Genomic DNA, 54,401 nt, shown 5'->3' with positions numbered 1-54,401 from the left:
TACGCCCGCCCGCTGGAGATCACGGACCTGGTCGTGGACACGAAACAGGACACGCTGGTCTACGAGTTCACGCTGCCGGCGGCGGTCTGACAGAGTCGGCGCCGTGGAGATATCCCTGCGTGCGCTTCAGGACAGCGATCTGCCCGTCTTCTGGGAGCAGTTGACGGACCCGAGTTGCAGCGGATGGCGGCGTCACCTGACGTTGATCTGAACGGCCAAGCCGGTCAGGGCAGTCGGCGGGCCCTGACCAGGCGGGCCCGGGGCGTGCCGTCGTCGCGGTGACCGAACTCGGGAAGAACGAGCAGGTCCACCTCGAAGCCGGCGCGCCCCAACTCGGTGAGGACCGTGCCGAGTCGGAAGGCCCGGTAGTACATGACGAACGGCGGCCGCCACACGGCGTTGCGGACACGCATCGCCGTGTCGAAGCCGAGCAGCAGCCAGAAGCCCAGGCCCGAGGGGCGGGGCGGCGCGAGGACGGGGAACGCGAAGGTGCCGCCCGGCCGGAGCACGGAGTGGACCTGGCCGAAGAGTCCCGGGAGTTCGCGGGGCAGGAAGTGACCGAACGCCCCGAAGCTCACCACCAGGTCGAAGGCCGGCCCGAACGGGAGAGCGCGGGCGTCGCCGCGCACCCAGGCGACATGCGGCCCCTGCGGGCGGGGTCGGCGCCGGGCGACGTCGAGCATGCCGGCGCTGAAGTCGATCCCGGTGACGCTCCCCCGGCAGACGCGCGCCAGCACGTCCATTCCGGCGCCGGTGCCGCAGCACAGGTCGAGTCCGTCCTCGAAGGGGCCGGTGCGGTCGAGTGCCGTGGCGACGGACTCCAGCACCGACTCCGGGGTCCGGAAGGGGGTGTGGTCGAACTTCGGGGCGAGCAGGTCGTAGCCGTGCTCCACGGACGACATTGCCTGGACGGCGAGTTCGCGCAGACTGGGACCTTCGGGGCTGAACATCCGGTCAGCCTAGGGGAACTCGCTGTTCCAGGACGGCTAGAACCCGTTGGCACCAGCGCAGGTTCTCCTCCTCGAAGGCGATCCCGCCCATGAGAGTGAGGTACGGGCCGATGCGGTCGGCCGTGCGCAGGTGCTCCTCCTCGGTCCGCCCGTCCAGGAGGCGTTCGCGCACCCGTTCATAGCGTGCGAGCTTGCCGCGTGCCCAGGACATGCGTTCCTCGATCAGCGCGCGGGTCGCCTCAGGGTCGCCGCCGTCCATGGCCTGGATCTTGATGAGGAGTTCGTCGCGGATGGCGGTGGGCCGCCGGGGCGGCTCGTCGGCGAAGGCGCGCAGGTCCGCCCGGCCGGCCTCGGTGAGCGTGAACATCCGCTTGTCGGGACGGCGTTCCTGCCGCACCACCCGTGCCTCGATCAGACCGTCCTGCGCGAGGCGCTCCAGTTCCCGGTAGAGCTGCTGCGGGGTGGCGGGCCAGAAGTTCGCGAGGGAGACGTCGAAGACCTTCGACAGCTCGTAGCCCGAGGCCTCGCCCTCCAGGAGCGCGGCGAGGACGGCGTACTTGAGGGACATGTGGACACGTTAACAGCCGGTGATTATTCTCATCCGCACCTACTCAAATAATTGACTATGGGGTGATCCGATGCAGGCGTTCCGCAAGGCGGTCGAGGCGGGGGACCTTGACGCCGTCGAGGCGCTGCTGGCCGAGGACGTCGTGTTCTCCAGCCCGGTCGTGTTCAAGCCGTACGCGGGCAAGGCGATCACCGCGGCGATCCTGCGCGGTGTGACGCGGGTCTTCGAGGACTTCCGCTATGACCGTGAGCTCACCGGGCCCGACGGCCGCGACCACGCCCTGGTGTTCACGGCTCGGGTCGGCGAACGGGAGCTCAGCGGCTGCGACTTCATCCATGTCGGCGACGACGGGCTCATCGACGAGCTCACGGTCATGGTGCGTCCGCTGTCGGGCGCCCAGGCCCTGGCGGAGGCCATGGGCGCCCAGTTCGACCGGATCACCAAGGAGGCGGAGGCACGGTCCGCGTGAGCGGACGACCAGCCGCTGCCGGACGGCGGAGCGTGCTCAGCGGTCGGCGGGGATCCACTCCGCCGACCGGACGCCGTCCCGCATTCCGGCCTCCGGTCCGCCGCGGCGTCCGGGGTGCCGGGGCGCGATCGGACGGCGGCGTTTCGGAGGCACTGTGCACCGGGCGGCGGCGGCCCCGCGAAAGGGCCGCGGCGAGCAGGCGTGCGGCCGGTCGTACGAAGGCGGCGGTCGTGGGAGTCTCCCGTGCGGTCCTTCGGATCCCTTGCACCCCACCGACGAACGGCACTCAGCCGGATCGACACTCAGCGAGCCGCTTCTCCAGGAACCGGCGCTCCGCGTCGTTCTCGACGAGGTCCAGCGCCCGCGCGTACGCTTCGGCGGCCTCCCGGGCGCGGCCGAGGCGGCGCAGCAGGTCGGCGCGGGTGGCGGGCAGCAGGTGGTATCCGGCCAGTTCGCCCTCCCGCTCCAGCTCCGCCACCAGGGCCAGACCGGACTCGGGGCCCTCGGCCATGCCCACGGCGACGGCCCGGTTCAGGCGTACGACGGCGGAGGGGACATGGCGCCGGAGTTCGCCGTAGAGCGCCGCGATGTCGGACCAGTCGGTGTCCTCGGCCGTGGGCGCGGTGGTGTGGCAGGCGGCGATGGCGGCCTGGATCTGGTACGGGCCGGGCCGGCCGCGGCGCAGCGTCGTCTCCAGAAGGGCGGTGCCCTCGTCGATCTCGGCGCGGTCCCAGGCGGTGCGGTCCTGGTCCTCCAGGGTGACCAGTTCACCGGCCGCGTCGACCCGGGTGGCGCGGCGGGCGTCGTGCAGGAGCAGCAGGGCCAGCAGGCCGAGCACCTCGGGTTCGTCCGGCATGAGACGGGCCAGGACACGGGCGAGGCGGATGGCCTCGGCGCACAGGTTCGCGCGCACCAGGTCGGCGCCCGCGGTGGCCGCGTAGCCCTCGTTGAAGAGCAGGTAGAGCACACCGAGGACCCCCGTGGTGCGCTCGGGCAGCAGGTGCGCGGGCGGGACGCGGTACGGGATCCCCGCGTTGCGGATCTTGCGTTTGGCCCGCACCAGCCGCTGGGCCATGGTGGCCTCGGGGACGAGGAAGGCGCGGGCGATCTCGGGCGTGGTCAGACCGGCGAGGGTACGAAGGGTGAGCGCGACCCGTGCCTCGATGGGCAGCGCCGGATGGCAGCAGGTGAAGATCAGCCGGAGCCGGTCGTCCCGGACTCCGCTGTCATCGTCGTCGTACGACTCCCCGTCCCGCGTCAGCACGGCCACCTCCCGCAGTTTCTCCGCCCCCACCGCCTCCCGGCGCAGCACGTCCAGGGCCCGGTGGCGGGCGGTCGTGTTGAGCCAGGCGCCGGGGCGGCGCGGCACTCCGTCGCGCCGCCACCGGTCGAGGGCCTGGGCGAAGGCGTCCTGGGCGCACTCCTCGGCGAGGTCCCAGTCGCCGGTCACCCGGATCAGGGTGGCGACGACCTGGCCCCATTCCTCTCGGAAGGCGGCCGCGACCGCCTCCTCGACCTCGTCCGTGTCACTCACTCCCAGACCGGCCGCACCTCGACCGAGCCGCCGGCCAGCGCGGCCGGGTGCCGGGAGGCGAGTGAGATGGCCTCGTCGAGGTCGGCGACCTCGACGATGTCGATCCCGGCGACGTACTCCTTGGACTCCGCGAACGGGCCGTCGCTGAGCAGGACTTCGTCGCCCTGGACGCGGACGGTGGTGGCGTCGGACACGGGGCGCAGACGTGCTCCGCCCCGGCCGATGCCGCGGCTGCGCACCTCGTCGATGTACGAGGTGAAGCGCGGGTCGACGGCGATCTCGGCGGGGCTGAGCTCCTCGCCGCCGACCGGGGTGCAGACGAACAGTACGTACTTCATGACCGCTCCTTCGTGGTGCGGCTCTCAAGTGGCGCGGAGATGTGCTCGTGGGCGATCAGCCAGCCGAAGCCGGCGTCGCGGTAGCCGGTGGTCAGCCGGACCACGCGGTCGAGCGGCTCTCCGCCGACGCGGGTTCCGCGCAACTGGACGAGGGCGTGGCTGAAGGCGCTGCCCTCCCCCGGCCGTACCCGCAGTTCGAGGACGTCGCGGTGGAGGGGCCCGGTCAGCGTGGCGAACCACCCTTCCACCGCCTTGCGCAGGGCGCCGATGCCGATCAGCTCCTCGCCGCCCATGAAGTGGAACGCCTCGACGTCCGGGGCGTAGCAGGCCATCGTCCGGTCGATGTCGCGCTCGCGCGCGGCCGCGGTCAGCTCTGCGTCGAGCCGGCGGATGTCCGTCTCCGCGTCGGCGCCGCCCTCGTCCCAGAAGGGACGCACCTCCATCGCGCCGATCGTCGCCACGGGGTGCTGCGCGGCGATCGCCACCGCCTCCTCCAGGTTCGCGCAGTCCACGACGTCGAACCCGGCGACGTACTCCTTCGTCTCGGCGAACGGACCGTCGGTGCGCAGCACCTCGCCGTCGCGCACGCGCACGGTGACCGCCTCGACGGGCCGGCGCAGTCGGTGGCCGTAGAGCCGCGCGCCGCTGCGGACGCCGTGCTCCTCCACCCAGGGCTCGACGGGTGCCATTCCGGAGGCGTCGGCGGTGTCGTCACCGCAGACCAGCAGCATGTACTTCATGGTTCCTCCCGGTGTTCATGAGCTTCCTGCACCCCACCGACGAACGGGAACGCCCCGAATCGACACCTCGGTCGAAAAAACTACGCGCGCGGGCGGGCCGGGTCCTGGCGACACCCGCGATCACGCCTGATCGCCGTACCTCTGTGGAGGCACGGTTGCCTCACCGCAAGAGCGCCCTTCGCCGCCGCTCGGCTCAGGAGTTCAGCCGCACGGGAAGAGTCCGCACGCTGTTGCCGACAAAGCTGGCGTGGCGGGCGAGTTCGGCCTCGGGGTCGGCGAGTGCGAGAGCGGGGAAGCGGGTGAACAGTCGCTCCAAGGCCGTCGTCGCCTCCAACCGGGCCAGCGGGGCGCCGAGGCAGTAGTGGGCGCCGTGTCCGAGCGACAGGTTCCGTACGGCTCCGGGGCGCGCCGGCCGTGTGACGTCGAAACGGTCGGCGTCCGGGCCGTACGCGGCGGTGTCGCGCCCGGCGGCAGGGTACCCGGCCAGCACGGGCGTGCCCGCCGGAATCAGCGTCCCGTCGACGGTCAGGTCCCGCACCAGGTACCGGAACGGGAAGTAGCTGACCGGCGCGTCCCAGCGAAGTGTCTCCTCCACGACGTCGCCCCAGCTCGCCCCGCCCTCGCGCACGAGGTCGAGCTGGTCGCGGTGACCGCACAGGGCCCGTACGGCGTTGGTGATCAGGTTCAGCGTGGTCTCGTGCCCGGCGATGATCATCAGCACGAGCGTGCCGATCAGCTCAGGCGGGCTGAGCCGGTCGCCGTCCTCGTCGCGGGCGGCGATGAGCGCGCTGGTGAGGTCGTCGCCGGGCCGCTCGGTCTTGGCGGCGGCGATCTCACCGAGAACGGTCACGAGTTCGCGGTTTGCGTCGACGGCCCGCGCGGGCGTGATGTCGGTGGCGACGACCTGGTTGGACAGGTGATGCAGCCGGTCCCGGTACGGCTCGTCCACGCCGAGCAGCTCGCTGATGACGCCCATGGGCAGCGGCAGCGCGAAGTGCCGCCGCAGATCAGCGACTCCGTCATCCGCCTCGGCGGCACGGGACAGGTCGTCGAGCAGGGAGGATGTCAACTCCTCGATCTCGGGCCGGAGTTCCTCCACCCGCCGGGCCGTGAACGCCCGGCTCACCAGCGACCGCAGCCGCCGGTGGTCATCTCCGTCGGCCGTGGTCATGCCCTGCACGGTCGCGAAGGTCGCCAGCGGCCAGCCCTCGGGGATCCGCCCGTCCCGCAGCGCCCCCCACAGCCGCGGCTCTGCCCCGAGTGGTACAGTGCGGTCAGCACTTGTGTACGCCCTGCTGAGGGCGCCGGTGCCAGTTTCTCCTCGGCTCGCCGAACCGCCCACCGTTCAGGTCGGCGCGGCAGCCTTTCCGCACACCTCGTCGGCAGGGGTCGTAGCACTGCCGTACCCGAGGTGTTCACCGCCGCCGAGGCGCGCTCGTACGCCCTCGCTCGCGGCCCCTCCCCCTTCTTCGCATGCCTGATGCCAGGCCACCCGTCCATGAGAGGACCACCCTTCATGACCACCACACTCGAACACCCTCCCGTACAGGAGCAGCCCCAGGCCCCCCGGCTCGTCACCGGTGTCCTCGACATCGACGCGCACGGGAAGGGGCAGCTGCGGGCCGAGAGCTGCCTGCCCTCGCCCACCGATCCCCAGGTCTCCCCCGCGCTGATCCGCCGGTACGGGCTGCGCAAGGGCGACCTCGTCGAAGGCGCGCGCGGGGCGCAGCGCTCTCTCACCGAGGTCGCGCGCGTCAATGGCCGTGCGGCCGAAGAGCTGCGCGTGCGCCGCCACTTCCGGGACCTCACTCCGCTGCACCCGAGCGAGCGGATCCGTCTCGAACACCCCGCGTCCGGCCTCGCCGGACGTGTCACCGACCTTTTCGCCCCCGTCGGCAAGGGGCAGCGCGGGCTGATCGTGGCCCCGCCGAAGACCGGCAAGACCGTGCTGCTCCAGCAGATCGCGGCGGCCGTCGCCGGCAACCACCCCGAGTGCCGCCTGATGGTGGTGCTCCTCGACGAGCGTCCCGAGGAAGTCACCGAAATGCGGCGCTCAGTGCGCGGTGAGGTGTACGCCTCGACCTTCGACCGGGCGCCCAAGCAGCACATCGCGCTCGCCGAGCTCGTGATCGAACGGGCCAAGCGGCTCGTGGAGGAGGGCGAGGATGTCGTCATCCTGCTCGACTCCCTGACCCGGCTGTGCCGGGCCCACAACAACGCGGCCGCCGCCGGGGGCCGCACCCTGAGCGGCGGCGTCGACGCGACGGCCCTCATCGGACCGAAGCGGTTCTTCGGCGCCGCACGCCGCGCCGAGGAGGGCGGTTCCCTCACGATCCTGGCCACCGCCCTGGTGGACACCGGCTCGCGTGCCGACGGCTTCTTCTTCGAGGAGCTCAAGAGCACCGGCAACATGGAGCTCCGGCTCGACCGGGAGCTCGCCTCCCGTCGGCTGTTCCCGGCCGTCGACCTCACTCCGTCCGGTACCCGGCGCGAGGAACTCCTGCTGTCTCCGGCCGAGTTGACGGCCGTACGCGGTCTCAGGCGCGTCCTGCAGTCGAGGGACGGAGGGCCGGCGAACCTGGAGACCCTGCTGGAGCGGATGCGCGAGACGCCCGACAACGCGACGTTCCTGCGCCGGGTCCAGCCGACGCTGCCGACGGACTGACCGGCGGCGCGCCGGGACCGGCCACGTGCGGCATCCGGGTTGCTCACGGTCCCCGTTCGGCCCGGCAGCGTGGCTGGGGGGCGACCCCGTTCCTACGTTGATCGTATGACTATCGGATTCTCTTCTAGGGTGGCCGCGTCGGCCTGCGCCCTCTGTGTGGCGGGCGTCCTGGCGCTCACGCCTCCCGTGGCCGCCGCCCACTCCGGGTCGGCGGAGCCCAGCCCACCGGGCCGGCAAGGGGACGCGGTGCCGAAGGCGTCGCTCCTCTACGGTTCGGGGACACAGGTCAGACTGCGCCCCGGGACCCCCAACGTGCCGGAGGTCTCCGCACTGTCCTGGGTGGTGGCCGACGCCCGCACCGGCGACGTGCTCGCCGCGAACGACGCGCACCGCAAGCTGCCCCCTGCCAGCACGCTGAAGACGCTGTTCGCCCTCACCGTGCTGCCGGCACTGCCCGCCGACGTCCGGCACACCGTGACGGAGCAGGAACTGGCCGACGTCGGCCCCGGCAGCAGCGTGGTCGGCGTCAAGGAGGGGCACACGTACCAGGTCGCCGACCTGTGGCGCGGGGTCTTCCTCAGCTCGGGCAACGACGCCGTCCACGTCCTGGCCGCCCTCAACGGCGGCTGGGACACCACGGCCGCCCGGATGCAGGCCAAGGCGCGTGCCCTGGGCGCCCGCGACACCCACGTCGTCTCACCAGACGGCTACGACGCCCCGGGCCAGGTGTCCTCGGCGTTCGACCTCGCCGTCTTCGGCCGCGCCGGGCTGCGCAGCCCGGACTTCGCCCGCTACTGCTCGACCGCCTCGGCCGGATTCCCGGGCGACGTCGGGTCGTACGGCATTGAGAACACCAACCGGCTGCTGACCGGGCACGACGGCGTGGCGCCGTACCCCGGCCTGATCGGCATCAAGAACGGCTACACCACCAAGGCGGGCAACACCCTCGTTGCCGCCGCGCGCCGGGGCGATCGCACCCTCGTGGTGACGGTGATGAACCCTCAGAAGGCGGGCGGCTTCACCGTGTACGAGGAGGCGCGAGCACTGCTGGACTGGGGTTTCGAGGCGGACGGGCACGTCGATCCGGTGGGCTCGCTGGACGCGCCGCGCACCGGGTCGAGGCCAGTGGCGGCCCCGGCGGCGGCCTCGGCCGTGCCCGACGGCGATTCGGGCTGGCCGGAGACGGGCGCCATCGCGGGTGTGGCCGGGCTGGGCGTCGGGGCCGTGGCACTGGCGCTGAGGGTCAAGGCCGCCCGGTCCGCGCGCGGCTGACCGACCGGCAGCCCGAACAGCAGACCCAGCGTGATCCACGTATAGATGTTGCTGCCGAGGAATCCGTCGATGCCGGACGCGTCCTCGAACCACAGCCACACCACGCTGGTGCACAGCACCGCGTACAGGGCGCCTGCGACGCGCGGGTGCCCGGCGCGGACCAGCACGGCGAACGACGGCAGCAGCCACACCAGATGGTGCACCCAGGTGATCGGGCTGACCAGACAGGCCACCAGGCCGGTCAGGGCGAAGGCGGCCGTCCAGTCACCGGCCGCGACCGCCCGGCGCACCCGCCACGCCCAGACGCACAGAACCAGCAGGACCGCCGTCGCCCACAGGGGCCGCTGCGGTTCGCCCAGCCGGGCCAGCACGCCCTGCAGCGACTGGTTCGACACATAGTCCAGGCGGCCCACCCGGCTGGTGTCCCACAGCGCCTCGGTCCAGTAGAAGCGTGAGGCGGCGGGGTCCGCCCAGGCGGCGACCGCGGTCGCGCCGAGGGTCACGGCGGTGGCGAGCGCGGCGGCGCGCCACCGGCGGGCGAGCAGCAGCAGGCCGATGAAGACGGCGGGCGTCAGCTTGATCGCCGCGGCGAGCCCGATCCCGACACCCGCCCAGCGGCCGCGGCCGGTCGACAGCAGCCAGCAGTCGCTGAGGACCAAGGCCAGCAGCAGGACGTTCACCTGCCCGAAGCTGAACGTGTCGCGCAGCGGCTCGAACAGTGCGAGCAGACACAGGAGCAGCGACCAGCCGTACCACCCGTGCCGTCTCCATCGCGGCCCGGCCAGGATCCGCAGGACGACCGCCAGCGCCACCAGGTTGAGCAGCAGCGCGACCGCGATCGCGGTGTGCAGTCCCATCAGCGCCATCGGCAGCATGCCGAGCGCGGCGAACGGCGGATAGGTGAAGCCGTACGTCGTCCCGGGCACCCGGTAGTCGTAGATCCGGCCGCCGTGGTGGACCCAGGTGTCGACCGCCCCGTAGTAGACGCGCAGGTCGAACCAGTCGCGCAGGAGCGGGACGGTCGCCGTGAAGACGGTGACGGCAGCGACGAGCGTCAGGACGAGGAGCACCCGCCCGCGGTCGGTCGTGGGCCCCCTCATGCCGTGCGCTCCACGGCCGGGGCCTGTGCCGCCTGATGGGCCTGCCACAGCACCACCACGGCGAGCACGCCGCCCGAGACGGCCAGCACCAACTGCCCGGTGTCCACGGGGCCGCCGCTGGGCATGACGCCCAGCGCCAGCGCGCCGGTCACGGCCGCCACCCGGAGCCGTACCGACGTGGTGGGTGCGGCGGCCGCGATCAGGAACAGACCCCACAGCGCGTACCAGGGGCGGATCGCCGGGCCGAAGGCGGCCACCACCGCCAGGCTGAGGCCGAGCGCGTACACCGGGCTCGGGCGCAGCCGCAGCCATATGAACAGCACGGCGGCGGCAGTGAGCACGAGGCCGAGCACGTGCCAGACGGGCATCGCGAACGGCGCCAGGCCACTGCCGAGGTGTTCGAGGAGCGCCCCGGTCGCCCGGCCGAGCAGGCTGGTGAGCGCCCAGTTGTGCGGTGAGACGGGGGTGTCGAGTGCGCCTATCCAGCCGTATCCCGTGCCCGCGACGGCCGTCGCCGCGACCGTGGTCGCCCCGGCCGCGGCCGTGGTCGTCAGCACGGACCGCACCGGGCTGCGGCCCGACCGCGCCTGGACCACCACCACGGCGAGCAGGCCGAGCGCGGCGGGCGCCTTGACCAGGGCCGCGAGTGTGACGAGTACGGCGCCCAGGACCGGCCACCGGCCGAGCGCCGCGACCAGGCCGGCGCCGAGCAGACCGAGCATGATCGCGTCGTTGTGGGCGCCCGCGACCAGGTGCAGCAGGACGAGCGGGTTCAGCGCCCCCAGCCAGAGGGCGGCGGCCGGGTCGGCTCCGCTGTGCCGGGCCAGACGGGGCAGCGCGGCGGCCATCAGGGCGACCCCGAGCAGAGCGACGAGCCTCATCCCGAGGAGCCCGGCGGGGAGTTCACCGCGGGTGAGGCCGGACAGGGTGGAGGCGACGCCGAGGAACGCGGGGCCGTACGGCGCAGCGGTGTGCTGCCACACCGGGGCCACCTCGTCGGCCAGCGGCCCGCCGAGCTGCGCGGGGCCGTGCGCGTACACGTCCATGTGTGCGTCGACCATGGCGCCCTGTGCCAGATAGCTGTACACGTCCCGGCTGAACAGCGGCGGCGCGAGCAGCAACGGGGTCGCCCAGACGGCGAGGACCAGCAGCAGGGCGCGCGGGGTCGGCGGTTCGGCGCTGTGGACGAGACGGCCGAGCAGTGCCCAGGCCGCGATAAGCAGGACGACGCCGAAATAGACGCCGACCAGGCCTAGGGCCGCCTGGGCCGAGGCGGGGGCCAGGAGATCCCGCACGGGCAGGGCGCCGGCCGTCTCACCGCCCAGCGCGAGGAAGGCGGTACCGGCCAGACCGAGTACCTGACAGCGGCGGAGATCGACGGGGAAAGCCATGGCCAACACTCGGTCAGCGTGTCAACGTGGGGTGGCCGGAAAGCAACGCCGTCCCCTCCTGGCGGCAGCCGAAGTGTGTCCTGTGTGTGGCGGGGGCTGCTCGTCGGCCTGGCAGGCCGCCGCCGGGCACCGAATATGTCGACAAGTCTCCCGCTCCCTTCTCAGAACACCGACAGGCCCGTCAGCGTGGTGAATCTGTCCAGGGCGGCCACGCCCGCCACCGAGTTGCCGCGCTCGTCCAGGCCCGGACTCCAGACGCACAGGGTGCAGCGGCCCGGGACCACCGCGATGATGCCGCCGCCCACTCCGCTCTTGCCGGGCAGGCCCACGCGGTAGGCGAAGTCGCCCGCCGCGTCGTACGTCCCGCAGGTCAGCATCACCGCATTGACCTGTTTGCCCTGGCTGCGGGTGAGCAGGCGGGTGCCGTCGGCGCGGATGCCGTGCCGGGCCAGGAAGCCGGTGGCCAGGGCGAGGTCGGCGCAGGAGGCCGCGATGGAGCACTGGCGGAAGTACTCGTCGAGCAGGACCGGCACGGGGTTGTCGATGTTGCCGTACGACGCCATGAAATGGGCGAGAGCGGCGTTGCGGTCACCGTTGGCGGTCTCGGACGCGGCGACCTCGAGGTCGAAGTCCAGGGCGGGGTTGCCGCTCTCGGCACGCAGGAAGGCGAGCAGCTCTCCGGCCGCATCTCCGGTACGGGTCCGGAGGCGGTCGGTGACGACGAGCGCGCCCGCGTTGATGAAGGGGTTGCGCGGAATGCCGTTCTCGTACTCCAGCTGGACCAGGGAGTTGAACGGGTTGCCGGAGGGCTCTCGGCCCACGTGCTCCCAGAGTTCGTCGCCCTCGCGGGCCAGGTCGAGGGCGAGGGTGAACACCTTGGTGATGGACTGCGTCGAGAACGGCTGCCGCCAGTCCCCCACCCCGTAGACCGTGCCGTCGAGCTCGGCGACGGCCATGCCGAAGCGGCGCGGGTCGCAGGCCGCGAGCGCCGGGATGTAGTCGGCGGGACGCCCGCGGCCCGGCGTGCGCTCCACCTCCTCGGCGATGCGTTCCAGGACCGGCAGATAGGCGAGGGACGACGTCGCTGTCATGATCGCCATTGTGCCTCCGGGCGGTCCCGGCGCTTCGCTGCTTCACCGCGGATCAGGCGACGGGCGCCCCGCTGCCCGCGACGATCTCGGGACGCAGCAGGCCGGCGAGGGTCTCGGCCGGCAACAGCCCCTTCTCCAGGACGAGTTCGGCCACGCCCCGGCCGGTGACGAGGGCCTCCTTGGCGATGTCGGTCGCTGCCGTGTACCCGATGTGGGGGTTGAGGGCGGTGACCAGGCCGATGGAGTTCTCGACGCTCGCGCGCAGGGCTTCGGTGTCGGCGGTGATGCCGCGGACACAGCGCTCGGCGAGGGTGAGGCAGGCGTTCCGCAGGTGCGTGACGCTCTTCGAGAGGGAGTGCAGGATGACCGGTTCGAAGGCGTTGAGCTGGAGCTGCCCGGCCTCGGCGGCCATGGTGATGGCGACGTCGTTGCCGATCACCTCGAAGGCGACCTGGTTGACGACCTCCGGGATCACCGGGTTGACCTTGCCCGGCATGATGCTCGAACCGGCCTGCACCGGCGGCAGGTTGATCTCGCCGAGGCCCGCACGCGGGCCGGAGGACAGCAGGCGCAGGTCGTTGCAGCTCTTGGAGAGCTTGACCGCGATGCGCTTGAGCACGCCCGACACCTGGACGAACGCACCGCAGTCCTGGGTGGCCTCGACCAGGTTGGCGGCCGTGACCAGGGGCAGCCCGGTGATGTCGGCGAGGTGGCGGCGGGCCGACTCGGCGTATCCGGCGGGCGCGTTGAGGCCCGTACCGATGGCCGTGGCCCCCAGGTTGATCTCAGGGATCAACTCGACAGCCTCCGCGAGCCGACCGCGGTCCTCGTCGAGCAGTAGGCGTGCGCGGGAACGTCCCGGTCACCGAGCAGGTCGTGCTCGGTTCGGGTGACGGCGGTGGGCATGGGAGGTGGGGCCTCTTTCGGAGGGGTGGGGAGGTGGGGTGGGGCGGTGTGAGGGTGGGCGCGCACCATAGGGCCGGGCGGGGAGGCGAGTCGGACTGCGGATGGTCAGCGTCCGGGACCCGATGACCACTGGCCGACGCCCGATGCGTCCGGCCCACGACCGAGCCACGCGCCGTGACGCACGGGCCGCGCCACGCCCCGGATCGTCGATATCGGCGATCGGCGACTGACGCGGCCGGCGGCCGGTGGCCCAACGCGCCCGCCAATAGCCGTCACAGCGCCGCCGAGCCGCCGTCTCAGGCGCAGGCCGGCACGGGGATCGGGATCGGGTCCAGGGCTCGGATCGGGCGTACGCAACCGACCGGTTGGCCGCCGCCGAGAAGCGGTTCGCCCGAGAACTCCGTGAGGAGGGACGGGTCGACGCCCGCGCGGGCGAGCGCGGCCGCGGCGACCGGGACGCGGGCCCGGTTGGCGCCGTCGGCGATCTTGACCGCGATGGCGCGACCGTCCGGCAGGGCCGCGACCTGGACGCCCTCGAAGCCGTCCTTGGCGAGCAGCCCGGGTACGGCTCGCATCAGCGCGGCCACGTCGCGGCCGGCGCCGGAGGCCATCTCGGCGTGCTCGCGCATCGCGTCGGCCAGGCGTGCCTCGGGGGTGCCGGGCGCGGCCGAGGCGATGCGGGCGATCGCGCGGGCCAGGCCGTGCAGGGAGACGGCGAACAGGGGCGCGCCGCATCCGTCGACCGTCACGCGGGCGACGCGCTGCCCGGTGAGGTCCTCGACGATCTCGGCGATCGCCTGCTGGAGCGGGTGGGCCGGGTCGAGGTAGTCGTCCAGGGACCAGCCGTTGAGCTGGGCGGTGTAGAGCATGGCCGCGTGCTTGCCGGAGCAGTTCTGGGCCAGTCGGGAGGGCGAGCGGCCCTCGCGCACCCAGGCGTCCCGTACGGCGGGGTCGTACGGCAGGTCGGGCACGTTGCGCAGGTCGTCCTCGGTGAGACCGGCCAGGTCGAGGATGCGCCGGGTGCCGGCGAGGTGACGTTCCTCGCCCGAGTGGCTCGCGGCGGCCAGCGAGAGCAGGTCGCCGTCGAGCGGCAGTCCTGCCCGCAGCATGGCCACGGCCTGGAGCGGCTTGATGGCCGAGCGCGGATAGAAGGCGGCCTCGATGTCGCCGAGCTGGAACTCGACCTCGCCGCCTGCGCCCAGCACGACGACGGAACCGTAGTGGATGCCCTCGACGACACCGCCGCGTATGAGGTGGGCGACGGGGGTGTGGAGGGGTTCACGGACGAGGGGTGCGTCCGCGGGAGAGTTGCTGTACATGACTGCCTGGATCACTGGTGGGTCGGAGTGGGCCTGCGCGGGGTTCACGCGTCGGCTCCGTGTTCCGGGGTGGTGTCCGCGCGCGCGGGGCGCACGATGTCGGTCAGGGTCGTCTCGACACGGTCGAGGTGGTGGCTCATGGCCGCAACCGCGTCGTGCTCCGAACCGTCGATCAGCGCCTCGACGATCGCCCGGTGCTCCCGGTTGGACTGCTCGCGGCGGCCGCCCAGCTGGTTAAGGAAAGCCGACTGACGGGCGAGTGCGTCCCGGATCTCCTCGATGACCCGCCGGAAGACCGGGTTCTGGGCGGCCTCGGCCACGCCGAGGTGGAAGAGGGTGTCCATGGCGACCCACGCGGTGGTGTCCGTCTCCCGCTCCATGCGGTCCAGGAGGTGGGCCAGATGGTCGAGGTTCTCCGGGGTGCGGCGCAGCGCTGCGTACCCGGCGACGGGGATCTCGATGTGGCGACGTACTTCGAGCAGGTCGCTGGCCGCATAGTCGCCGAAGGTGGGGTCCTCGACGGCGCCGGCGACGACGAAGGTGCCCTTGCCGGTCTTGGAGACCGTCAGGCCCATCGTCTGCAGGGCCCGCAGCGCCTCGCGCAGTACGGGCCGGGACACCTCGAGCGTGCGGCACAGCTCCGCCTCGGAGGGGAGCTTGTCGCCTATGGCGTACTCGCCGCGCTCGATGGCGCCGCGGAGGTGGGCGAGCACCGCTTCCATCGCGCTGACGCGCCGCGGCCCCGGACCACCTGTCTGGCTGTCTGACAGGTTCACGGGACCGATGGTCCGGGTGAGCGCGGGCCGATGTCAAGGCGGGTGGAATGTGAAATGTGGCGGGCGCGAAGTCCGCACCGCAGACTTCACGCCCGAGCAGGGTCGACCGGTCCCGTCAGCTGCCGAGGGCACCCGTCGCCAGGAGAGCGAAAAGTGCCACGCCGACGACGATGCGGTAGACCACGAAGGCGTTGAAGGAGTGCTTGGCGACGAATTTCAGCAGCCAGGCGATGGAGGCGTAGGCCACGACGAAGGAGACGACCGTGCCGGCGACGAGCGGGGCGGCGCCCACGCCCGCACCCAGCGCGTCCTTCAGCTCGTACAGGCCGGCGCCGGTCAGGGCCGGGATGCCGAGGAAGAAGGAGAGACGGGTGGCGGCGACCCGGTCCAGGTCGAGGATGAGCGCGGTGGACATGGTGGCGCCGGAACGGGAGAAGCCGGGGAACAGCAGGGCGAGGATCTGGGAGCAGCCGACCAGCATCGCGTCCTTGAACGAGGTGTCGTCCTCCCCGCGCTTGTGCCGGCCCATCTGGTCCGCGGCCCACATCACACCACTGCCGACGATGAGCGAGCCCGCGACCACCCAGAGGGAGGCGAGGGGGCCTTCGATGAGCGGCTTGGCCGCCAGGCCCACCAGGACGATCGGGATGGTGGCGTAGATCACCCACCAGGCGAACTTGTAGTCGTGGTGGTAACGCTCGGCCGGGTTGCGCAGACCGCGGCCCCAGGCGGAGACGATCCGCACGATGTCCTTGAAGAAGTACACGAGCACGGCTGCGATGGCGCCGACCTGGATGACGGCGGAGAACCCGACGACCGACGTGTCGTCGACGGGGATGCCCATGAGCCCCTCGGTGATCTTGAGGTGGCCGGTGGAGGACACGGGGAGGAATTCGGTCACCCCCTCGACGACTCCTAGGACGACGGCCTGACCGACGGAGATGGCGCTCATGGGATCCAGTTCTGAGGAGTTGGTCGACAGTGCTGTAGACAGTCTTACTACGCCCGGGCGTGAGACAAATACCTACGCCCACACAGCTTGGGCGATCGCGCCTCCGGCGAAAGCCGCGCCCAGGCCCGCCACCACGCTCGCGACGACATTGACGGCAGCGTAGAGGGCCGCGCCGGTCTCGGTGAGCCTGAGCGTCTCGTAGGAGAAGGTGGAGTACGTCGTCAGGGCCCCGCACAACCCCGTGCCCAGCACGAGTTGGAGGTGCGAGCCCGCGGCGCCGGCGGAGACGGCACCGGTCAGCAGGCCCAGGACGAGACAGCCGGTGAGGTTCACGGCGAACGTGCCCCAGGGGAAGACGGAGTCGTGTCTCGATTGCACCGCCCTGTCGGTCAGATAGCGCAGCGGAGCGCCGACCACGGCCCCGATGACGACCAAGAGCCAGTTCACAACTACTTCTTACCCTTCCCGCCCGTTTTGCCAGGTTCGTCCGGACGGCCGACGTACCGGATCACCTCGCAGTCGTCCAGGATCACCAGCCCCTCGGTGACGAGTTCGTCGAGCTGCGGGAGGAAGGCCCGCACCCGCTCCTCCGTGTCGACGAGGATGATCGCCACGGGAAGGTCCTCGCTCAGGGAGAGCAGTCGCGTGGTGTGGATCAGCGAGGACGCGCCGAAGCCCTCGCAGCCGCGGAAGACGCTCGCGCCGGCCAGCCCGGCGGCGTGGGCCCGGTGCACGATCTCCGTGTAGAGGGGCTTGTGGTGCCAGGTGTCGTTCTCGCCGATGAAGACGGTCACGCGCAGGGCGCGACCGGTCAGCCTCGTCATGGCTGCCTCCCGGTCAGGACGCGGCGGGCCGCCAGCGAGGCGAGCCACACCGCCGCGAGGGCCGCGCACAGGGTCGCGGCGAGGTAGGCCAGCCCTGTCCCGGGGTGGCCCCCGTCGACGAGCCGCTGGATGTCGACGGCGTACGTCGAGAAGGTGGTGAAGCCGCCGAGCACGCCGGTGCCGAAGAAGGGTCGGACCAGACGGTGGGCGGCCCATACGTCGGTGATGACCACCATGAACACGCCTATCACGACGCATCCGACGACGTTGGTCCAGAAAGTCGCCCAGGGGAATCCGCCGGGCCGCGTGGGCCACCAAAGGGTCAGCGCGTACCGGGCGGTGGCGCCGAGGGCGCCGCCGAGCGCGACCATCGCGACGACGGGTACCTGGCCGCGCCAGAGGGCGGGCCGCGGGGGTCTGGGCCGGACGCGGACGCTGTCGGGGGCGGTCATGGTCGTACGTCTCCCACTCTCTGGAGGCCCGGCCTGCGGGCGCATGCCTTCAGGAAGCAGGGACCGTTGGCGGCGTCCGTGCCGCGGTTCGGGTACGGCGGGCCCCACCGCCGCGCCGCGGGGGTGATCGCGGCCGGGACCAGGTTAACGCCGGGCGCCCGGCCGGGTCACTTCACGCCAGAGTGGCGCGGGGCGGTCTCGCGGCGGCCGTCTCACCGACCCTCACCACCCCTTCTCGAACATCCTGGCCACCTCGGCGATCCGGAACTCGTCGCGCCGGTAGTAAGTGCGGTGCCGGATTCTCCTGGTCCGCAGCAGACCGAGACGGGTGAGGAGCCCGAGGTGGGTGTCGGCGACCCGGCGGGACACGCCGAGCCTGGCGGCGATGGCCCGCGCCGGGACACCGTCCTCGGCGGGGTCGGCATGCCGCTGGGGCGGAAAGTGGGCGGCCGGGTCCTTCAGCCATTCCAGGATGTCCAGGCGCCTGGCGCCGGCGGGAGTCCTCAGCATCTCGTCGCCTCCGTACGGGCGTCGTCGTACCGGTGCCCCCACTGTCCCGCAGCCTGGACTGCCGCGTCCCGCCCTCGGCGACCCTTGTCCGGGACCGTACGGCTGTACGCCATGGCCCGACCACCCCGTCGGCGCCGGTTGTGGGACCGGATCGGCTCCGAGATGGTGCAGGTGCTGCTCGCGCACATCAGGGCGGCGAGGACACGGCGGCGATCCTCGGCCCCGTCGCCCACCACCTGCCGGTCCGAACAACACCACGCGGACCATCGTCGGTTCCGCCGCACTCCTCACCCTGATGCTCGCCGTCGTCGCGTCGCTCGTCGTGTTCAACACGCTCGTCCTCAACACACACGACCGGCGCCGCGACCTGGGCATGCTCAAGTCGATCGGCACGACGCCGCGGCAGGTCACGGTGATGATGGTGACCTCGACGGCGGTACTGGGCGCGATCGGCTCGTTGCTCGGCATCCCGCTGGGCGTCCTCGGCCACCGGCTGGTGATACCGAGGATGGCCGCCGCGATCGACATCACCCTCCCGTCGTACATGACGGACGTCTGGCAGACCCGGCGCCGGCCGGTCCTGCCAGAGCCGGGCTCGTGATCGCGATGCTCGGCGAACTCGTCCCCGCCCGGCGCGCGGCGCGGCTGACCGTCGCTGAGGCGCTGCACGGCGAGTGACGGGGCCTCGGGCGGCCGGGACTCCGCAACCGGTCAGGATCGAAGAAGCAGTGCCGGGCTCCCCCGCCCTAGCTTGTAAGCACCGACGGAAACCGTCGGCCCACGTTGCAAGAAGGAGTGAGTTGACATGACCGCCGGCCTCAAGACGATCATCTACCCCGTCAAGGACATCGAGCAGGCGAAGGCCCTGTTCAAGACTCTGCTGGGGGTGGAGCCCTATGCGGACGCGCCCTACTACGTCGGCTTCAAGGACGCCGGTCAGGACGTCGGGCTCGACCCGAACGGGCACGCCAAGGGCATGACCGGGCCGGTCCCCTACTGGCACGTCACCGACCTCCGGGACCGGCTGGCCGCTCTGCTGGAAGCGGGTGCCGAGCTGCTGGAGGACGCGAAGGACGTCGGCGGTGGCAGGCTGATCGCCTCGGTGAAGGACGCCGACGGCAACCTCGTCGGGCTGCTCCAGGACCCGGCCGCCTGAGTCGCCCGAGGCAACTTGCACCCGCACTAGTTGCACACTCAACAATTGGCTGAATCGGTGTTACCGTGCGGGTATGGCAGTCAAGACGGCCGAGATCCGGCTCGAGGAGCGCTGGCGGGACATCCTGTCGGTGCACGCGCGCACGATGTGCGAGATCGACCGGGTGCTGCATCCGTACGGTCTGGGCGCGAGCGACTTCGAGGTGCTCGACATCCTGGCCTCCGAGTCGTCCCGGGAGGGCGACCAGTGCCGGGTGCAGAACCTGGTCGGACGGGTCCATCTCAGCCAGAGCGCCCTGTCCCGCCTGATCGGGCGGCTGGAGAAGGACGGTCTGGTGGAGCGGTCGGTCTGCGCCGAGGATCGGCGGGGCGTGTGGGTCGCCCTCACCCGCAAGGGCCGCGACCTGCACGCCGAGGTACTGCCCCTGCAGCGTGCGGTGCTGGAGCGCATGCTGGCCGGCACGGCGGGCTGAAGACCCGTTCGAGTGCGGTCCCTTCGGACCCGGTGACTACCCCTGAGCAGGCGGGAGTTTCGTCCGGCCTTCACCGGGGCGGCGGTCCACCGGGCGCCTGGGCGGGATCGGTGTCGAGGGGAAGTCACGCGGGCCCGTCCACAGGGCGGGTACGGCGTCGCTGCGGCGGCACAGATCGTAGGCGACGGCCTCGTAGTTGACCCGCCAGCCCTGGAACTGCGGCCACGCCTCCTTGATCGAACGCTCGGCGTGGAAGCCCGCCGCCTCCAGCATCTTCGCCGCCGCGTCGAACTCGACGAAGGTCAGCTGGATCGTGGCGTCCGGGGCCGGGTCCTCGTCGAACTGGATGCGCAGGCCCCTGGAGATGTCGCGCATGGCGGTGAAGCCGGCCCGCAGCACCAGACGGGCCTCCGGTGGGGCGGAGTGCGGGGCGAGCGACAGTTGCATGGCCGCCGCGTCCATCACGGCGACGAGTCCGACGAGCCAGCTGAGGTGCGGACGCGGTGAGCGGAAGGTCAACAGGATCGGGTACGTGGAGTGGCTCTCGCCCATGTCCGCGGCGAGCCGTTCCCAGGAGCGGTACAGCTCGGGCAGCGCCGTCTCGGTGTCGACCAGCCACTGCCGGGCCAGGATCTCCGGACCCCAGGCGGGCTCGCCGGCCCGGGACTGGAGCATGGTGACCTCGAGTTCGCGGCGGTTGTAGGCGGCGTACAGGGTGGGCAGGTAGGCGATCTGCAGGGCGATGAGGACAGGTCCCGTGGCCGCCGCGGCGAAGTCGAGCACGGACAGTTTCAGCCGGTCGCCGCTGGCGAAGCCCAGGGTGAACAGGCTGGAGCCCGCCTCGCGGAAGGCGGTGGACCAGGACAGCGGGGAGAAGGCGTAGAGCAGAAGCCCGTAGCCGAGCAGGGCCCCGGCGAGCCAGGTGACGAGCATCCCGATCAGCATCAGCGGGGCCAGCCAGGTCTGCGCCCGGTCCACCGTGGTGTAGCCGCCCCGGAAGGCGGCGAGCTGCAGGAGTTGGCGCAGCACCCACCACAGTCGGAAGACCAGCACGGAGTACAGGCCGCGGGGCACGACCAGGGTGCGCAGGACGCTGCGGAGCATCACGGCGAGCACCAGGGCGCCGGCCACACCGGAGATCCATTCCATGCGGTCATTCTGACCCCACGCTCTGCCACGCCTTGCGCTCAGGGGCCTCCGGGGCGCCTCGCACGCCGAGCCGCGGAGCCGGTCAGCGGGTCAGCGGGTCAGCGGGTCAGCGGGTCAGCGGGTCAGCGGGTCAGCGGGTCAGCGGGTCAGCGGGTCGCCAGTGTGTGGATGCCCTCCGAGGTGAGGATCAGTCCGTGCGCGGAGCCCGCGTCGACGGCGAGCGCGAGGGCATCGTCCGGCCACTGCGCGGCAAGGGCGCCGAGGGGCACCAGCCGGTAGCGGTCGACGGCCGGCAGCAGCTCGGACAGTGTCTCCTCCGAGGTGAACACGGGGACCACGGGTTCACCGCCGGGCCGTTCCAGGACGGGCACGGCGAGCGTCGTGGGATCGGCGGAGTCCGTGTCCGGGATGTCGTCCGGCACGGGGACCAGGACATCGCTGCTCGCGAGCGTGTCGAGGGCGGCCGGGTCCCCGGCGTCGGTGGCCAGTGCGTCGAGCGCCCGCCGGGCCGGCGTCGGGAGGTCGTCGTGGGCGGCTGTCATCATGGCGGATCCCCTGGTAGCAGCGGTGATACGGCCGGCCCGGGCACCTCGGCGACGGGCGCGACTGTGTCCGGGTACCCGTCCACGCCGGGGCCATGCCTCCGAAAGTCCATGCCTCCGGGATTCCGTCACATCGCCGGGATGCCGAAGTCCCGCCGGTGCCCGGCCGGTGTCCACGAGGTGCGCGCGATCGCGGTCTCGGCTCGCGTCCGCACCGGATACCGCCAACCGGGTGAGGGTGACGGAACCAAGGGTCGTGCGGAGGCAGTTCGCGGGGTCCCGTGCCTCGCACGCCGTCGGAACTCATCACTCGACGCGACCGCGGACGGGTAGCTGTAGGCACGGAGGGTGACGGTACCCGCATGGTCCGTCACCGGCGCTACAGGAGAGAAGGAACCATGTCGGTCGAGACCGGTACGGCACCCGCGGCGGGCGCCGGGGAACGGGAGCAGCAGAGCCTCGGTACCGCCGCGGCACGGAATCTCACGACGACGACCAAGTCCGAACCTCAGATGCAGGGGATCAGTTCACGGTGGCTGACGCGCATGCTGCCGTGGGTGAACGTGCCGGGTGGCACGTATCGCGTCAACAGGAGGCTGTCGTACGTGCTCGGCGACGGGCGGGTCACGTTCGTCCGGACGGGCGCGCAGGTCCGGGTGGTGCCGGCGGAGCTGGGCGAACTGCCTCCGCTGCGCGGCTTCGCGGACGGCAGCGCGCTCGAGGCGCTGGCCGCGCGGTTCGAGCAGCAGGAGTACGCGCCCGGCCAGGTGATCGCGGCGGCGGGCCGCCCGGCCGACCATGTCTACCTCGTGGCCCACGGCAAGGTGGAGCAGATCGGCGAGGGTCCCTACGGCGACGAGACGGTGGTCGGTCTGCTGGCCGACGGCGACACCTTCGGCGGGCAGGTGCTCGCCGGCCCGGACGGCGCCTGGGAGTTCACCGCCCGCGCGGCGACGTCCACCACCGTGCTGGCGCTGCCGCACACGGCGTACCAGGAGGTGGCGGCGCGCCACGGCGAACTGCGGGCCCATGTCGACCTGTTCCGGCTGGACGGACACCTGCCGCTCAACGCGAGCGGCGAGGCCGAGATCGCGCTGAGTTCGGGGCACGTGGGCGAGCCCGACATCCCGAACACGTTCGCGGACTACGAGGCGGAGCCGCGCGAATACGAACTGAGCGTCGCGCAGACCGTGCTGCGCGTGCACTCCCGGGTCGCCGACCTCTACAACCAGCCGATGAACCAGACCGAGCAGCAACTGGAGCTGACCGTACGGGCGTTGCGTGAGCGTCAGGAACACGAGCTGGTCAACAACCGGGACTTCGGGCTGTTGCACAACGCCGACTTCGACCAGCGGATCTCCACCCGCTCGGGGCCGCCCACGCCCGACGACCTGGACGAGCTGCTGAGCATGCGGCGCGACACGCGCTTCCTGTTCGCGCATCCCCGGGCGATCTCCGCGTTCGGCCGGGAATGCAGCAAGCGGGGACTGTACTTCGGCAGTATCGACCTGGGCGGTCACCATCTGCCCGCGTGGCGCGGGGTGCCGCTGCTGCCGTGCGGCAAGATCCCGGTCAGCGAGGGCCGTACGTCGTCGATCATCGCGATGCGTACCGGTGAGGACGACCAGGGTGTCATCGGCCTGTACCAGACGGGGATCCCGGACGAGATCGAGCCGGGCCTCAACGTGCGCTTCATGGGCATCAACGAGCAGGCGGTGATCTCCTACCTGGTGAGCACCTACTACTCGGCGGCGGTCCTGGTGCCCGACGCGCTCGGCATCCTGGAGAACGTGGAGGTCTCACGAAGGGACTAGGGCCGGCGGGGGTGAAAACGGACCAGTAGTGGGTGATCACCGCCCACGCGCCCGCGAGCGTCCCCACCTAGCGTGGGCGCATGCCGATGCAAAACTGGTTCCGCGACGCCAAGTTGGGCATCTTCGTCCACTGGGGCGTCTATGCGGTGGACGGAGTCCCGGAGCCCTGGTCCTTCTACACGGGGCAGGTGTCCCACGAGCAGTACATGAAACAGCTGGACGGCTTCACGGCCTCCCGGTACGACCCCGGGGCCTGGGCGGATCTGTTCGTCCGCGCGGGTGCCCGGTACGCCGTGCTCACCGCCCGGCACCATGACGGCGTGGCCCTGTGGGACACCGCCCACGGAAACCTCGACGTGGTGAGGCATACGCCGGCGGGCCGCGATCTGCTCGCCGGATACACCGACGCGCTGCGCGAACGCGGCCTCAAGGTCGGCTTCTACTATTCGCACTCCGACTGGAGCCATCCCGACTACGCGAGCATCCGTCACCCCGAGCCGGGCGAGGAACCGGCCAACCCCTACTCCCACGCGGCACCCGGCGCCGAGGACCCCGAGGCCTGGGTGCGCTACCTCGCGTACCGCGACGGCCAGGTGGGCGAGCTGGTCGACGCACCGCGCGAGACCGTGTCCGTGCGCGGCCTGCGCAACCGGATCCGCCAGGTGACCGTGGTCGGCACGGGAGCCGAGCTGGGACACCACGTCACCGGCGGCCTGCACGAGGTGCCTGGTGTGACGTGGCTCGGCGCGCCGGGGCCGGATGACGTGGACGCGTACGCCACGGTCCTCGCCCTCGAACTCGACGGCGAGCTGGACCTCTACCGGGGTACGGGGCGCGACTGACACCTGAAAGCGTCGAGACGAGGCACCGCGCGGTCAGGACGAGCCGGCCGCCCGCCCGCGATCGGGCTCGCGCTCCCCTCCCCTCGGTCAGCCGTTGAGGATCTCCGTGAAGCGCTCGGCGCTGATGTTCCCGCCGGAGAGGATGATGCCGATCCTGCGGGGCAGGGAGTCGATCCGGTGGGCCAGCAGGGCGGCGAGGGCGCTCGCGCCGCTGGGTTCGACGACCGTCTTCAGCCGCTCGAAGGCGAACCGCATGGCATCCCGGATCTGGTCGTCGCTCACCAGTGAAATGCCGTCCACCAGGCGCCGGTTGATGGAGAAGGTGAGTTCGCCGGGGATGTCGGCGGCCTGGCCGTCGGCGATGGTGCGCGGCACGGGAATGGAGACGCGCCGGCCCGCTTCCAGGGAACGCCTGGTGTCGTCACCGGCCTCCGGCTCGACCCCGACGACCCGGATACCGGGGAGCATCCCCTTGGCGGCGGTGGCGCTGCCCGCGATCAGGCCGCCGCCTCCGACGGGCACCACGAGGGCGTCCAACTCCCCTACTTCCTCGATGAGTTCGAGGGCCGCCGTGCCTTGCCCGGCGATGACATGCGGGTGTTCGTACGGCGGCACGAGCGTCAGTCCTCGCTCGGCGGCGAGGGCCTGACCGATCGCCTCTCGGTCACCCGTGTAGCGGTCGTAGGTGACGATCTCCGCCCCGTAACCGGCGGTCGCCTCCAGCTTGGAGCGCGGTGTGTCCTCGGGCATCACGATCACGGCGGTGGTGCCGAGCTCGCGGGCGGCCAGAGCGACGGCCTGGGCGTGGTTGCCGGAGGAGTAGGCGGCGATCCCCTTGGCGAGCTGCTCGGCGGTCAGCCGGGAGGCGGCGTTGTAAGCGCCGCGGAACTTGAAGGCGCCGACGCGCTGGAGGTTCTCGCACTTGACGAAGACCTGGGCGCCGACGCGTTCGTCCAGGGTGCGCGAGCGCAGGACGGGGGTGTGGTGGGCGACGCCCTTGATCCGTGCCGCAGCGTCCTGGACGTCCCGGAGGGTGACGGGCAGGGTCTCGGGCATGTGCGCACTCCGTTCTGGGCGCCGACGACGCCCGATCCGCTTCCACCGAAACTTCCTTGAACTCCAAAACTCTGGAATTATTGTCCACTACCTGTACTGAAAGTCCAGACCCGTTCGATGAAGGCGAGCCGATGACGCAGGAACCGACGGACCCGAGCGGCGACGGCGAGGCGCGGCGCGAGCAGGACGCGATCATCGCCGCCCTCGCCCCGGTGATCGACGGGATCGCCGCGACCCTGGGATCGCTCTGCGAGGTGGTGGTCCACGACTTCCGGCACCCGGAACACTCCGTCGTCGCCATCTCGGGGTCGGTCACCGGGCGGGGTGTGGGCGGGTCCATGAGCGAGATCGGCATGAAGGTCCTGGCGAGCGGTGATGAGGCGCGCAACGAGCTGAACTACCTCACCCGGACCCAGGACGGGAAGCTGGTCAAGTCCTCCACCATGGTGCTGCGCGACACCCGCGGCACGGTGTTCGGCGCCTTGTGCGTCAACCTCGACGTCACCGCCGTGAACCAGGTCCATGCGCTGATCGGCGAGCTCGCGGGCGTCACGGCAGCCGGTGACCTCCCGCCGACGACGGCCTTCGACGACGACATCGGCACGGTGCTGGACTCCATGGTCGACGCCCACCAGCTGCGCCGGACCAAGCCCTGGGCCCAACTCACCCGTGGCGAACGTCTGGAGCTGTTCCACGACCTCGACCGGCGGGGTGTGTTCGCGGTGCGCGGCTCTGTCCAGCAGGTCGCCGGCCGGCTGGGCATCTCGCGGGCCTCCGCCTACACCTATCTCGCCGCGACCCGCAACGACGACGGCCCCGGCACGTCCTGAGCCCGACTCGCCCCACACGCCCTGAACAACCCGAGGAAAGGCGTCCGTTGAACACCGGCAGCTACTACGAGCGCATCGACGAGCACCGTTTCAAGCCCACCCCGCACGCGGGCGGCGCCTGGGACCCGGGCGAACTGCACTTCAGCCCGCTCGGCGGTCTCGTCGCGCACGCCATCGACCAGTACCGGACCGGGCGTCCGGACGACGGACTCGTCCTGGCCCGGATCGGTTACGACATCCTGGGGCGGCTTGCGCTCGACGAGTGCGAGATCCGGGTGGAGACGGTGCGTCCCGGTCGCACCATCGAACTCCTCGAAGCTGTCGTGCTCGTCGCCGGCCGGCCCGTCGTCCGGGCGCGTGCCTGGCTGCTGGCTGCGCTCGACACCGCGGCCGTCGCGGGCGGCTTCGGTGAACGGCTGCCCGACCCCGAGTCGCTCACGCCGTGGCGGATGGCCGACGTGTGGCCCGGCGGCTACATCGCCTCGCTCGACGTCCGCCCGGTCGCCCCGCCGCAGCCGGGCCGTACGACCGCCTGGGTCGCCACCCCCCTGGACCTCGTGGCCGCAGAGCCCGTCGGCCCGCTCGCGTCGTACCTCGCCCTCGTCGACACGGCCAACGGCATCGCCGCACGACAGCCGCCCGGCACATGGATGTTCCCGAACGTCGACCTCACCGTCCATCTGCACCGCCGGCCCGAGGGCCGCTGGACCGGTCTGGACACCACCGTCACCTTCGGGCCGACCGGCCAGGGCCTGACCAGCACGGTCCTGCACGACGTCCACGGCCCGGTCGGACAGGCCCAGCAGATCCTCACCGTCCGGCCCCTGTAGGGTCACGGCGGATCAGCCGCCGTGGCCGTTCGAGGGGACGACGGCGACCGGGCAGCCGGCGTCGCGGAGGAGGAACCGGCTCGTCCCGTCCCACGGCAGCCTGGGCAGTCCGCGCCGTCCGCGCGCCGCGACGACCACCAGTTGGGCGTGCGCACTCACGTCGGTGAGCGTCCGACCGAGTCGGCCCGGACCGTGACCACCGTGCTCCCGGCGCCCGCCCGGGCCACAGGGCCGGACGGGACCCGGCAACGCGCCGTCCGGCCCTCAGGAACCGAGGGACGGGGCCGGTCGGCTCTGGACCGGCAGCGCGGGCAGGCGCAGCCTGGTAGTGGAGGGGGTGCCTCGGAGGTGAGCAAGGTGCAAGCCAAGCAGTGGAACGTACAGATCTTCATCACGGAGGACGACGACACGACGCACGCGCGTGCCGTCCTGAGCACCCGCGACACGTCGACGGTCACCGGCACGGGCGCCGCCCGGCGCAATCCGGTGGACCGGCCGATCCCCGAGATCGGTGACGAACTGGCGGCCGGCCGCGCGCTGGAGGACCTCGCCCTCCGGTTGCACGAAGTGGCGGCCCGCGACGTCGTGGATCTGGCCGGGCCCATGCGCCGGTAGTGGCAAAGGCGGGCGCGGCACAGCACCGGGGCCGCCGTATCCGTCCCGCGGATGCGGCGGCCCCGGTGCACAACCACCAGGTCACCGATGCGGTACGACCGCCACCGGGCACCCGACGTGGTGGATCGCGGCGTGGGTGACGGGTCCCAGGCGCGGTCCGAACGGGCGTTCGGCGATGCGCCGGCCGACGACGAGGAGGCTCGCCCCGGTCGCGGCGCGCACCAGGACGTTCGTGGCCCGGTCCTCGACCACGGTCTCCAGGGTCTCCACGTCGGGGTACTTGTCCCGCCAGACCTGCAGCACGGCCTGTAGGAAGCCCAGCCACTCCTCCGCGCGCTGCGGCTCGTTCACCAGGGCGATCTCGCCGGGCCCGAGGCCGGCCGGCCCGGGTTCCACCGTCGTACGGCGGCCGGTGCGCCGCGAGGGGTCGGCAAGTCCACGCCGGGGTCCAACCGGCCCCCGCGCGGGAGGTTCATCATGTACGGGCACGGCTCCGCGGCCGGCGGGAGGTCAGTCCGGGAGCACCAGCCGGACCGTCTCCCCCGGCCGCACGGACACCACGCGGTCGGGCAGCCGGATGTCGATGGGCCCTCGGTCGGACTCCGGCACGGCGACGTCCAGCAGTCCGCGTTCCAGGTGCATCCGGACGCCCCAGTGCCCCTGGTAGTGGAACGAGAAGCCGTACGAGGACAGTTCGGGCAGTGGTACGGGGTCGAGCCACAGCGCTCCCTCCCGCGTCTCCAGCCCGGTCAGTCCGCGCTGGACGAGGTCGAGGGTGCCGCCCATGGCGCCGAGGTGGATGCCCTCACCGGTGGTACCGCCCTGGAGGTCGGCGATGTCGCCGCGCAACGCCTCCTGGACGAAGGTCCAGGCGTCCGAACGCCGCTCGCGGGCGAGGATCCAGCCGTGCACCAGGCCGCTGAGGGTGGAGCCGTGGCTGGTGCGGCGCAGATAGTGGTCGACGGTGCGCCGCCACGTGTCCTCGTCCAGCGGGTAGCCCAACCTGCCGAAAAGGGAGCCGAGTTCGGCGGGTGAGAAGAGGTACCCGAGCATCAGCACGTCGGCCTGCTTGGACGCCCGGTAGCGGTTGACGGTGTCGCCCTCCGCCTCCAGGATCCGGTCCAGGCGGCGGATGTCGTCGTACCGCTTCCGGTAGCCGTGCCAGTCCAGTTCGGCGAGGTCGCCGTAGCCCTCGAACTGGCTGATGACACCGTCGTGGAAGGGGACGTGGAGAGTGCGGGACACCTCGTCCCAGCGGTCGGGCTCGCCCGCCTCGAGGCCGATGTGTTCGGCGAGTTCACGCCGGCGCGGCTCTGGCAGGGTGCTCAGCAGGTCCAGGGCGCGGCAGAGCACCCAGGCGGCGGTGACGTTGGTGTACGCGTTGTCGTCGAGGCCGGGCGCGGGCGCGCCGGGGTAGGCATCGTGGTACTCGTCCGGGCCGACCACGCCCTGGATGCGGTGCCGTCCGAGCCGGTCGTCGTAGGTGGCGGAGTCGGCCCAGAAGCGGGCGATCTCCAGCAGCGTCTCGGCGCCCTCGGTGTGCTGGAACTCGGCGTCGCCGCTCGCCTCGCAGTACCGCCACACGTTGTACGCCACCGCCGAGCCGACGTGCCACTGCAGGCGCGAGTGGTCCGGGAGCCAGCGCCCCGAACGGGGGTTGAGGTGCAGCTCCTGCGTCTCCTCGCGGCCGTCGCTGCCGCTCTGCCACGGGAAGAGGGCGCCGCGCCGGCCGAGCGCGCGGGCGGCGGCCCTGGCCTGGTCCAGGCGCCGGTGGCGGTAGCGGAGCAGGGCGCGTGACACCTCCGGGAAGTGCAGGTCGAGGTACGGCAGCACGAACAGCTCGTCCCAGAAGACGTGTCCGCGGTACGCCTCGCCGTGCAGCCCGCGCGCCGGTACGCCCACGTCCAGGCCGGCCGTGTGCGGGGAGAGCGTCTGCAGGACATGGAAGAGGTGCAACCGCAGGATGCGGCCCGCCTCACCGGGCACGTCCAGTTCGGCGCGCCGCCACAGCTGCTGCCAGGCGGTGCGGTGCGCCTGGGCCAGCGCGTCGAATCCGGGGGCGGCGCCGACCCGGTCGACGGCTGCGCGCAGCGGGTCACTGATCGCGTGGTCGCGGGAGGTGTGCACGGCGACGGTCTTGTCGACGGCGACGGTACGGCCGGGAGTCAGCGACAGGCGCATGTGCTGTACGGCCCGCCACGGTTCGTGCGGGTCCGAGACGGGCGAGTCGGCGGTCAGCCGGGCCGCCATGCCGATCCCGATGTCGGAGGTCCTCGTACGGCAGCGCAGCCACACGGTGTCCGGCGCGGCGCTGCCGGTCTGCACCTGGGTCAGATGCCGGCCGTCCAGCTCGCGGTAGCGGGCGACACCGGAGTTGGTGACACCCCCGTCGAGCGCGGCCTCGACGAACAGTTCCTCGGCGAAACCTTCGGCGGTGAACTCGGTGCGCAGGGCGGCCAGATGGGGGTCGGCCATGTGCACGAGCCGCAACTGGCGTACGAACAGGACGCGTTCGTCGCCGAACCCGTAGCGCGTCCGGCGTTCCAGCAGTCCCGAGTCCAGGTGGAGCACCTGCCCGTGGTCGAGCACGGCCGCGGTGTCCGGGGTGAGCCATTCCTGTCCGTCGAGCCGGAAGCGCAGCGGCAGCCAGTTGGGGAGGTTGACCATGTCCTCGTTCTCGACCCGGCGTCCCGCCACGTCCGAGGTGAGCCGGTCGTAGCAGCCGGCCGCGTAGGTGCCCGGGTAGTGCACGTCGTCCGCGTCGCACTCGGGCAGCGCCCCGCGGGTGGCGAGGTATCCGTTGCCCACGGTGCACAGGGACTCCCGCAGGCGTTCCTCCGCGGGGTCGTAGCCGTCGTACTCCCAGGTCCAGCCCGTCACTGCGGCGGTCCCCCTTCGAGCGGTGCTGCGCGGTCGGCCACGGCGGTGTCGGCGCCGCTGCGCCGCAGTCTCACCCCGGTGCGCGGACCCGGGGCGCGCCACGCCGACGGCGGCGGTGAACTCACCGTGACGGCCCGCGCCGTGCGGCCGGGGCGTGGTTCACATCGGTTGCGGGACGATGGCGACGGGGCAGTCCGCGTGGTGCAGGAGCGTGTGGGCGACCCGGCCGAGCTGCAACCCGAAGAGGCCCGTCCTGCGCCGTGCGCCGACGACCACGAGGTCGGCGGCGGCCGTGCGACGCAGGAGCACGCCGCGGGCATGGCCCTCGACCGTGGCCCGGCGCACCCGGACGCCCGGATGCGCCGCCATGGCGTCGTGCAGGAGCGTGTCGAGCGCGGCGGAGGCCCGTTCCTCGGGGCGTCGCGCGACGTCCCCGGTGGGCTCGTCGCTCTCGTGCGCGGATCGGCGCCAGGCCCGTACGGCGTCGAGGGCGCTCTTGCGTGCCGCGGCCTCTCGGAACGCGAACCGCACGGCGTCGCCGCAGGTGTCCGCGTCCCCGGCGCCGAGCAGGATCCGCTCATGGCTGCTCGCCAGGGCCGCGGGGTCGCCGCGGACCACGATCACGGGGCAGGGCGCGCGGGCTGCGACGGCCAGGCCGACCGACCCGAGGAGCAGTCCCTTCAGCCCGCCGCGGCCGCGCGAACCGGTCACCAGGGCGGTGGCCTCGTTCCCTTCGCGCAGGAGGGCCTCCGCCGCCTCCTCCGGGGCGATGGCGGTGGTGACCTTGACGGCGGGGTCGCGGCGGCGGGCCCGTTCCGCCGCGGAGCCGATGAGGTGCTCGGCCATCACGCGTTCGGAGGGTCGTTCCAGGGTGTCCGTGGGCACGCCGCTCTCGTAGCGTTCCCAGAGGGAGGCGTGCACCAGCCGCAGGGGCAGGCCGTGGCGGGCGGCCTCGTCCACCGCCCAGTCGACGGCCCGCAGGCTCGCGTCCGATCCGTCGACGCCCACGACCAGAGGGAAGGTCATCGTCCCCACCGCCTTTCGTCGCGCAGCTCGGTGGTTCCGCTCCCAGCGTGACACCCGTCGCCGGGCGGGACGAGTGCCTGTGCGCCCCCCGGCCGGGGACATCCGGCCCCTGTCGGTAGACGTGCAGGGCGGCCAGGGCCATGGGGCTGTCGACGTACACGGCTACGTCGGCGGGGAGGCTGCCCGTGCTGCGCAGCTGGGCGAGTTCGTGCAGGACGACCTCGGTGCGGTCGAGGGCGAACGCGGGGATGACGACAGTGCCGCCCCGGGCGAGGTGCGGTGCAGGACCTGTGCGAAGTGGGCGCGTCCGGCGTCCTCCTCGTGGCGCCGGTCGCCGTAGGTCGCCAGTTGCGCCGTCGCAGGTCGGCGAGGCCCTGGAAGAGGCCGCAGTCGACGAGAACGCGGGCGTGGTCGCTCTCGACCAGGAACTTGCTGGAGGTGACGGTGCCGACGCCGCCGAGGAACGTGAGCAGTGCGGGCCGGGACACCGGTGCCGGCCGGCTCGTGCGGCTGGGCGTCGCCGTGGTCATGCCGTACGGTCTCCTCGCTCGCGCGGGCCTCGCCGTGCTCGGGGGTGTCCCCGGAGTTCCCGGTCGTCCCGAAGTCGGGGCCGCTGGGCCCTGGCGACGGGGCGGTTGCCGTGGTGTGCTGGAGGTGGCGGGAAGGACCCGGAAATGACGCGGGGAAGCGGTCGGCGGCCGCGCACCGCGCAATCAGGATCCGCGAGAAGCGGATGGAGCCCTTCCCGCCCTGCCGTGTGGGGTCGTTGATCCGATCGCGGTTCCGCACGCGGCATCCGAACCGGCTGTTCCGCTCCCGCCCTGCGAGCCCGCACGGCCGCCCCCGCCGTTCGGACCGACTGCCCCGTCGCTTGATTCGTCCCCGTCGGCCGTGCCGCTTCCGTCGTGCGGGCCGGCTGTTGCACCAGCCGGCCCGGCGTCCCCGTCCGCGTGCACAGCCGCCCCCGGTTCACCCCCTGCCTCCGCTGAGGTTGCGCCACTGGGGGCCGACGCGCTTCCATTCCTCGTCCCACTCGGCCAGGCGCCGTTTGATGAGGCGGCCGCGGACCAGTCGGCCACCGGCCCACACCAGGACTCCGGCGGCCGGGGCGACGAGTGCCGCGGTGATGCCCGCCTGGAGCAGCGATTCCGTCGGGGTGAGGGGGGCGGTGACGATGTGGTCCGAGTTGTCCGTCCAGACCATGACGCGGGTGCCCGCGGCGGCGCCGGGGGCCACCTGCGCCTGGCCCGTGTGGACCGCGCCGTTCGCCGTCGTCCAGCGCACGGTGGCCCAGGACCGGCCGGTGTCGTATCCGGTCGAGGCGGGGGCCGAGGGCGCCGCGTCGGCGGTCAGTACAGCCGTCACCGGGTGCACCTGTGCGCGCCGGGCGTCCAGCGACTGGTCCACCATCCCCGCCGCCACCGCGCCCGCGAGCAGTCCGCCCAGCAGGGCCAGGGTCCAGGTGGCGAGCACGATCCAGGCCTCGAAGACGTCGCACCGCCGCCTGAGCGGGTTGTGCCGCCACCGCCAGAACCGGTAGCCCGTCTTCCTCGGCGGCTTCGGCTGCTTCGGCGCCTTCGGCCAATTCCACTTCTTCGTACGACGTGTTCTCGCCATGGTGGGACGCCTCCTTCCCCCGGCTTCCCTGGCCACCGGTAGCACCAGCGGCTCAGGCGGGCCGGGCTCCTTCGGCATCCGGAAGGTCCGGGTCGAGGTCCGGGCGGCGCGGTGGCCCGGTGAGCGCGCAGTCCACGTCCACCACGCCTTCGACGGTCCGCGTCAGCCGTGCGGCGACGGGGGCGAGGGAGGTGTCGTGGATGCGGCCGGTCAGTGTCACGACGCCGTCGTGCACAGCGGTCTCGACCCGCTCGTCCGGCAGGACGAACAGACGTGCCACGACCTCGCGACGCACCTCCTCGGCGATGTCCTCGTCCTCGCGCAGGAACACCTTGAGCAGGTCGGACCGGCTGACCATGCCCTTGAGCACACCGTGGCCGTCGACCACGGGGAGCCGTTTGACCTGGTGGACCGCCATGAGGCGCGCGGCCTGGGCGAGGGTGGCCGTCGCGTCCACGGTGACGGCGGGCGCCGTCATCAGCTCCTCGGCGGTCACCGCTCCCGCCTTCGCGAGGTCGGTCAGCCGCCGCAGCTGGGTGTACCGGTCCGGGTCGCCGTCGCGGAACTCCTCCTTGGGCAGCAGGTCGGCCTCGGAGACGACGCCGACGACCCGCTCGTCGGCGTCGAGCACGGGGAGGGCGCTGATGTTCCACTGCCGCATGGTGCGCACGATGTCCTTGAAGGCCGCACCCGCGCCCAGGGCGACGACGGTGCGGGTCATCACATCGCTCACGACGTAACGCGTGCCGTCCATGGCCGCCTCCAGAGTGTTCGTGTCCGCGACACCTCCAGAGTCGGTCAGGACTCCACTGATCGCATGGGCCGAACGGCCCCGGCCGCCGCGCCGTGCGGCGCCTACGCCTCCGCGTCGGGTCCGGCGTCCTCCTCGACAGCCACCGGGACGCACCACACAAGCGCGGTGCCGCCGCCCTCCGGGGTGCTCAACTCCAGCTTCCCGCCCAGCTGTTGCGCCCGCTCAGCGATGTTGCGCAGCCCGCTGCGGCGGCCGTCGGGCGGCATGCCCACGCCGTCGTCGGTGACCGACAGCCGCAGCTCGCGTCCGTCGGTGATCAGGGCGACCTCGGCGCGTCCTGCGTGCGCGTGCCGGGCGATGTTGGTCAGGGCCTCGGAGAGCACGGCCACCGTGTGGTCGGCGATCTCGCGCGGCACATCGGTGTCGATCAGGCCCTCCATCCGGACGCTGGGGGCGAAGCCCAGCACGGAGGCGGCCTCGCCCGCGATCCGGACGACCCGGGCCCGCAGTCCGGTGCCGGCGGTCCCCTCGCGCGCTCGCAGGCCGAAGATCGTCGACCTGATGATCTTGATGGTCTCGTCCAGGTCATCCACGGCCCGCAGCACCCGCTCGGAGGCCTCCGCGTGCTCGATGAACCGGCCCGCGCTCTGCAGGGTCATCCCGGTGGCGAACAGCCGCTGGATCGCGAGGTCGTGCAGGTCCCGGGCGATCCGGTCGCGGTCCTCGAGCACCGCGATCTGCTCCGCGTCCTGACGTCGCTCGGCCAGCTCCATGGCGATCGCGGCCTGCGCCGAGAAGACCTGGAGCGGTTCGGTCTCCTTGTCCGTGAACGGGATCTGCCCGGCCTCCCGGACGAGCAGGACCACACCGCGCACGCCGCCCTCTCCGGTGCCGACCGGGACCGCCACTCCCGGTCCAAGGCCCGCGAACCGGGGCGTCCCGGCCGGGAAGCGCTTGTCGAGGGCGAGGTCCGCGCTGGTCACCGCGGCCGCGCGGGAGAACGCCTCGCCGATCAGGCTGCCGTCCACGGGCAGCACCAGACCCCTGAGCGCCTCGGCCTCCTGCCCGAGGGCCAGTTCCACCGCGAGGGAGGCGGTGTCCACCATGGGCATCGCGACGACGGCCAGGGCGGCACCGGTGATCTCCCGGGCGCGCTCGGCGATCAGGCCGAGGACCTCGGCACGCCCGGCGCCGGACATCAGGCTGTGGGTGATCTCGGAGTTGGCCTGCAGCCAGCGCTCGCGCAGCCGGGACTCGGCGTACAGCCGGGCGTTGTCGATCGCGACGCCGGCGGCCACGGCCAGGGTCAGCGTGACGGAGACGTCCTCCTCGTCGAACTGACCGCCGCCCCGCTTCTCCGTGAGGTACAGGTTGCCGAAAACCTGGTCGCGCACCCGGATCGGGACGCCGAGAAAGGTGTTCATCGGCGGGTGGTGGGGCGGGAAGCCGTACGACGCGGGATGGTCGGCGATCTTCGCCAGGCGCAGTGGCTCCGGGTGGCGGATCAGTTCGCCGAGGATGCCGTGGCCCTCCGGGAACGGGCCGATCTCGCCGATCGCCTCCTCGGTGACCCCGACCGTGTGGAAGGCCGACAGCCGCTTGCCGTCGGGGCCGATCACGCCGAGCGCGGCATATTCCGCGTCGACCAGAAGCGCCGCGGCCTCCACGATGCTGCGCAGGGCCTGCTCCAGGTCCAGTTCCCGGCCGACCGAGAGCACCGCCTCCAGCAGACTGTGCACGCGGTCCCGTGTGCCGCGGGCCGCGTCGAGCCGGGCCTGCAACTCCTCCAGCAGCTCGTCCAGCCTCAGCTGGGGCAGCCGTACGCGGGCCTCCTCCTGGCTTCCCACGTGCGTCCCTCCAGGTCCCCTCAACGCGCGGACACCAACCGCTCCGGTCATGTGCCACCGTAATGGTCCACCCCCTGGGACGGTACCGGATCCCGGGAGGTTGCCCGTGTGACGGGGCATTGCTCCGGCCCGAGCCGGTACCGCGAGGACCATGCCCGGTCGCCATGGTGCCGTCGGCTCCTCACTGAGCGCACCGGCCATACCTGGATGATTCTGGAGATCCAGGGCGTACGGCGTCGGCGCCCACCGCGGCCGTCACGCCCCGGGCCGCCCGGCCCACCGGAGGGGTCGGACGGCACCTGCCCGCCTGTGCCCCTGCGCTCGACGCTGAAGGTGCACCGGATCCCGTACCCATCCGTACCGAGGAGAGCGGCGTGATGGTTCGTTACGTGTACGACTTCGCGGACGGCGGCCGTGACATGGCCGACCTGCTCGGCGGCAAGGGCGCGAACCTCGCCGAGATGACCCGGCTGGGGCTGCCGGTCCCGCCGGGGTTCACCGTGTCCACCGAGGCCTGCCGGGCCTTCCTGGCCGGCGGCTCCGAACCGGAGGGCATGACGGAGGAGGTGTCCCGGCATCTGACGGCCCTGGAAACCGTCGCGGGGCGGCTGCTGGGTCAGCCGGACGATCCGCTGCTGCTGTCCGTTCGCTCCGGGGCCCGGTTCTCCATGCCGGGCATGATGGAGACGGTCCTGGACATCGGGCTGGGCGACGGGTCCGTGCTCGGCCTGGCCAAGGTGTCGGGCAGCGAGCGCTTCGCCTGGGACTCCTACCGCCGGCTGGTCCAGATGTTCGGCAGCACGGTCATGGGCGTCGATCCGGCCCGGTTCGAGGCGGCCATGACGCAGCTCAAGGAGGCCCGCGAGGCCCCGGACGACGTCCATCTCGCCGCGGCCGACCTCCAAGGGCTGGTGGAGACGTACAAGCGCGTCATCCGCGAGGAGACGGGCCACGACTTCCCGCAGTCCCCCGCCGAGCAGCTGCGGCTCGCGATCCTCGCGGTGTTCCGCTCCTGGAACGGCGAGCGCGCCCGCCTCTACCGGCGCCGTGAGCACATTCCCGACGACCTGGGCACCGCGGTCACCGTGCAGCGCATGGTGTTCGGCAACCTGGGCGCGGACTCCGGCAGCGGTGTCGCGTTCACCCGCGACCCGGCCACCGGGCGTCCCGGTCTGTACGGCGACTACCTGGCCAACGCGCAGGGCGAGGACGTCGTCGCCGGCATCCGCAACGCCGTGCCGCTGGCGGAACTGGAGAAGCTGGACCCGAGTTCCTACCGGCGGCTGCGCGACCACGCGCAGACGCTGGAGCGGCACTACCGGGACCTGTGCGACATCGAGTTCACCATCGAGCGCGGCACGTTGTGGATGCTGCAGACGCGGGTCGGCAAGCGCACCGCCGAGGCCGCGTTCGCCATCGCCGCGGAACTGGTCGAGGAGGGGCTGATCACCCCGGACGAGTCGCTTAGGCGGGTCGGCGGGGAAGGGCTCGCGCGGCTGATGTTCCCGCGCTTCGACAGCTCCGCGACCGGTCAGGCGCTCGCCCATGGCATTCCGGCCTCGCCGGGTGCCGCGGTCGGTGCGGTGGTCTTCGACTCCGCCGAGGCCGTACGGCGTGCCGCGACCGGTGACGAGGTGATCCTCGTACGGCAGGAGACGACCCCCGACGACCTGCCCGGCATGGTCGCCGCCCAGGCCGTGCTGACCAGCCGCGGCGGCAAGACCAGCCATGCGGCCGTGGTCGCCCGCGGCATGGGCAAGGTGTGCGTGTGCGGAGCGGAGGAACTTGCCGTCGACACCGAGGCCCGGCGCTTCACCACCCGCGACGGCACCGTCGTCGGGGAGGGCACGGTCGTCTCCGTGGACGGCTCCGCGGGCGCCGTGTACCCCGGTGCGGTGCCGCTGGTCGCGTCCGCCGCGATGCGGTATCTGGAGACCGGCGAGCAGTCGGACGGCATCGTGACCGCGGTCGCCCGCGCTCTGGACCACGCCGACGGCGTACGGCGGCTCGAGGTGCGGGCCAACGCCGACACCCCGGAGGACGCGGTGCGCGCCCGGCGGTTCGGCGCGCAGGGCATCGGGCTGTGCCGAACCGAGCACATGTTCCTCGGGGAGCGGCGCAGGCTGGTCGAGGAGATGATTCTGGCCCGCACGGACGCCGATCGAGACCGGGCGCTGGCTGCGCTGCTGCCCCTGCAGCGGCGGGACTTCGCCGGGATCCTGGCGGCGATGGACGGTCTGCCGGTCACCATCCGGCTGCTGGATCCGCCGCTCCACGAGTTCCTGCCCGACCGCACCGAACTCGCGGTCCGCGTCGCCTCCGCCGAGGCCGCCGGCCGTCAACCGGAGCCGCACGATGTCGAGTTGCTCGGCGCGGTGAGCCGGATGCACGAGGAGAACCCGATGCTCGGCCTGCGCGGCGTGCGGCTGGGGCTCGTGGTGCCGGGTCTGGTCGCCATGCAGGTGCGGGCGATCGCCGAGGCGGTCGTGGAACGCGTCCGGGCCGGGGGCACTCCGGAGGCCGAGATCATGGTGCCGCTGGTCGGCGCCGTCGAGGAACTGCGCATCGAGCGCGAGGAGGTGGAGCGGGTGCTGGCCGAGGTGTCGAAGGAGACCGGGATGCCCGTCCACTGCCCGGTCGGCACCATGATCGAGCTACCGCGTGCCGCGCTCACCGCCGGCCGGATCGCCGGGGAAGCGGAGTTCTTCTCCTTCGGCACCAACGACCTGACGCAGACCACCTGGGGTTTCTCGCGGGACGACGTCGAGGCCGCGTTCTTCTCCGCCTACCTCGACAAGGGTGTCTTCGCCACCTCGCCGTTCGAGACGATCGACCGCGACGGCGTCGGCCGGCTGGTCCGCATCGCCGTCGACGAGGGCCGGGCCACCCGCCCGGACCTGAAGATCGGCGTCTGCGGAGAGCACGGCGGTGACCCCGACTCGGTCCACTTCTTCCACGACGCGGGGCTGGACTACGTGTCCTGCTCGCCGTTCCGCGTCCCGGTGGCCCGTCTGGAGGCCGGCCGGGCGGCACTGTCTGGGACGGGGACGAGTGACGCCCGGTGACCGCGACGCCGTACCCTTCCTACCCTTCGATTCCCTTGACGGACCGTCACAAGGAGTGCAGCGCATGACAGTTCACGAGGCGCCCGGCAGCACCGTGCGGGTGCGGGCCGACGGAGACGTGGGTGTGGAGGACCTCCAGTACGTCCGCGTCAAGGTCGAGGCGGCCCTCGCCCGGCCGGGGCTGCCGGCGGTCACCGGCGAGGTGCGGATCGCGCGGGCCGCGGCGCACCACGCGGGGCTGCCCTGGTCGGCCGGCGCCGAGATCCGCGTCGGGAAGACCGCTGTCCTCGTGCACGCGGAGGAGGCCACCGCGCACGAGCTCGCCGACCGGCTGGCGGACCAGCTGCGCGTGCAGGCCGAGCGGGTGGCGGACCGCGCGGGCACGGCGCGCAGGTCGGCCGGGCCGCCGCCGTGGCGCGGGGGCGACAGCGACGTACAGGCCGCCCCGCAGGTTCCATCGCGCGACATCTGAGGGACGTACGGCCCGGGAGCGAAGACCGTACGGCCTACAGCGAGGCCCATTCGGCTCTAGAGCCGCGGGGCCGCAGGAGGGACACTCGTATCAGGAGCGGCACCGATCCCCCGCGGTGTCGCTCCGCTCTTGCGCGGGCGGCCCCGGCCGGGCGCGGAGCGTGACGCACGCGGTGTCCAGCCCCGGAAAGATCCGTCCGGACGCCGCTCCTGGGCCGAACGGCCCTAGCGGCGGGGCTCCGCAGGGCGAATGATCACCGTGCGGCCGCAAGCGACCGCTTCCGGACCCCATGCAGAACCTCCGGACACGCAGAGAAGAGTGAGCGACGCACCCCCACGGAAACCGGCCATGACCCGCAAAGACGACCCAACACCCCGGAGCATCGACCTCGACCGCGTCGAGGCGCTGCGGCTGCTGGGCAGCGTGTCGCTGGGAAGGATCGTCTTCACGCGGCATGCCCTGCCCACCATCCGCCCGGTCAACCATGTCCTGGACGACGGCGACATCATCATCCGCACCCACGAGGGTGCCGCGCTGACGTCGCACGCCCGGCAGGCCGACGGTTCGGGTGTGGTCGTCGCCTACGAGGCCGACGTCATCGACCCGGACACGCATCTCGGCTGGAGCGTGGTGGTGACGGGGTACGCCCGCCTGGTGACCGACCCTGACGAACTGGCCCGTGTCCAGAAGCTGGTGCATCCCTGGGTGCACGAGCACAGCATGGAGTACGCGGTCCGTATCCGCCCCGACCTGGTCACCGGCGTCCGGCTCGACGCCGTCGCCGGCGGACCGGACGGGGACTGATGCGCAGGGCCCGCCGCTCCCGCGGGTGCGGCAGGTCAGGCGGTCGGGACCACGATCACCGGGCAGTGCGAGCGGTGCAGGAGCGTGTGCGCGACCGGGCCGAGCTGCGGGCGCAGGCTGCCCGCGCGGCGCCGGCCGCCGATGACGACCACCGCGGCCTCGCGGGTGGCGTCGGGCCAGCGCCTTGACGACCCCGCCCTCCACGGCCTCGGTGTACAGCGCCAGCCCGGGATGCCGTGCGCGCACCCGGTCGGCCGCCGCGCCCAGCACCGGTCCGGCCTCGTCGCAATCGGGTAAGGCGTACACCACCCGCAGCCCGGCGCCGCGCCGGACCGCTTCCTGCGCGGCCCAGTCCAGCGCCCGTACGGGGATCAGCGAGCCGTCCACTCCGACGGCCACCCGACGGTCGGTCATGGCCCTGCCTTCCCTTCTGTCCGCGGCCACCCACCCGCAGCGGGCGCTCGCGTAGACGATGCCGGCCGTCCGCCGCCGCCTGGGGCAGGAGCCGGGAGAACCCGTCCGAATGCCGCACGGCCCCTGCCGCAGGGGCCGTGCGGGCCGTGCCGGGGTGAGGGTGGTGGTCAGGGGGTGAGGTCCACGCCGTACATGGTGCGTCCGCCGACGAGTTCGCGGCCGGTGACCAGTTCGGGCGCGATGCGCACGAAGACCTCCCGGGGCGCGGGCGCCCAGGAACGGGGGCCGGTGCGCGCCAGCCGTTCGTGCTCCTCGGCGTCGGTGACCACGGTGGCCGCGCCGGTGACCACGACGCTCCAGCCGGACTGCGTGGCCACGTCGACCTGGTCGGCCTCGAAGGCGACCACCGAGCCGTCGATCGCCCGTACCAGCTCCGAGGCGGCGGAGGTGCGCAGCAGCACCGTGCCGTCGTCGTCCAGGGCGAAGTTGACCGGGAGTACGGCGGGCAGGGCCTGACGCGTGTGGACGATGCGGCCGACGGCCGCCTTGGCCAGCAGCCGCAGACACTCCTGCCGGTCGAGTTCGCGGAATCCGTCGTTGGGATACATCAGCCGTCTCGTCTCTCACCTGGTCCAGCGGAAGTACTTCCGTTCATCCTCCGGCGGACCGGGGCCGGGAACGAGGGGCCATCGGTCCCGACCGCGCCGTCGAAGGGCCCGAATCCGTCGTGCCCGGCGCCCTTCAGACCGTGATCCGCCGCCCGGTGACGGTGTCCGGATCGACGCGCACCCAGACATGCCGGTCGCCGCCGGGCCACGGCGTGCTGAACGCCCGTTTCGTGAGCCGGCTCTCCTCACCGGGATCGGTGACGGTCCGCGCCCGCCCGCGCACCAGGACGCTCCAGCCCCGGCTGAACGCATCGTCGATCCGGTCGACCTCGAAGGCGACCGGGCCGCTGTCCGCGAGCGAGGGTGTGGCGCCCTCGGCGGTCCGGAACACGATCGCGCCGTCCACGACGTCGTAGTTGACGGGCACGATCACCGGCCCCGAGTCCGTCGGGACCGCGAGCCGGCCCACCCCGTGCGCCGACAGCAGGGACCGGCACTCGGCGGGATCCAGTTCCGTGAACTCGGGTTCGCGCCCGGCCGGTCCCGGGCCCGGGGGCAGGTCGACCGCGCCGCCCGTCAGGTCGGTCACGGTGGTCTCCAGGACCTCGGCCAGCCTGATCAGGGGACCGCTGCCCGGTGCGGCACCGGGGTGGTCCTCCAGGTACCGGAGGTAGCTGGGCGCCATGCCGGCGCGTTCGGCCGTCTCCCGCAGTGACAGGCCGAGCCGGGCGCGCCCGGCGGCCAGACGGCGGCCGAGGTCGCCCAGCGGGGTTCCCTCCGCCGCGTTCGCCGTTGTCCGCTCGGCCATGACCCGTCACCTTCCTCTCGTCGGTTCGTGCTTCCTCTCGTCAGCCGGTGCGCACTGCCGCTTCCGTCACGTGCGCACGGCCAGTTCGTGCTGCTCGCCGCCGAGCACCACCTTGAGTGCGCTGGTCTCGGCGGCCCGTCCGAAGACGTCGTACGCCTCCTCCATCCGCTCCAGCGGGAAGGTGTGGGTGACCATCTGCTCCGTCGGCAGCCGGCCCGCGGCCGCCATGCGCAGCAGCGTGGGCGTGGAGTACGTGTCGACGAGACCGGTGGTGATGGTCACGTTCTTGATCCACAGATCTTCGAGGTGCAGGGTCGCGGGCTTGCCGTGCACGCCGACGTTGGCCACGTGTCCGCCGGGGCGCACCAGACGCGTGCACAGCTCGAAGGTGTCCGGCACGCCGACGGCCTCGATGACCACGTCCGCGCCGAGTCCGTCGGTGAGGTCGGCGACCAGCTGCCGGGGAGCCTCGTGGACGTCGGCCACCGCGTCGGCGCCGAAGCGGCGTGCCGCCTCCAGGCGGGCCGGGGCGAGGTCGACGGCGATGATCCGCTCGGGTGCGAAGAGGCGTGCCGTGGCGATGGCAGCGAGTCCGATGGGGCCCGCTCCGACGACGGCGACGGTGTCTCCGGGGCGCACCTTCCCGTTGAGCACGCCCACCTCGTAGGAGGTGGGGAAGATGTCCGCCAGCAGCACGGCGTCCTTGCTCGCGACGGTGCCGGGCAGTGGGTACACCGACAGGTCGGCGTACGGGACGCGGACGTACTCGGCCTGGGTGCCGTCGATCAGATGGCCGAGGATCCAGCCTCCGCCGCCCCGGCACTGGCCGTACATCCCCTCCCGGCAGTAACGGCACCGTCCGCAAGCGGTGATGCAGGAGACCAGGACCCGGTCGCCGGGGCGTACGGTGCCTACGTCGCTGCCGACCTCGACGATCTCGCCGACGCATTCGTGCCCCAGCACCGTGCCGGGGCGGACCTCGGGCACGTCGCCCTTGAGGATGTGCAGGTCGGTGCCGCAGATGGTCACGGTGTCGACCCGTACGATCGCGTCGGTGGGTTCCTTGACCGCGGGATCGGGGACGTCCTCCCAGGCGGACTGTCCGGGACCGTGGAAGACCAAGCCTTTCATGGCGCTCCTCGCCTTCATTGTGGTCGGCTCTGCCGGTTGTGGCCTGCAAGTCCAGCTTGTGCCGCGCCCTCGGGTTCCGCATGGGCCGGTCGGCCCCCGCGACCGGCCCTACGGGGCCTTTCCCGGGCCGCGTGCCCGGCCGCCGCGGCGGGTGACCACCGGCCTCACCGGACCGCGAACCCGGGCCCGAACGGCCCTGTCAAAATCCCCGCACATGGGGCTTTTCTCGTCACATGACCGATACGCAGACGAGGTCTCTGTCGCACCACACGGCACAGGGTGCCGACGGAGCGACCCTCGTGACCCTGCACGGTGAGATCGACCTCCTGGCCGTAGCGCCGCTCTCGGCCCGTCTCGACGCGTTGACCGCCGGCCCCCCTCCCGACCTGGTGCTCGATCTCCGCCCGGTCGCCTTCATCGACTGCGCCGGTCTCGGTGTGCTGTGCCGCACCCGGAACCGGGTGCGGCACAGCGACGGCCGGCTCCGGCTGATCACCGACAGCGCCCTCTTCCGCTGGATCCTGCGTGCCGCGGGCCTGGAGGACGTCTTCGAACTGCACCCGCGCCTGCCCCGGTCCCTCAACGGCGCGGGTGACTAGGGGGCCCGGTCCGGCACGACGGACCGGGGCTCTGCCGTGTCCCGGTTCGTGGCGTGGGTGTGCGGCGCGTCCGTCAGGACGGCGAACGGCAGACGGCCGACGCGGGGTTACGCGGCCGGTCCGACGTCCTGACACACCTCGACGACGAGGCGGTCCCCGTCGCGGTGGACCAGCACGGGTGACGGATCGGGACGTCGCACCCACCACGTTTTCCGGTCGGCGTTTTCTCCGGTTCGTCCCACCTCTGCCGAGTCGGCCGGAGCGCGCTGCAATGGAAGGGGTGTCCCGAGGAGGTGCGGGATGGAATTCGACGACCGTACGGACGCCGGGCGCCGTCTGGCCCGGCGCCTGGAGGAGGAGCTGCGCGGCCAGGACCTGGTGGTGCTGGGGCTGCCGCGCGGCGGTGTCCCGGTGGCGTACGAGGTGGCGCGGGCCCTCGGCGCTCCGCTGGACGTGCTGGTGGTGCGGAAACTGGGCGTGCCCTGGCAGCCGGAGCTGGGTTTCGGCGCGATCGGTGAGCACGGCGTCCGAGTGCTCAACGACGACGTGATCCGGGACACCGGGCTGCGACCGGCGGACCTGGCGGCCGTCGAGGAGGCCGAGCGCGCCGAACTGGACCGGCGGGTGGACCGCTATCGCGCGGGCCGCTCCCCGGTCGCTCTCGCGGGTCGTACGGCCGTGATCGTGGACGACGGTCTGGCCACCGGCGCCACTGCCGCGGCCGCGTGCCGTGTCGTACGGAACCGGGGTGCGGCCCGGATCGTGCTGGCCGTGCCGGTCGGGCCGGAGCGGACGTTGCCGCATCTGCGGCAGGTGGCCGACGAGGTCGTGTGTCTGGAGTCGCCGCACTACTTCGGCTCGGTCGGCGCCTGGTACCACGACTTCGCACAGACCCCCGACGAGGAGGTCACTGCGCTGCTCGGGCGGGCCACCGGCCCCTCCCCCGCCGCTGCCGACCCTCCCCCGCGGAACCGGGAGGTGGAGGTGTCGGCCGGACGGGTGACTCTGGCCGCGCGGTTCGTGCTGCCGGACCGGGCCCGGGCGGTGGTCGCGTTCGCGCACGGCAGCGGCAGCGGCCGGCACAGCCCGCGCAACCGGTACGTCGCCGCCGTCCTCAACCGGGCCGGTCTCGGCACGCTGCTGCTCGACCTGCTCACCGAGGACGAGGAACGGGACCGGCACAACGTGTTCGACATCGTCCTGCTGGCCCGTCGGCTGCAGAGCGCGGCGGGGTGGCTGCGGCGCGAAACCGACCTGCCCGTGGGCTACTTCGGCGCGAGCACGGGCGCGGGTGCCGCGCTGGAGGCCGCGGCCGACGACCCGGCGATCGGGGCCGTGGTCTCCCGGGGCGGCCGCCCGGATCTCGCCTCTCCGGCCGCGCTGGCCCGGGTGCGGGCCCCGACGCTGTTCATCGTGGGCAGCCGGGACACCCGGGTGCTCAGCCTCAACCGGCTGGCCGCCGACTGGATGCACTGCGAACACCGGCTGGCTGTCGTGCCCGGCGCCGGCCATCTCTTCGCCGAGCCCGGCGCCCTGCCGACCGCCGCCGCGCTGGCCCGCGACTGGTTCACCGCGCATCTCGTACGCCCGGACGCCGGAGCACCGCCGTTGCGCTCGGCGTGACCGGCTCTGCGCGCCGTGCCCGAACTCCTCATGGGGCAAGGCCGTTCGGCCCCTGCGCGGGCGTGGTGACGCGGTGCAGGGTGACACGGTAGAGCGTCTCCCCAAGTCACAGAGAGGCAGACTGTCATGGAACGAGTGATCCTCGCCTGCACCGACCCGGCGGCGGCCGACTGGGCCGAAGAGGAGGCGCGGCTGCGCGGTCTGCCGCTGACGGCGACCGACGGCCCACCGACGGACCTGGACGGGGCGAAGCTGGTCGTCACGGGCGGGCGCCGGGCGGGCGAGCGAGCGGACGAACGGTGGGGTACCGCGCCCATACCCAGCCCCCTCGTCCTCGTACCCCACGACCTGGCCCCCGTGCGCCGCCCCGGCCGGGTCCTGCTCGGTGTGGATGCCCGGGATCCCATCGGTGCCGTGATCGACTTCGCCTTCGACTGCGCCCGGGTGCGCGGGGCGCGGCTGCACGTCGTGCACGCCTGGGCGCTGCCGCCTCACGCCGCCGAACTGCCCTTCGGGATCCCGGAGGAGGACCGGGGCGCCTGGGAGGACGAGGAGGTGCAGCTGCTCGCCGACGCGCTGCGGCCTTGGCGGGAGAAGTACCGGGAGGTGGACGTGCTGGAGGACGTCCTGCTGTTCCCTCCCGCCGAAGCCCTGCTCCACCACTGCGCAAGCGCCGCACTGGTCGTGCTGGGCCGGCGGCCGGGCACGGCGTGGGGGCACGTCTCCCGGGTCCTGCTGCGGGAGTCCCCGTGCCCCGTCGCCGTCGTGCCGGCCTGACTGACGCTAGGTGCGCGGAGGCGGCCGAGCGGGCCCGGCGCAGGTCCTTGTGCGGGCCGTCGAGGAGGGACTGGTCGTTGGTGTAGCCGTGGATGGTGGTCATCACCCCGCGTTCGATGCCGAAGGCCTCGTCCAGCACCTTCACCATCGGGGCGACGCAGTTGGTGGTGCAGGATGCCGCCGAGACGATCCGGTCGCGGTCACGGTCGTAGGCCCGGTCGTTGACGCCCATGACGATGGTGGCGTCGACGTCCTTGCCCGGCGCGGACAGCAGCACCGTGCGGGCGCCGCCCTTCAGGTGCAGGGCGGCGGAGTCGCGGTCGCGGAAGCGAACCGTGGACTCGACGACGTCCGCGCCGTACTCGGACCAGCGCAGCGCGGCCGGGTCGCGTTCGGCGGTGACGGCGATGCGCCGGCCGTCGACGGTGCGGGAGGTGTCGTCGTGCTCGACGTCGCGCCCGATGTGCCCGAACGTCGAGTCGTACTCCAGCAGGTGGGCCAGGGTGGCCGGGGAGGTGATGTCGTTGATGGCGACCACCTCGACGTCCTGGACGCCCGCTTCGGCGCGGTCGAGGGCGGCGCGCAGATAGGTGCGGCCGATACGGCCGAAGCCGTTGATGCCGACACGTACGGACACGGCGGTGAACCGGTTCCGGGAGCAGCGGTGTTCAGGCGTTCCAGCTCCACTCCGCGACCTCGGGCAGGTCCGTGCCGTGGGCGCGGATCCAGTCGTGGTGGCGGAAGCGGGCGTCGGCCATCGTCTGGCGTACGGCGGCGGCGCGCACGGCGAGTCCGGGGACTCGGTCGATGACGTCCATGACGAGCCGGTAGCGGTCGAGGTCGTTGCGCACGACCATGTCGAACGGGGTCGTCGTGGTGCCCGACTCCTTGTAGCCGCGCACGTGCAGGTGCTTGTGTCCGGTGCGGCGGTAGGCGAGGCGGTGGATCAGCCAGGGGTAGCCGTGGTAGGCGAAGATGACCGGCTTGTCGGCGGTGAAGAGGCCGTCGTACTCGAAGTCGCTCATCCCGTGCGGGTGTTCCTCGCGCGGCAGCAGCCGGGTCATGTCGACGACGTTGACGACGCGCACGGCGAGCTGCGGCAGGTGCCGGCGCAGCAACTGGGCGGCGGCCAGCACCTCCTGGGTGGGCACGTCCCCGGCGCAGGCGAGCACGACGTCCGGTTCGCCGCCGTTCTCGGTGCCGGCCCACTCCCAGATCCCGGCGCCGCGCGCGCAGTGGGCGCGGGCCTGGTCCATGGAGAGCCAGTCGAAGCAGGGCTGCTTGCCGGCGACGATCACGTTGACGTAGTCGCGGCTGCGCAGGGCGTGGTCCGCGACGGACAGCAGGGTGTTGGCGTCCGGCGGCAGATAGACGCGCACGACCTCGGGGCTCTTGTTGAGGACGTGGTCGACGAAGCCGGGGTCCTGGTGGGAGAAGCCGTTGTGGTCCTGGCGCCAGACGTGCGAGGTGAGCAGGTAGTTGAGGGAGGCGATCGGGGCCCGCCAGGGCAGCTCGCGGGACGTCCTGAGCCACTTGATGTGCTGGTTGACCATCGAGTCGACGATGTGCACGAACGCCTCGTAGCAGGAGAACAGCCCGTGTCGGCCGGTCAGCAGATAGCCCTCGAGCCAGCCCTGGCAGAGGTGTTCGGACAGGATCTCCAGCACCCGGCCGTGTCGGTCGAGGTGTTCGTCGACGGGCAGGGTCTGGGCCTGCCAGGCCTTGCCGCTGGCGTTGAAGACGGCCTGCAGCCGGTTGGAGGCCGTCTCGTCGGGGCCGACCACGCGGAAGTCCCGGCGGGCCGCGGTGTCCTTCATGATCTGCTCGAGGAGGTAGCCGAGCACCCGGGTCGGTTCGTGGAGCGTCGTGCCGGGCTTGTCGACCGGTACGGCGTAGTCGTCGAGCGGTGCGATGGGCAGCTCGCGGGAGAGCAGACCGCCGTTGGCGTACGGGGTGGCGCCGAGCCGCTTCGCGCCGTAGGGGATGCAGTCGAGGACGTCCGCGACCGGCCGCCCGTCCGGGTGGAACAGCTCCTCGGGGCGGTAGGAGCGCAGCCACGCCTCCAACTGCCGCAGGTGCTGCGGGTTTTCGCGGACTCCGGCGAGCGGTACCTGGTGGGCGCGCCAGGTGCCCTCGACGGGTACGCCGTCGACCTCGGCCGGACCCGTCCAGCCCTTCGGGGTGCGCAGCACGATCATCGGCCAGTGCACGCGCTCGGTGACGCCCTCCTCGCGGGCGGTGCGCTGCATCAGGGCGATGCGGTCCAGTGCCGTGTCGAATGCCGCGGCGAGGGCGCGGTGCACCTGGGCCGGGTCGTCGCCGGTGACGTGGATCGGCTCGTGGCCGTATCCCCACAGCAGGGCATCGAGTTCGGTCTCCGGCAGACGGGAGAGCACCGTCGGGTTGGCGATCTTGTAGCCGTTGAGGTGGAGGATGGGCAGGACGGCTCCGTCGTGCACCGGGTCGAGGAACTTGTTGGAGTGCCAGGAGGCCGCCAGCGGCCCGGTCTCGGCCTCGCCGTCGCCGATGACACAGACGACCAGCAGGTCCGGGTTGTCGAAGGCGGCGCCGTACGCGTGGGCCAGTGAGTAGCCGAGTTCGCCGCCCTCGTGGATCGAGCCGGGGGTCTCCGGAGCCACATGGCTGGGCACGCCGCCGGGGAAGGAGAACTGCCGGAACAGTCGCGCCATGCCCGGCTCGTCCCGCGACACGTCCGGGTACGTCTCGCTGTAGCTGCCCTCCAGCCAGGAGTTGGCGACCACGGAAGGCCCGCCGTGGCCCGGGCCCCAGACGCACAGGGCGTCCAGGTCGCGCGCCTTGATCACCCGGTTGAGGTGGGTGTACACGAGGTTGAGGCCGGGCGAGGTGCCCCAGTGTCCGAGCAGTCTCGGCTTGATGTGCTCGGGGCGCAGAGGCTCGGTGAGCAGCGGGTTGGCCAGCAGGTAGATCTGGCCCGCCGCGAGGTAGTTGGCGGCGCGCCAGTGGGCGTCCAGGGTGCGCAGTTCCTCGTCGGAAAGTACCGTGGCGTCCTGGTGTTCGACGGTGGACATGGTGACTCCGGATGGGGTTGTCATTCGGTCATCAGGTCATCGGGCGGTGGAGGCGGCATGGCCGACAAAAAGGCGGCGACCTTGCCGCGCGGGATGTACGAGAAGGAACTGCTGCGCCTGCAGACGGAGTTGGTGAAGCTTCAGGAGTGGGTGCGGGCGGAGGGCGCCCGGCTGGTCGTCGTCTTCGAGGGGCGGGACGCGGCCGGCAAGGGTGGCACGATCAAGCGAGTCGCCGAGCATCTCAATCCGCGCGTGGCACGGATCGCGGCGCTCCCGAAACCGACCGAGCGCGAGCGCACGCAGTGGTATTTCCAACGCTACGTCGAGCACCTTCCCGCCGCAGGGGAGATCGTGCTGTTCGACCGGTCCTGGTACAACCGGGCCGGGGTCGAGCAGGTGATGGGGTTCTGCACGAAGGAGGAGCACCAGCTCTTCCTGCGTCAGTGCCCCATTTTCGAGCGGATGCTGGTGGAGGACGGGATCCTGCTGCGCAAGTACTGGTTCTCGGTGAGCGACAGCGAACAGCAGGAGCGGTTCAAGCGCCGGCTGAAGGATCCGCTGCGGCGATGGAAGCTGTCCCCGATGGACCTGGAGTCGATCACCCGTTGGGAGGCCTACTCCCGGGCGAAGGACGAGATGCTGGTCCACACGGACATCTCCGAGGCGCCCTGGTTCGTCGTCGAGAGCGACGACAAGCGCCGGGCGCGGCTGAACATGATCGCCCATCTGCTGGACTCGGTGCCGTACCACGAGGTGCCGCCGCCGGTCCTTGACCTGCCGCGCCGCCCGCCGTCGACCGGCTACCAGCGCCCGCCCCGGGATCTGCAGACGTACGTCCCCGATCACGTGGCGGGCCTCTGAGACGGTCACGCCCCCTCCGGGACGACGGCGACCGGGCAGGCAGCGTGGTGCAGCACGCCGTGCGCGACGCGGCCGAGCTGGAGTCCGAAGTGCCCGCTGCGCCGCTGTGCCCCGACGACCAGCAGGTCGGCGCCGGCCGAGGCGTCGAGCAGGGCCCGGCGGGCGGGCCCCTCGACGCTGCGCCGGCGCACCTCCACATCGTCGGGCGCATCCCGCAGGACTTCCTCGAGTTCCTCGGCGGCCTGTTCCTCGTGCAGCCGGGCGGGTTCGCCGGCCATGAGCGGATGGTCGGTGCTCTCGTGCGCGGGGGCCCGCCATGCCCGTACGGCATCCAGGGGTACGTGGCGCAGCCGCGCCTCGTCGAGCGCGAACCGTACGGCCGCGGAGTGCACGGGCTTCTCGCCGACGCCCACGGCGATGCGGCCGCGGCGCCCGGCGCGGGCCTGGTTGTCGTGGCTGCCGCGGAGCACGATCACCGGGCAGTGGGCGTGGCCGGCCACCGTCACGCTGACCGAGCCGAGGAGCGCCTCGGCCATGGAGCTGCGGCCGCGCGAGCCCAGGACCACCGCGGCTGCGCTGCGGCTCTCGTGCACCAGCGAGTACTCGGGTTCCTCGGGCAGAACGGCGGTGGAGATCTTCACGTCCGGGGCGCGGAGCCGGGCGCGCTGCGCGGCGGTCTCGATGACATCCTCGGCCGTCACCTCGCCGTTTTGCCGGGTGAGGTCCTGGGCGAGCGAGGTCCCTTCGTAGCGCTCCCACAACCTGGCGTACACCAGCCGCAGCGGCACCCCGCGCAGGGCGGCCTCGTCGGCCGCCCAGTCGACGGCCCACAGGCTGGGCTCGGAGCCGTCGACTCCGACGACGATCGGCAGGTCGCTCACCGTCACCACCCCGCCGCGAGGTCGAAGACGATCCGGGCCTTGACCTGACCGCGCAGCACTTCGTCGATGGACTCGTTGACGGAGGCCAGCGGGCGGGTCTCGTGGATGACCTTCGTACGGCCCGCGGCGTGCAGCCGGAAGACCTCGTCGAGGTCCTGCCGGGTGCCGACGATGGAGCCGATGACGGAGGTGCCGCCGAGAACGGTGTCGAAGATCGGCACCCGGATCGTGCCGTGCGCGGGCAGCGCCACCATGACGAGCTTGCCGCCGCGCCGCAGGCCGGAGTTGACGGCCGCGAACGCCTCCTCGTTCACCGCGAGAGCGATCGCCGCGTGGGCGCCGCCGTACTGCTTCAGCACCTCGCCGACGTCGTGCTTGCGGGCGTCGATGACGAGGTCGGCACCCAGTTCGGCGGCGAGTTCGAGCTTCTCGTCGGTGACGTCGATCGCGGCGACCTGCGCCCCGGCGATCTTCGCGTACTGCACGGCCAGGTGGCCGAGTCCGCCGATGCCGGAGATGGCGACGAGCTGGGTCGGCCGCACTCCGGCGACCTTGAGGGCCTTGTACGTGGTGACGCCGGCGCAGGTCAGCGGGGCGGCGTCGACGGCGCTGACGCCCGGAGGCACCGGCTGGGCGAAGTCGGCCCAGGCGAGCATCTTCTCGGCGTAGCCGCCGTCGCAGCCGTACCCGGTGTTGATCTGCTGCTCACACAGCGTCTCCCAGCCGGAGACGCAGTGCTCGCAGCGTCCGCAGGCCCAGCCCAGCCAGGGCACGGCGACCCGGTCGCCGACGCTCAGTTGGGTGACGCCCTCTCCGAGCTTCTCGACCAGGCCGACGCCCTCGTGGCCGGGGACGAACGGCGGAGTGGGCTTGACCGGCCAGTCGCCGTGGGCGGCGTGGATGTCGGTGTGGCACAGCCCGGAGGCCTCGACGCGGACGCGGACCTGGCCGGAGCCGGGTTCGGGGTCGGGGCGTTCCTCGATGACCAGGGGTTCGCCGAAGGCTCGGACGACCGCTGCCTTCATGGGGGTCAGCTCCTCGGGACGGGTCAGCCGTGGGCGACGACGGCGACGGGGGTGGTCGAGTGGTGCAGGAGGGCGTGGGTGACGTGGCCGATGTGGGAGCCCAGCGGGCTGCGGCGGATGCGCCGGCCCACGACGACCAGGGACGCCTCGCGGGAGACCTCGACGAGTTCGACGGCCGGGCTGCCGAAGCGGGACTCGGCGACGACCTCGACGTCGGGGAACTTCTGCCGCCAGGGGCGCAGCACGTCGGTCAGGGCGGCGGCGTCGGTCTGTGCCAGCGACCGGTTGATCTCGGGGTCGAGGGCCATGCCGTAGGCGTAGGCGTAGTACGGCGGCGGGCTCCAGGCGTGCAGGACGCGCAGGGGGGCGGAGCGGCGGGCGGCGGCGTCGAACGCGAACTCGACCAGCGCCGCGTCGGGGCCTTCGACGTCCAGAGCGAGCAGGACGGGGCGGAACGCGGTGGCGGCGGAGGCGATGCCCATGGGGTCCGGCTCGTGCTCGTCCGCGGCCTGTTCACCGGCCCGGACGAGGACGACGGGCCGCTCGGCGTGCGCCACGACGGAGAGGGACACCGAGCCGACCATGAAGCCGCCGATGCCGCCGAGGCCGCGCGAGCCGAGCACCAGCATCTCGGCGTCCCGCGCCTGCGCGGCGAGGACCTCGCCGGGAGTTCCGGTGATCTGCTCGGTGGTGACCTCGACGCCGGGGTGGCGCAGTCTGAGGCCGTCGGCGGTTTCGCGCGGGACCCGCTCGGTCCAGTGCTGATGCGTCTCCGCGCCGAGGAGCGGGGCCTGGGCGATGGGCTCGGGAACCGGTTCCCAGACCTGGACGAGCTTCACGGGCAGGTCGCGAAGCCGTGCCTCGCGAGCCGCCCATTCCGCGGCGGCGCGGCTCTCGGGCGAACCGTCGATGCCGACCGTGATGGTGCGGGACATGATCTCCACCTCTCGGATTTCGGGGACCCGGTTCCAGCGTCGTGTGCCGGGGGTTTCGGGTGCAGGGGCCGCTGGTCCCGCGGCGGGGCCGACCGGCCCACTGGACACGCCGGTGCGACGGGCCGTACGGGGGCCCGTCGCACCCTCTGCGTTCAGCGCAGCCAGCTCTGGTCGCGGACGACCGGGAGCTGGGCCCACAGCCTGCCGAGCCCCCAGGTGGCACCGGCGCCCACCGCCGCGAGGACGATCAGGGCCAGGGCGTAGATGACGTGGTAGTCGGTGAACGGGTTCGTGGACATGCTGGGCGTTCCGTCCGAGAGGTGCCTGGCCGGCGGCCACTCGGCTATCCACATGAACGCCATGATCAGGGTGCCCGCAAGGGCGGAGAGCCGCAGCGCGACGCCGGACATCACGGCCACGCCGACCCCGAGCATGCCGGGCATGAACAGCCAGTCCACCCAGGTGTCGCCGGCCCAGGAGTGGAACGTGGCCTCCATCGGGCCCGCGGCCACCGAGCTGAGGAAGCCCTTGGTGGGCGATCCGCCGTCGATCCAGCCCTTGCCCGACGCGGTGGCGTAGCCGAAGCCGAACGTCTTGTCGAGGAAGGCCCACAGGAAGACGAACCCGGTGAACAGGCGCAGGGACGCGAGGGCATAGCGCGCGGCGACGGTGCCGGTCCGAGCCGACGCGTCGGTCTCGGTTGCGGAGGCGGCCCCGTGCCTGCGGATGGACGGCAGGTGGAAGCCCGAGCTCCGATGCGGGTGCTCGTGAACGGCCATGGTGGTGTTCCCTTCGGGGACGGTCCGGGCGTTGCCTGACGCTCACTACTGTGCTGTGACCCACCGCGCGGCGCCGGATGCCGAAGGTCTGTGTTCGTTGGGCTGAACGGCCCTGCCCGCGGGGCCGGTTGGGGGACCGTGCGGCGTGGGAGGCGAGAGGTGCGGAGGACGTCTCGCGTCGGGGCTGCACGCCGGTGGATGCTGTGGCCTCACGGCGAAAGGCGGCTCATGACACGGGACTCGGGCGGACACGGCGGGGCGTGGCGGGCGCTGGTGCCCGGGCTCGGTGCCCTCCTCGGGTATCGGCACGCATGGCTCAGGGGTGACCTGCTGGCCGGTCTCACCGTGGCCGCGTACCTGGTGCCGCAAGTCATGGCATACGCGGGAGTGGCCGGTCTGCCACCGGTGGCCGGGCTGTGGGCGATTTTGCCGGCGCTCGGTCTGTACGCCCTGTTCGGCTCCTCGCGTCTGCTGTCGGTCGGCCCCGAGTCGACGTCCGCGCTGATGACGGCGACCGTGATCGGACCGCTCGCGGCCGGGGACCCGGGGCGGTACGCCGCGCTGGCGGCCGCGCTCGCGGTCACGGTCGGACTGCTGAGCCTGGTGGCGTGGGCGGCGCGGCTGGGCTTCGTCGCGGACCTGCTGTCCCGGCCCGTCCTGATCGGCTATCTGGCGGGCGTGGCACTGATCATGACGGTGGATCAGCTGTCCAAGCTCACCGGCGTACGGACGAGCGGCACCCAGTTCTTCCCCAAGTTGTGGTCGTTCCTGAGTCATCTGACGGACGTTCACCCCGCCACCCTGGTCCTCTCGGCGGTCGCGCTCGCGTTCCTGTTCGCCGTCGCGCGCTTCTTCCCGAAGGTTCCGGGCCCGTTGTTCGCCGTGGTCCTCGGTACGGTCGCCGTGGTGGCCCTCGACCTCGACAGCCAATACGGCATCCGGGTGATCGGCGAGGTCCCGTCGGGGCTGCCGGACCTCGCCGTGCCGGACCTGGGCGAACTACCGCACCTGGTGCTGCCCGCCCTCGGTGTCCTGCTCGTGGCGTACACCGACGTCATCCTGACCGCGCGGGCGTTCAAGGACCGCGACGAGGAAGGCCCCGGGCTCGACGCGAACCAGGAGTTCCTGGCCCTGGGCGCGGCCAACCTCGGTGCAGGTGCCGTACAGGGCTTCCCGGTGAGCAGCAGCGCCAGCCGTACTGCCCTGGCCTCCTCGGCGGGCGCGCGCAGCCAGGCGTACTCCCTGGTCGCCGGGGCGGTGGTGCTGGCCGTCCTGCTCGTCC

At 72.3% G+C, this 54,401-nt stretch carries 55 protein-coding genes and 5 pseudogenes (2 of these 60 running past the window's edge); 22 read left to right on the top strand and 38 right to left on the bottom strand.

Annotation, left to right across the window (positions count from 1 at the left end; all coding sequences use genetic code 11):
* Positions 1–90, top strand: partial view of a GntR family transcriptional regulator gene (locus ACFYXB_RS17905; protein WP_389583090.1) — the 3' end only. It extends 660 nt beyond the left edge of the window; 90 of the gene's 750 nt are visible here — the last part of the coding sequence; the start codon falls outside the window, past its left edge; the stop codon is at positions 88–90.
* Positions 91–224: 134 nt separating this feature from the next.
* Here the strand turns inward: ACFYXB_RS17905 and ACFYXB_RS17900 are convergent, their stop codons facing one another.
* A complete protein-coding gene (locus ACFYXB_RS17900; protein ID WP_351347706.1) occupies positions 225–950 on the bottom strand; it encodes a class I SAM-dependent methyltransferase in 726 nt (241 codons plus the stop codon).
* A gap of 4 nt (positions 951–954) precedes the next feature.
* Positions 955–1,518: a PadR family transcriptional regulator gene (locus ACFYXB_RS17895; RefSeq protein WP_389583087.1), complete on the bottom strand. Its 564-nt coding sequence runs from the start codon at positions 1,516–1,518 to the stop codon at positions 955–957.
* 70 nt (positions 1,519–1,588) lie between these two features.
* On the opposite strand from ACFYXB_RS17895, the gene ACFYXB_RS17890 reads away from it, so the two are divergent.
* Positions 1,589–1,987 carry a nuclear transport factor 2 family protein gene (locus tag ACFYXB_RS17890; protein WP_351347702.1) on the top strand — a complete coding sequence of 133 codons (399 nt, stop codon included), beginning with the start codon at positions 1,589–1,591 and terminating at the stop codon, positions 1,985–1,987.
* Between the two features lie 286 nt (positions 1,988–2,273).
* On the opposite strand, the gene ACFYXB_RS17885 is transcribed toward ACFYXB_RS17890, so the two are convergent.
* The 4 genes from ACFYXB_RS17885 to ACFYXB_RS17870 all read right to left on the bottom strand — a co-directional run bounded on the left by ACFYXB_RS17885 (position 2,274) and on the right by ACFYXB_RS17870 (position 5,941).
* On the bottom strand, positions 2,274–3,521 hold the full coding sequence (locus ACFYXB_RS17885) for an RNA polymerase sigma factor (protein ID WP_389583084.1): 1,248 nt from the start codon (positions 3,519–3,521) through the stop codon (positions 2,274–2,276).
* A complete protein-coding gene (locus ACFYXB_RS17880; RefSeq protein ID WP_389583081.1) occupies positions 3,518–3,859 on the bottom strand; it encodes a YciI family protein in 342 nt (113 codons plus the stop codon). Before ACFYXB_RS17880 ends, ACFYXB_RS17885 begins: the two co-directional genes overlap by 4 nt.
* Positions 3,856–4,599, bottom strand: a complete 744-nt coding sequence (locus tag ACFYXB_RS17875; protein WP_389583078.1) for a nuclear transport factor 2 family protein — start codon at positions 4,597–4,599, stop codon at positions 3,856–3,858. Before ACFYXB_RS17875 ends, ACFYXB_RS17880 begins: the two co-directional genes overlap by 4 nt.
* A 193-nt stretch (positions 4,600–4,792) precedes the next feature.
* On the bottom strand, positions 4,793–5,941 hold the full coding sequence (locus ACFYXB_RS17870) for a cytochrome P450 (RefSeq protein ID WP_389583076.1): 1,149 nt from the start codon (positions 5,939–5,941) through the stop codon (positions 4,793–4,795).
* A gap of 174 nt (positions 5,942–6,115) precedes the next feature.
* On the opposite strand from ACFYXB_RS17870, the gene rho reads away from it, so the two are divergent.
* Positions 6,116–7,264, top strand: a complete 1,149-nt coding sequence (gene rho, locus ACFYXB_RS17865; protein ID WP_389583074.1) for a transcription termination factor Rho — start codon at positions 6,116–6,118, stop codon at positions 7,262–7,264.
* Positions 7,265–7,369: 105 nt separating this feature from the next.
* A pseudogene (locus ACFYXB_RS17860) lies at positions 7,370–8,254 on the top strand (D-alanyl-D-alanine carboxypeptidase family protein); the annotation flags it as partial.
* 11 nt (positions 8,255–8,265) lie between these two features.
* Here ACFYXB_RS17860 and ACFYXB_RS17855 read toward each other — a convergent pair.
* The 11 genes and pseudogenes from ACFYXB_RS17855 to ACFYXB_RS17805 form a co-directional block, all read right to left on the bottom strand.
* Positions 8,266–9,636, bottom strand: coding sequence for a glycosyltransferase family 87 protein (locus ACFYXB_RS17855; protein ID WP_389583072.1), 1,371 nt, complete (start codon positions 9,634–9,636; stop codon positions 8,266–8,268).
* Positions 9,633–11,027, bottom strand: coding sequence for a polyprenol phosphomannose-dependent alpha 1,6 mannosyltransferase MptB (mptB, locus tag ACFYXB_RS17850; protein WP_389583069.1), 1,395 nt, complete (start codon positions 11,025–11,027; stop codon positions 9,633–9,635). Before mptB ends, ACFYXB_RS17855 begins: the two co-directional genes overlap by 4 nt.
* A 161-nt stretch (positions 11,028–11,188) precedes the next feature.
* Complete coding sequence (locus ACFYXB_RS17845; RefSeq protein WP_351347688.1) at positions 11,189–12,127, bottom strand: glutaminase; 939 nt, start codon at positions 12,125–12,127, stop codon at positions 11,189–11,191.
* Positions 12,128–12,170: 43 nt separating this feature from the next.
* Positions 12,171–12,959, bottom strand: a pseudogene (locus ACFYXB_RS17840) (lyase family protein); the annotation flags it as partial.
* A 361-nt stretch (positions 12,960–13,320) separates the two neighbouring features.
* A complete protein-coding gene (locus ACFYXB_RS17835) occupies positions 13,321–14,343 on the bottom strand; it encodes an asparaginase (protein WP_389583181.1) in 1,023 nt (340 codons plus the stop codon).
* Positions 14,344–14,387: 44 nt separating this feature from the next.
* Positions 14,388–15,065, bottom strand: a complete 678-nt coding sequence (locus tag ACFYXB_RS17830; protein WP_351347853.1) for a FadR/GntR family transcriptional regulator — start codon at positions 15,063–15,065, stop codon at positions 14,388–14,390.
* 169 nt (positions 15,066–15,234) lie between these two features.
* On the bottom strand, positions 15,235–16,071 hold the full coding sequence (locus tag ACFYXB_RS17825) for an undecaprenyl-diphosphate phosphatase (protein ID WP_389583066.1): 837 nt from the start codon (positions 16,069–16,071) through the stop codon (positions 15,235–15,237).
* Positions 16,072–16,143: 72 nt separating this feature from the next.
* Positions 16,144–16,518, bottom strand: a complete 375-nt coding sequence (gene crcB / locus ACFYXB_RS17820) for a fluoride efflux transporter CrcB (protein WP_389583063.1) — start codon at positions 16,516–16,518, stop codon at positions 16,144–16,146.
* 2 nt (positions 16,519–16,520) lie between these two features.
* Positions 16,521–16,895, bottom strand: a complete 375-nt coding sequence (locus ACFYXB_RS17815; protein WP_389583061.1) for a DUF190 domain-containing protein — start codon at positions 16,893–16,895, stop codon at positions 16,521–16,523.
* Positions 16,892–17,347, bottom strand: a complete 456-nt coding sequence (gene crcB, locus ACFYXB_RS17810; protein WP_389583058.1) for a fluoride efflux transporter CrcB — start codon at positions 17,345–17,347, stop codon at positions 16,892–16,894. The genes ACFYXB_RS17815 and crcB (ACFYXB_RS17810) overlap by 4 nt, the downstream gene beginning before the upstream one ends.
* Before the next feature lie 222 nt (positions 17,348–17,569).
* Entirely contained in the window at positions 17,570–17,857 is a 288-nt protein-coding gene (locus tag ACFYXB_RS17805) for an ArsR family transcriptional regulator (protein ID WP_389583056.1), read from the bottom strand.
* A 295-nt stretch (positions 17,858–18,152) separates the two neighbouring features.
* Between ACFYXB_RS17805 and ACFYXB_RS17800 the strand changes: the two genes are divergently transcribed.
* From ACFYXB_RS17800 to ACFYXB_RS17790, 3 genes are all read left to right on the top strand, one after another.
* Positions 18,153–18,458, top strand: coding sequence for an FtsX-like permease family protein (locus tag ACFYXB_RS17800; RefSeq protein WP_389583054.1), 306 nt, complete (start codon positions 18,153–18,155; stop codon positions 18,456–18,458).
* Positions 18,459–18,662: 204 nt separating this feature from the next.
* A complete protein-coding gene (locus tag ACFYXB_RS17795; protein ID WP_351366204.1) occupies positions 18,663–19,013 on the top strand; it encodes a VOC family protein in 351 nt (116 codons plus the stop codon).
* A gap of 73 nt (positions 19,014–19,086) precedes the next feature.
* A complete protein-coding gene (locus tag ACFYXB_RS17790) occupies positions 19,087–19,485 on the top strand; it encodes a MarR family transcriptional regulator (RefSeq protein ID WP_363290405.1) in 399 nt (132 codons plus the stop codon).
* A gap of 36 nt (positions 19,486–19,521) precedes the next feature.
* Here the strand turns inward: ACFYXB_RS17790 and ACFYXB_RS17785 are convergent, their stop codons facing one another.
* Together ACFYXB_RS17785 and ACFYXB_RS17780 are read right to left on the bottom strand one after the other, a co-directional pair.
* Entirely contained in the window at positions 19,522–20,634 is a 1,113-nt protein-coding gene (locus ACFYXB_RS17785) for a hypothetical protein (RefSeq protein WP_389583051.1), read from the bottom strand.
* Positions 20,635–20,780: 146 nt separating this feature from the next.
* Positions 20,781–21,179, bottom strand: a complete 399-nt coding sequence (locus ACFYXB_RS17780; RefSeq protein WP_389583048.1) for an SseB family protein — start codon at positions 21,177–21,179, stop codon at positions 20,781–20,783.
* A 395-nt stretch (positions 21,180–21,574) separates the two neighbouring features.
* Between ACFYXB_RS17780 and ACFYXB_RS17775 the strand changes: the two genes are divergently transcribed.
* Both ACFYXB_RS17775 and ACFYXB_RS17770 read left to right on the top strand, forming a co-directional pair.
* A complete protein-coding gene (locus ACFYXB_RS17775) occupies positions 21,575–22,990 on the top strand; it encodes a family 2B encapsulin nanocompartment shell protein (protein WP_389583045.1) in 1,416 nt (471 codons plus the stop codon).
* Between the two features lie 80 nt (positions 22,991–23,070).
* Entirely contained in the window at positions 23,071–23,832 is a 762-nt protein-coding gene (locus tag ACFYXB_RS17770) for an alpha-L-fucosidase (protein ID WP_389583043.1), read from the top strand.
* Positions 23,833–23,919: 87 nt separating this feature from the next.
* On the opposite strand, the gene ACFYXB_RS17765 is transcribed toward ACFYXB_RS17770, so the two are convergent.
* Complete coding sequence (locus ACFYXB_RS17765) at positions 23,920–24,888, bottom strand: threo-3-hydroxy-L-aspartate ammonia-lyase (RefSeq protein ID WP_389583040.1); 969 nt, start codon at positions 24,886–24,888, stop codon at positions 23,920–23,922.
* A 131-nt stretch (positions 24,889–25,019) separates the two neighbouring features.
* On the opposite strand from ACFYXB_RS17765, the gene ACFYXB_RS17760 reads away from it, so the two are divergent.
* On the top strand, positions 25,020–25,718 hold the full coding sequence (locus ACFYXB_RS17760) for a transcriptional regulator (protein ID WP_389583037.1): 699 nt from the start codon (positions 25,020–25,022) through the stop codon (positions 25,716–25,718).
* 47 nt (positions 25,719–25,765) lie between these two features.
* Positions 25,766–26,548: a thioesterase family protein gene (locus ACFYXB_RS17755; RefSeq protein WP_389583035.1), complete on the top strand. Its 783-nt coding sequence runs from the start codon at positions 25,766–25,768 to the stop codon at positions 26,546–26,548.
* A gap of 12 nt (positions 26,549–26,560) precedes the next feature.
* Here ACFYXB_RS17755 and ACFYXB_RS17750 read toward each other — a convergent pair whose 3' ends face one another.
* Positions 26,561–26,797 carry a universal stress protein gene (locus tag ACFYXB_RS17750; RefSeq protein WP_389583033.1) on the bottom strand — a complete coding sequence of 79 codons (237 nt, stop codon included), beginning with the start codon at positions 26,795–26,797 and terminating at the stop codon, positions 26,561–26,563.
* Between the two features lie 99 nt (positions 26,798–26,896).
* Here ACFYXB_RS17750 and ACFYXB_RS17745 point away from each other — a divergent pair, with 99 nt between their 5' ends.
* Positions 26,897–27,163, top strand: coding sequence for a DUF1876 domain-containing protein (locus tag ACFYXB_RS17745; protein ID WP_351360836.1), 267 nt, complete (start codon positions 26,897–26,899; stop codon positions 27,161–27,163).
* 81 nt (positions 27,164–27,244) lie between these two features.
* Here the strand turns inward: ACFYXB_RS17745 and ACFYXB_RS17740 are convergent.
* From ACFYXB_RS17740 to ACFYXB_RS17730, 3 genes and pseudogenes are all read right to left on the bottom strand, one after another.
* Positions 27,245–27,553: pseudogene (locus ACFYXB_RS17740) on the bottom strand (universal stress protein); the annotation flags it as partial.
* Between the two features lie 120 nt (positions 27,554–27,673).
* Positions 27,674–30,043 carry a glycoside hydrolase family 65 protein gene (locus tag ACFYXB_RS17735; protein WP_389583029.1) on the bottom strand — a complete coding sequence of 790 codons (2,370 nt, stop codon included), beginning with the start codon at positions 30,041–30,043 and terminating at the stop codon, positions 27,674–27,676.
* Between the two features lie 159 nt (positions 30,044–30,202).
* Positions 30,203–31,069 carry a universal stress protein gene (locus tag ACFYXB_RS17730; protein ID WP_389583027.1) on the bottom strand — a complete coding sequence of 289 codons (867 nt, stop codon included), beginning with the start codon at positions 31,067–31,069 and terminating at the stop codon, positions 30,203–30,205.
* A gap of 79 nt (positions 31,070–31,148) precedes the next feature.
* On the opposite strand from ACFYXB_RS17730, the gene ACFYXB_RS17725 reads away from it, so the two are divergent.
* Positions 31,149–31,409 carry a hypothetical protein gene (locus tag ACFYXB_RS17725; RefSeq protein ID WP_389583024.1) on the top strand — a complete coding sequence of 87 codons (261 nt, stop codon included), beginning with the start codon at positions 31,149–31,151 and terminating at the stop codon, positions 31,407–31,409.
* A 629-nt stretch (positions 31,410–32,038) separates the two neighbouring features.
* On the opposite strand, the gene ACFYXB_RS17720 is transcribed toward ACFYXB_RS17725, so the two are convergent.
* From ACFYXB_RS17720 to ACFYXB_RS17710, 3 genes are all read right to left on the bottom strand, one after another.
* Positions 32,039–32,686: a hypothetical protein gene (locus tag ACFYXB_RS17720; protein ID WP_351360851.1), complete on the bottom strand. Its 648-nt coding sequence runs from the start codon at positions 32,684–32,686 to the stop codon at positions 32,039–32,041.
* 52 nt (positions 32,687–32,738) lie between these two features.
* Positions 32,739–33,440, bottom strand: coding sequence for a CBS domain-containing protein (locus tag ACFYXB_RS17715; RefSeq protein WP_351360854.1), 702 nt, complete (start codon positions 33,438–33,440; stop codon positions 32,739–32,741).
* Positions 33,441–33,541: 101 nt separating this feature from the next.
* The gene (locus tag ACFYXB_RS17710; protein WP_389583019.1) at positions 33,542–35,287 is read right to left on the bottom strand and encodes a GAF domain-containing protein; all 1,746 of its coding nucleotides are present in this window, start codon (positions 35,285–35,287) and stop codon (positions 33,542–33,544) included.
* Positions 35,288–35,664: 377 nt separating this feature from the next.
* Here ACFYXB_RS17710 and ppdK point away from each other — a divergent pair, with 377 nt between their 5' ends.
* The 3 genes from ppdK (at position 35,665) to ACFYXB_RS17695 (ending at position 39,628) form a co-directional block, all read left to right on the top strand.
* A complete protein-coding gene (ppdK, locus tag ACFYXB_RS17705; protein WP_389583017.1) occupies positions 35,665–38,352 on the top strand; it encodes a pyruvate, phosphate dikinase in 2,688 nt (895 codons plus the stop codon).
* A gap of 64 nt (positions 38,353–38,416) precedes the next feature.
* Entirely contained in the window at positions 38,417–38,824 is a 408-nt protein-coding gene (locus ACFYXB_RS17700) for a hypothetical protein (RefSeq protein ID WP_389583014.1), read from the top strand.
* A gap of 348 nt (positions 38,825–39,172) precedes the next feature.
* Positions 39,173–39,628, top strand: a complete 456-nt coding sequence (locus ACFYXB_RS17695; RefSeq protein WP_389583011.1) for a pyridoxamine 5'-phosphate oxidase family protein — start codon at positions 39,173–39,175, stop codon at positions 39,626–39,628.
* Between the two features lie 35 nt (positions 39,629–39,663).
* On the opposite strand, the gene ACFYXB_RS17690 is transcribed toward ACFYXB_RS17695, so the two are convergent.
* From ACFYXB_RS17690 to ACFYXB_RS17670, 5 genes and pseudogenes are all read right to left on the bottom strand, one after another.
* A complete protein-coding gene (locus ACFYXB_RS17690; RefSeq protein ID WP_389583009.1) occupies positions 39,664–39,780 on the bottom strand; it encodes a universal stress protein in 117 nt (38 codons plus the stop codon).
* A 118-nt stretch (positions 39,781–39,898) separates the two neighbouring features.
* Positions 39,899–40,042: pseudogene (locus ACFYXB_RS17685) on the bottom strand (universal stress protein); the annotation flags it as partial.
* A gap of 167 nt (positions 40,043–40,209) precedes the next feature.
* On the bottom strand, positions 40,210–40,650 hold the full coding sequence (locus tag ACFYXB_RS17680; protein WP_388501584.1) for a pyridoxamine 5'-phosphate oxidase family protein: 441 nt from the start codon (positions 40,648–40,650) through the stop codon (positions 40,210–40,212).
* Between the two features lie 133 nt (positions 40,651–40,783).
* Positions 40,784–41,458, bottom strand: coding sequence for a helix-turn-helix domain-containing protein (locus ACFYXB_RS17675; protein WP_389583006.1), 675 nt, complete (start codon positions 41,456–41,458; stop codon positions 40,784–40,786).
* A 66-nt stretch (positions 41,459–41,524) separates the two neighbouring features.
* A complete protein-coding gene (locus ACFYXB_RS17670) occupies positions 41,525–42,589 on the bottom strand; it encodes a zinc-dependent alcohol dehydrogenase family protein (protein ID WP_389583003.1) in 1,065 nt (354 codons plus the stop codon).
* A 233-nt stretch (positions 42,590–42,822) separates the two neighbouring features.
* Between ACFYXB_RS17670 and ACFYXB_RS17665 the strand changes: the two genes are divergently transcribed.
* From ACFYXB_RS17665 to ACFYXB_RS17650, 4 genes are all read left to right on the top strand, one after another.
* A complete protein-coding gene (locus tag ACFYXB_RS17665; protein WP_389583001.1) occupies positions 42,823–43,188 on the top strand; it encodes an STAS domain-containing protein in 366 nt (121 codons plus the stop codon).
* Positions 43,189–43,241: 53 nt separating this feature from the next.
* Complete coding sequence (locus tag ACFYXB_RS17660) at positions 43,242–43,370, top strand: hypothetical protein (protein ID WP_351360884.1); 129 nt, start codon at positions 43,242–43,244, stop codon at positions 43,368–43,370.
* A 118-nt stretch (positions 43,371–43,488) separates the two neighbouring features.
* Entirely contained in the window at positions 43,489–44,811 is a 1,323-nt protein-coding gene (locus ACFYXB_RS17655) for a phosphoribosyltransferase family protein (protein ID WP_389582997.1), read from the top strand.
* 126 nt (positions 44,812–44,937) lie between these two features.
* A complete protein-coding gene (locus tag ACFYXB_RS17650; RefSeq protein WP_389582995.1) occupies positions 44,938–45,588 on the top strand; it encodes a universal stress protein in 651 nt (216 codons plus the stop codon).
* Here the strand turns inward: ACFYXB_RS17650 and ACFYXB_RS17645 are convergent.
* Together ACFYXB_RS17645 and ACFYXB_RS17640 are read right to left on the bottom strand one after the other, a co-directional pair.
* Positions 45,551–46,225 (bottom strand): annotated as a pseudogene (locus ACFYXB_RS17645) (type I glyceraldehyde-3-phosphate dehydrogenase); the annotation flags it as partial. The gene ACFYXB_RS17650 and the pseudogene ACFYXB_RS17645 overlap by 38 nt on opposite strands.
* Positions 46,226–46,256: 31 nt before the next feature.
* Positions 46,257–48,638, bottom strand: coding sequence for a phosphoketolase (locus tag ACFYXB_RS17640; RefSeq protein ID WP_389582992.1), 2,382 nt, complete (start codon positions 48,636–48,638; stop codon positions 46,257–46,259).
* A gap of 57 nt (positions 48,639–48,695) precedes the next feature.
* Here ACFYXB_RS17640 and ppk2 point away from each other — a divergent pair, with 57 nt between their 5' ends.
* Positions 48,696–49,499, top strand: a complete 804-nt coding sequence (ppk2, locus tag ACFYXB_RS17635) for a polyphosphate kinase 2 (protein WP_351354897.1) — start codon at positions 48,696–48,698, stop codon at positions 49,497–49,499.
* 5 nt (positions 49,500–49,504) lie between these two features.
* Here the strand turns inward: ppk2 and ACFYXB_RS17630 are convergent, their stop codons facing one another.
* From ACFYXB_RS17630 to ACFYXB_RS17615, 4 genes are all read right to left on the bottom strand, one after another.
* On the bottom strand, positions 49,505–50,386 hold the full coding sequence (locus tag ACFYXB_RS17630; protein WP_389582988.1) for a universal stress protein: 882 nt from the start codon (positions 50,384–50,386) through the stop codon (positions 49,505–49,507).
* Positions 50,383–51,405: a zinc-dependent alcohol dehydrogenase gene (locus ACFYXB_RS17625; RefSeq protein WP_389582986.1), complete on the bottom strand. Its 1,023-nt coding sequence runs from the start codon at positions 51,403–51,405 to the stop codon at positions 50,383–50,385. The genes ACFYXB_RS17630 and ACFYXB_RS17625 overlap by 4 nt, the downstream gene beginning before the upstream one ends.
* A 23-nt stretch (positions 51,406–51,428) precedes the next feature.
* Positions 51,429–52,340 carry a universal stress protein gene (locus ACFYXB_RS17620; RefSeq protein WP_389582984.1) on the bottom strand — a complete coding sequence of 304 codons (912 nt, stop codon included), beginning with the start codon at positions 52,338–52,340 and terminating at the stop codon, positions 51,429–51,431.
* Between the two features lie 152 nt (positions 52,341–52,492).
* Positions 52,493–53,119, bottom strand: a complete 627-nt coding sequence (locus ACFYXB_RS17615) for a hypothetical protein (protein WP_389582982.1) — start codon at positions 53,117–53,119, stop codon at positions 52,493–52,495.
* 228 nt (positions 53,120–53,347) lie between these two features.
* Here ACFYXB_RS17615 and ACFYXB_RS17610 point away from each other — a divergent pair, with 228 nt between their 5' ends.
* A protein-coding gene (locus tag ACFYXB_RS17610) for a SulP family inorganic anion transporter (RefSeq protein ID WP_389582979.1) crosses the window boundary here: on the top strand, positions 53,348–54,401 show its 5' portion. The gene runs 659 nt beyond the window's last position; 1,054 of the gene's 1,713 nt are visible here — the first part of the coding sequence; it begins with the start codon at positions 53,348–53,350; its stop codon lies beyond the right edge, outside the window.

Source organism: Streptomyces sp. NPDC002619, assembly GCF_042889305.1.
Lineage (GTDB): Bacteria > Actinomycetota > Actinomycetes > Streptomycetales > Streptomycetaceae > Streptomyces.
Note: the sequence above shows the minus strand (reverse complement) of the source record. Positions and strands in the feature narration are given on the sequence as shown.

Excerpts from the sequence above, each read along its gene's own strand:
- ACFYXB_RS17900 (WP_351347706.1), bottom strand. The coding sequence starts at position 950 with ATGTTCAGCCCCGAAGGTCCCAGTCTGCGCGAACTCGCCGTCCAGGCA.
- ACFYXB_RS17895 (WP_389583087.1), bottom strand. The coding sequence starts at position 1,518 with ATGTCCCTCAAGTACGCCGTCCTCGCCGCGCTCCTGGAGGGCGAGGCC.
- ACFYXB_RS17890 (WP_351347702.1), top strand. The coding sequence starts at position 1,589 with ATGCAGGCGTTCCGCAAGGCGGTCGAGGCGGGGGACCTTGACGCCGTC.
- ACFYXB_RS17880 (WP_389583081.1), bottom strand. The coding sequence starts at position 3,859 with ATGAAGTACGTACTGTTCGTCTGCACCCCGGTCGGCGGCGAGGAGCTC.
- ACFYXB_RS17875 (WP_389583078.1), bottom strand. The coding sequence starts at position 4,599 with ATGAAGTACATGCTGCTGGTCTGCGGTGACGACACCGCCGACGCCTCC.
- rho (WP_389583074.1), top strand. The coding sequence starts at position 6,116 with ATGACCACCACACTCGAACACCCTCCCGTACAGGAGCAGCCCCAGGCC.
- ACFYXB_RS17855 (WP_389583072.1), bottom strand. The coding sequence starts at position 9,636 with ATGAGGGGGCCCACGACCGACCGCGGGCGGGTGCTCCTCGTCCTGACG.
- mptB (WP_389583069.1), bottom strand. The coding sequence starts at position 11,027 with ATGGCTTTCCCCGTCGATCTCCGCCGCTGTCAGGTACTCGGTCTGGCC.
- ACFYXB_RS17845 (WP_351347688.1), bottom strand. The coding sequence starts at position 12,127 with ATGGCGATCATGACAGCGACGTCGTCCCTCGCCTATCTGCCGGTCCTG.
- ACFYXB_RS17835 (WP_389583181.1), bottom strand. The coding sequence starts at position 14,343 with ATGTACAGCAACTCTCCCGCGGACGCACCCCTCGTCCGTGAACCCCTC.
- ACFYXB_RS17830 (WP_351347853.1), bottom strand. The coding sequence starts at position 15,065 with ATGGAAGCGGTGCTCGCCCACCTCCGCGGCGCCATCGAGCGCGGCGAG.
- ACFYXB_RS17825 (WP_389583066.1), bottom strand. The coding sequence starts at position 16,071 with ATGAGCGCCATCTCCGTCGGTCAGGCCGTCGTCCTAGGAGTCGTCGAG.
- ACFYXB_RS17815 (WP_389583061.1), bottom strand. The coding sequence starts at position 16,895 with ATGACGAGGCTGACCGGTCGCGCCCTGCGCGTGACCGTCTTCATCGGC.
- crcB (WP_389583058.1), bottom strand. The coding sequence starts at position 17,347 with ATGACCGCCCCCGACAGCGTCCGCGTCCGGCCCAGACCCCCGCGGCCC.
- ACFYXB_RS17805 (WP_389583056.1), bottom strand. The coding sequence starts at position 17,857 with ATGCTGAGGACTCCCGCCGGCGCCAGGCGCCTGGACATCCTGGAATGG.
- ACFYXB_RS17800 (WP_389583054.1), top strand. The coding sequence starts at position 18,153 with ATGCTCGCCGTCGTCGCGTCGCTCGTCGTGTTCAACACGCTCGTCCTC.
- ACFYXB_RS17795 (WP_351366204.1), top strand. The coding sequence starts at position 18,663 with ATGACCGCCGGCCTCAAGACGATCATCTACCCCGTCAAGGACATCGAG.
- ACFYXB_RS17790 (WP_363290405.1), top strand. The coding sequence starts at position 19,087 with ATGGCAGTCAAGACGGCCGAGATCCGGCTCGAGGAGCGCTGGCGGGAC.
- ACFYXB_RS17785 (WP_389583051.1), bottom strand. The coding sequence starts at position 20,634 with ATGGAATGGATCTCCGGTGTGGCCGGCGCCCTGGTGCTCGCCGTGATG.
- ACFYXB_RS17780 (WP_389583048.1), bottom strand. The coding sequence starts at position 21,179 with ATGATGACAGCCGCCCACGACGACCTCCCGACGCCGGCCCGGCGGGCG.
- ACFYXB_RS17775 (WP_389583045.1), top strand. The coding sequence starts at position 21,575 with ATGTCGGTCGAGACCGGTACGGCACCCGCGGCGGGCGCCGGGGAACGG.
- ACFYXB_RS17770 (WP_389583043.1), top strand. The coding sequence starts at position 23,071 with ATGCCGATGCAAAACTGGTTCCGCGACGCCAAGTTGGGCATCTTCGTC.
- ACFYXB_RS17765 (WP_389583040.1), bottom strand. The coding sequence starts at position 24,888 with ATGCCCGAGACCCTGCCCGTCACCCTCCGGGACGTCCAGGACGCTGCG.
- ACFYXB_RS17760 (WP_389583037.1), top strand. The coding sequence starts at position 25,020 with ATGACGCAGGAACCGACGGACCCGAGCGGCGACGGCGAGGCGCGGCGC.
- ACFYXB_RS17730 (WP_389583027.1), bottom strand. The coding sequence starts at position 31,069 with ATGACCTTCCCTCTGGTCGTGGGCGTCGACGGATCGGACGCGAGCCTG.
- ACFYXB_RS17720 (WP_351360851.1), bottom strand. The coding sequence starts at position 32,686 with ATGGCGAGAACACGTCGTACGAAGAAGTGGAATTGGCCGAAGGCGCCG.
- ACFYXB_RS17715 (WP_351360854.1), bottom strand. The coding sequence starts at position 33,440 with ATGGACGGCACGCGTTACGTCGTGAGCGATGTGATGACCCGCACCGTC.
- ppdK (WP_389583017.1), top strand. The coding sequence starts at position 35,665 with ATGGTTCGTTACGTGTACGACTTCGCGGACGGCGGCCGTGACATGGCC.
- ACFYXB_RS17700 (WP_389583014.1), top strand. The coding sequence starts at position 38,417 with ATGACAGTTCACGAGGCGCCCGGCAGCACCGTGCGGGTGCGGGCCGAC.
- ACFYXB_RS17695 (WP_389583011.1), top strand. The coding sequence starts at position 39,173 with ATGACCCGCAAAGACGACCCAACACCCCGGAGCATCGACCTCGACCGC.
- ACFYXB_RS17680 (WP_388501584.1), bottom strand. The coding sequence starts at position 40,650 with ATGTATCCCAACGACGGATTCCGCGAACTCGACCGGCAGGAGTGTCTG.
- ACFYXB_RS17675 (WP_389583006.1), bottom strand. The coding sequence starts at position 41,458 with ATGGCCGAGCGGACAACGGCGAACGCGGCGGAGGGAACCCCGCTGGGC.
- ACFYXB_RS17670 (WP_389583003.1), bottom strand. The coding sequence starts at position 42,589 with ATGAAAGGCTTGGTCTTCCACGGTCCCGGACAGTCCGCCTGGGAGGAC.
- ACFYXB_RS17665 (WP_389583001.1), top strand. The coding sequence starts at position 42,823 with ATGACCGATACGCAGACGAGGTCTCTGTCGCACCACACGGCACAGGGT.
- ACFYXB_RS17655 (WP_389582997.1), top strand. The coding sequence starts at position 43,489 with ATGGAATTCGACGACCGTACGGACGCCGGGCGCCGTCTGGCCCGGCGC.
- ACFYXB_RS17650 (WP_389582995.1), top strand. The coding sequence starts at position 44,938 with ATGGAACGAGTGATCCTCGCCTGCACCGACCCGGCGGCGGCCGACTGG.
- ACFYXB_RS17640 (WP_389582992.1), bottom strand. The coding sequence starts at position 48,638 with ATGTCCACCGTCGAACACCAGGACGCCACGGTACTTTCCGACGAGGAA.
- ppk2 (WP_351354897.1), top strand. The coding sequence starts at position 48,696 with ATGGCCGACAAAAAGGCGGCGACCTTGCCGCGCGGGATGTACGAGAAG.
- ACFYXB_RS17625 (WP_389582986.1), bottom strand. The coding sequence starts at position 51,405 with ATGAAGGCAGCGGTCGTCCGAGCCTTCGGCGAACCCCTGGTCATCGAG.
- ACFYXB_RS17620 (WP_389582984.1), bottom strand. The coding sequence starts at position 52,340 with ATGTCCCGCACCATCACGGTCGGCATCGACGGTTCGCCCGAGAGCCGC.
- ACFYXB_RS17615 (WP_389582982.1), bottom strand. The coding sequence starts at position 53,119 with ATGGCCGTTCACGAGCACCCGCATCGGAGCTCGGGCTTCCACCTGCCG.